This window comes from Paenibacillus sp. TAF43_2 (genome assembly GCF_052113545.1).
GTDB lineage: Bacteria > Bacillota > Bacilli > Paenibacillales > Paenibacillaceae > Pristimantibacillus.
On the sequence record NZ_JBFRDK010000042.1, the window covers coordinates 1 to 44,898 of the forward strand.

Consider the following 44,898-nt stretch of genomic DNA (forward strand, 5'->3'; position numbering starts at 1 on the left):
CCGCGAGGTGGAATGGCTGGAGGTTCAGCAATTCGATATGCTGCAGGAAGGAGAGCTTACGAAAGTCGCGGTAACATGGGATATGATGGACAGCGTCGAGAAGAAGGAGAGCATGGACTACTTGGTTCATCGGCTGACCTCCATTAAGAACAGCAGCGCTTATATGAAGGATATATACGTTCATATCCCCTCCATCGGCAAAACGCTCTCATTCGGCAATGCCGTTCACGATCTCGAGCAAGGAAGGTATGACCAAATCCGAGCCGTGTCGGAACGAAACGGGGCGAAGCGTCTCATCAGGCAGGGAGATTCACTTCATCTAAGCGCCTCCAAGTTCGGGGGAAGGAAGGGGGAAGAGCCGCTCTACATCGTGCAGATCGAGCTCGATACGGCGAAGCTGAAGGAATCGTTAAATCAAATGAGCGTTTATGCTGAGAGCGGTTCTTTCCTGATCGCCGATGAGGTGGATTTTATGCTGCTTGGCAACGACAAATCTAGCATTATTTTGAATGAATATTTGCAAACAACCCGCCTTTCGAAAGAAAGTACCCTGCTATTGAAAGTAAATGGACAAACATATCATGTCGACAAAGCCAATTCGCCGGAATTAGGGCTTTCTGTCGTTACGTATTTGCCGGAGGAGACGGTCAAGAGACCGCTTAATAAGTTTAATTTATGGGCTTGGCTGTTCACGGGTACGTCGATTCTCGCTATCGTTGTTTATTCCCTCTCGACATACAGGCTCGTTCATCGGCCGCTGCTGCTGCTTGTTCAGAGCTTCCGCAGAATGGAAGGCGGTACGCTGGATATTCAGATCGATCACGAGAAGAAGGACGAATTCGGTTATTTATATGATCGTTTTAATCAGATGCTGAACAAATTGCAGACGCTGATCGATCAGGATTTTAAGCAGAAGCTGATGATGCAGAAGGCTGAACTGAAGCAGCTGCAGTCACAGATTAACCCGCATTTCCTGTACAATAGCTTCTTTATCCTTAATTCGCTTGCCAAAACGGGCGATACGGATCGTATTGAGCTTTTTACAAATATGCTGGGCGAATATTTCAGATTCATTACGCGCAACGGGGAGGATAATGTTTACCTTTCGGAGGAAATCAAGCATGCAAGGATGTATACCGAGATCCAGAAGCTTAGGTTTTCTAGACGCATAAGCGTACAGTTCGACGAGCTGCCGAAGGAAATGGAGCGCATACGTGTACCAAGGCTTATCGTTCAGCCGATTATCGAGAACGCGTATGAACATAGTCTTGAGAAAATGTCGGAGGAGGGCTTTCTGCGCATCTTCTTTGTACGGAATGAGCAGGAATCCATGATTGTCGTCGAAGACAACGGAAGCCGGATCGACGACGCTCTAATCGACGCTTTGAACGGTCAAATGGCAAATAACGGGGAAGCGCATGAAATGACAGGGATCATTAATATCCACCGTCGGATTATACTGACCTATGGCGAAGGCAGCGGCTTGTTTCTATCAAGAAGTGAGTTAGGTGGCTTGCGAGTCGAAATACGCATAAATTCAAAGGAGGCGGATGGGGATGCACCGGCTGCTAATCGTCGATGACGAGGAAATTATAACCGACGGACTTTATGAGGTGTTGAGCAAGCTCATTCCGGATCAATTGGACGTTTGCAAGGCGTATTCGGCTAAGGAAGCTTTGGAATGGATGTCGCGAACGCGCATCGATATTGTAATGACTGATATCGCCATGCCGGGCAAGAACGGACTGGAGTTGTCGGAAGAAATATTGACGTATTGGCCGAGATGCAAGGTCATTTTTCTTACGGGACATAGCGAATTCGATTTTGCTTACCGGGCATTTCAAATGCCGGATGTCCGTTATTTGCTGAAGACAGAAGGGTATGCGAAAGTGACGGAAGCCGTCCGGGGCGCCTTGCTCGATATTCAGCGAAGCACGGTTGAGAACATGTTGCTTGAGCAATCACGTGAGCAGAAGTATGCATACGAGTTCATGGCGCAAGGTGATTATATGAGGCAACTGCTGCATGAGAGCGATTCGCTCTGTTCGGAGCAGAAGGAGCTCATGGAGGAATTCGGCCATTTGAATATCGGACTGGACCCAACGAAAACTGTCATGCTCGTGCTTGCTAGGTTGTCGTACCCGTCCGGCATGACGTATACGGAGAGGAGCAAGCTGCTTGCTTCGGCCAGGACGATATGGGATTCCTTGCTGAAGGACCATGTGAAGAGCATCGGAATTGTCGATCGGCATGGTGACCTTATGTGGTTCATACAGCCTGGAAGTGAAAGCGGTGGGAAACCAGCCGTCGACTTTGCATGTTATATCGAGGGGGTACTCGAGCTTATCCAAGAAGCCTGCCTCTCCTCTCTTAAACTGGAAATCACGTTGACAATAAGCGGAGCAAGCTGCGATTGGACGGCCATCACCCAGCAATATGAGAGACTGCGCCGACTGCAGCAGCTTAGGATCGGAACCGGCATTGGCATGATTCTAAGGGATCATGACGAGAATATGGACGGATTTTCGGGGAAAGAAGCATTCGTACCGAGCCGTAAAGTAGAAATTATGGCTGCACATTTGGAGGCTGGCCGTGCGGAAGAGTTTTATTCTGATTGGGAGCAATTGTCGAGAGTGGCGCTGCTTCACAACGAGCAAGCGCAGCGATCCATCGAAGCTTATTATTCGGTTGCTCTGATACTCTACTCGTGCTTGAACAAGCTGGGGTTGCAAAGCCGCCTTGATGATCACGGGAAGCTGATGCGACTGGACTGCCATGCCTCGATGAAGGAGGGGTTCGAGTATTTGAAGCAAACCGCGGAAGCGATTTTCCGATATAAGCAGAGCGATGAGCGGGACAGAACCTCGCAAGTTATTGACCGAATCTGCCAGTACATCGACGACCATCTGAGGGAGGACCTTTCTTTGGTAAGGCTTGCGGAAATCCACTACTTCAATCCATCCTATCTGTCGCGTTTCTTCAAGCAGGAACGAGGCATTAATCTATCTGAATATATCGACACCTGCAGAGCAAGAAAAGCGAAGGAACTGCTGCATGACAACGATTTGAAGGTAAGAGAGGTTGCCGTATCAGTCGGGTATGAAGCCGCTCATTCGTTCACGCGTTTCTTCAAGAAGGTGACGGGCATGACGCCCCAAGAGTATCGCGATTCACTCAACGTATAATAGATGAATTCCAATGAACAAGGCGAAAGGATAAGGTTTCTCTTATCCTTTCGCCTTGTTTATTGTTTCTGCGCGCAGCCGGTTGTTGCAGTACTGCAATTTGAAGGGTAAAAACATAGGGTTCGTCAGGTTGTGGATGTATCTTGAAGACGATAAATTGATGTAACGAGAGGCCGAGCGGTGCCGCGGATCGCAATCGAAGTCTTATATTTCTCGGAATGAATCGAGCCACGCCGCCAAATGACGGCGACAGCCGTTTCACCTTGTGAAATTGTTTAATAAATACGGTAGTTGCCGCTTAATGCCAGCAGACTGAAGAAATACAGGCAATTATCGTAATAGCGCCGATCGCCGGTACGGAGGGGCGTGTCCCAGAACAAGCGGACAAAATAGGCGGCATCGGGTCCGTCCGCAGCGAGAGATGCCATTGCATTCGTGGCGAGAAGGCCGATCGGATGCAGCGCCAGTTCCTCAAATGGTTTGCCTTCGATAGTATAGCGACGATAGTCGGAAACATCGATGTTGCGGAAGAACGCCTGGATGCGATTACTTTGATTGATTTGCCATGGGTCCTTGCGGAACCATTCATAGTCAAGTCCGATATTCGCCGCTACGCGGTAAGCGTCACTGAAAAAATGCCGAAAGTCGCCGTGCCGCTGAGGTACCGCAGGTGTTCCGTCATAGTTCGCGTATTCGGGGGAGAGTCCCGTTTCCGGATGGCAGGCGGCATGCAGGTAAGCGCGACTCGCTTCAGCGGCATCTCTCCAGAACGGCCTGTCCTGTTCATCGGCATGAATCGCGAACAATTCATAGAAGTGCGGAAGATGATAGGAGGGATCGCTAAACGGCGATTCAGGTATGAATTTAATCAGCTTCGTTGCTGGATCCCACATTGGGTCGCCTTCGCCGTTCTCTCCCTGATGGATGCATGCGCGCAGAATTGTTTTGGCTTGCTCGGAATAATCAAACGGCACTGGCCCGTTACCCCAGCGGTTCGAGGCGAAAATTAAGGCCATGGCGAAAAATTCTTCCCCGTCGGGTGCTGGACCTTGAGAAATACGAGAGCCGTCCGGCTTGCAGTGCCACGCGAAGTAATGCTTGTAACGCCCGTCCTTATGCTGCATGAACGTCTTCGCATAGTTCCATAGCCTGTCGAATTCATCTTTTTTGTTCATTTGCACCGCCATCATCATGCCGTAAGACATGCCTTCTGAGCGTACATCCAGATTGCCGGTATCTAGAAGATACCCTTTGTCGTCGCCCAAAGGGTAATAGATGCGCATTTCAGGGCTGCCATAGAACAGTTCGTTCCAAGCCTGCTCCAGCTTGCTTTCGATTTCCTGAAAGGAATACCCAAGTTCCTTGAATAGATTTCTGTAGCTGCCTGTATGGAAAGCACCTTGGTTTGAGTCTGACATTGTCGCAACCTCCACATTACATTTTTTTGAACCTATCATAACATGGTCGATGCTTAAGGAATTATAGCGTTTACTTTAAAAAATATAGCACTTTTCAATTTTCGAAGAGAGAGRGCTGCCTCATGCATAGCGTTATTATTGTCGACGACGAACTATTTTTCCGCAAAGACTTTATAGGAATGATAGATTGGGAGGGCAACGGTTATCAAGTGATCGGTGAAGCGGCTAATGGCAAGGACGCGCTTGCCATGATTAGAGATAAAAAACCCGATCTTGTCATCACTGATATCCGAATGCCCGTACTCGACGGTCTTGCCTTAATCCAAGCTGCGGAGGAGGAGAAGCTCGATACCGAGTTCGTTATTATAAGCAGGCATACCGATTTCTGTTATGCGCAGCAGGCCGTTCGTTTGGGCGTATTGGATTATATGCTTAAGCCTATCGAAGAAGATGACTTTGTTTGTGCACTTGTGAAGCTGCACGACAAGCTGGAGAAGAAAAAACAGCTTCAAGTGCGTAAACGCATGCTGAACAACCAGAAGCAGATCGAAACATTGATCAGGGGAGAATCGACGGGGACGGCGAAAGAGGAAAGCATAGTGCTGGAAATGGCGATCGGATCAGAGGCGTTTACATACACGTTAATTGAGCTGAATAACGTTCATCCTTGGAGCGGAAGGAAGCTTCCGTTAGAGGAGAAAATTCGGGCAGACATTCGGGATGCGATACAGCAAATCGTCCCAAGGGCGTCAGAGCCGTTTATATACGAGCACGGAAGAACCTATGGGTTGATCGTTCCCTCCATGTATCTTGCTGGCGTTGGAGGAAGCATAAAGACGTTTATGGAGCTTTTATTAATGCGGCTCGAACATCGCTATGGGCTTCCGTATCGCGCATACGCGGGAACAACGGTCAAGCAATTGGATAAGATCAAGGAATCGTATGCAAGCGCCAAGAAAGCAGTAACTAGCAAGTATTACAGAAGCGCCGAGTGTTTCATTGCATATAGCGAAGTGAAAGAAACAACATTGGTTTACGGACAATTAGACGACGACCTATATCGGAAGTTGGTAGAGGCAGTAGAGGAGAATGATTCATATGAAATCAAACTGGTCGTTAATCGGATATTTTCTGAATTTCGCGAGAAACGTTTCTCGCCCGAGGCGATTCAAACAAGCATCGTACATTGCGTGCTATTGATTAGTATATCGATTAGAAGCATGGAAGGTGATGAAACCGAGCTGACGTCCTTTGAGCCAATTATAAATTGGTATGATTATAATGTCACGTTAGACGAGATCAAACGGCTGCTTAACGCTTTCGTTTTCGAAGCAAGCGATTTGATCAACATGCTATACAGAACCTACGGGAAGGGGAGAATTCACAAAATCAAAACGTACATTGACCAAAATTACAGCAAAAATATTAGTTTGAAAATCATTGCTGGTCAATTCTATTTGAATCCGGCTTATTTAGGACAGCTCTTCAAAAAAAAATACGGTGTGTACTTTAATGAATATCTGCAGCAGGTGAGAATTACAGAAGCGAAAAAATTGTTGAGGATTAAGGACTTGCGCATATACGAGGTGGCAGAGCGTGTCGGGTTTAACAATTCCGATTATTTCATCACTCAATTCGATAAGCTGGAGCAAATGTCACCTTCCGAATATCGAAACAAATGGAACCTGCAATAGTTTTTTGACCAAGGGATGTTAGTTGGCAGTGCTGCTTGAATTGCGATTTTGCATTCTGATCGGATTCATCTGCATAACAACTAGAAATTGACGGGTAATGACTGAGAACTTGGCGGGTTGTTCCTTGCCGAGGTTAACCTTACTATGTTCAATAATAGGGAAAGAGGTGAAAGCTTTTTGACAAGCAAGATGCGCTTTGGACTCATTGCCGCCCTTGCAGTGACCGCCACAGCGATATTCCTTCTCAGMCAATTGCAGGCTAACCGGAATGAATCGGAGCAGCGGCCTGATGTGAAGCTGTCGGCTTATCTGAAGGAAGAGACGGTAGAACTTAGCAAGAAGAGGGATAGCACATATGAAGTGGATTTACTCATGGATGATTTCCCGATCGGGGCTGAGGTTGTACAAATTCGCGCCTTGCTTCACATTCCGGTTGCATTCGAAGTCGGTTCGATCGTTCTGAACCTCAATAATGTTTCGGCGGCAAATGTCGCCTTAAAGCCTTCCGATGAAGGATTGGAGCTTTGGATCAGCAATGACGACGGTTCCAAGGTTTCATTCACGAATCTTGACGGCAGCAAAGCGCTGGCTACGATTACATTAAAACAAAAGCGGGAGTTGATTGTGAAAATGAAAGATGAATTGAAGGTAAGCAGTCTGGAAATCTTGGAATCCAATCATAATAACACGGCATATGACGTTAACCAGGCAACCTCGAAGCTGAGCTATGAGCCGCCTGCCAGCGCGGTCGGGAAGCTTCCGCAGAACGGCAATCCTCTCGTATCCCATAAATTCGGCGCAGATCCTTATGCTCTCGTATTTAATGGCCGTGTTTATATTTACAATACCTACGACGTACTAGAATACGACTCCGCTGGAGAGGTGAAGGATAACTCTTACGGATCAATCAAGCGGCTGTCGATCGTTTCCTCCTCGGACTTAATGAACTGGACGGATCATGGTTTCGTAGTTGCCGCTGGTCTAGACGGGGAGGCGAAGTGGGCGACGCAATCCTGGGCGCCGGCAGCGGCGCATAAGGTAATTGACGGCAAGGATAAGTTCTTCCTTTACTTCGCGAATAACGCCAGTGGCATTGGCGTGCTGACGAGCGACAGCCCGACGGGACCTTGGATCGATCCGATCGGCAAGCCGTTAATTTCGAGATCGGCGCCGGCCGCAGAAGGCGTGACATGGCTGTTCGATCCGGCCGTGCTGGTCGATGATGACGGCAAGGGCTACATCTACTTCGGCGGTGGTATCCCAGAGGGCAAAGAGGAGAAGCCGGATACGGCTCGCGTTATGCAGCTAGGTGACGACATGATCAGCGTCGTCGGCGAAGCCGCTGTCATTCCAGCGCCATTCATGTTCGAGGATGCCGGGATCAATAAAGCAGGAGGCACTTATTATTACACGTACTGCTCGAATTTCTATGACGGTATTCGTCCAGAAGGGAGTCCGCCTGCAGGGGAAATCGCTTACATGACAAGCGATCATCCTATGGGGCCATGGACATACCAAGGGACCATTCTGAAAAATCCCAGCCACTTCTTCGGCGTGGGCGGCAATAATCACCATGCGATGTTCCAATTCCAGGACGAATGGTACATTGCGTATCATGCGCAGACATTATCAAAGGCGATGGGTGTACCGAAAGGCTATCGATCGACGCATTTGAACAAAGTGAACTTCGGCGCGGACGGCTCGATTCTAGAAATTGAAGCGGATTTGAAAGGCGTACCGCAGCTCGATAAGCTTAACCCGTTCGTGCGAGTGGAGGCGGGAACGCTTGCTTGGAGCGCAGGCATTGATGCGTTGCCTCATAAGATGGACGATAACGGAACGACGGTAGAAGAGGTTGCAATCGGAGCTATTCACAACGGCGATTGGACAGCTGTGTCAGGCGTGGACTTCGGCGCGGGCGCCTCTACGTTTTCGGCGTTCATAGCAGGCGGAAGCGAGGCTGCCGTCATAGAGCTTCGTTTGGACAGTCCGGATGGCGATTTGATAGGTACGCTTGCTGTTCCACAGGCAGACGGATCGACAGGCTGGACAGAAATAAATACGGTGGTTGAAGGCGCCGTAGGCATTCACGATCTGTATTTTGTGTTCAAAGGCAAGGCCGATACGGATTTGTTCACATTTCGTGCATGGCAGTTTTCTAAATAATTGAATTGAACAGAAAAAGACTTGCAGCCTCTTCGCTGCGAGTCTTTTCTTTGATGTAAAGTAGAGGTTTTGTTGTTAGTGGAGTTCCTATATTGGTTGAACTAAAGAAATACAGTTTAAGCGCAGCGAGAAGATCGTTCTGGAGAAACGAAGTGTTCGCCTTTGTAGCCGGATTTTTACCTTTAAATGACTTAGTCAATCAAAAAATCTGGTTACAACCGCGATCGTAAGAATGATCTTCTCGCGCAGCGACCAAAACGAGAAACTTTAGTTCAACTTATATAGTTCAATTGAAAAAAGGCCTTAGCTTGCGATTTAGGGTTCAATTTGTTGTTTTTTAGTTGTTAATCGAGACCAAAGCTATCGTTTATAGGGTAAACGAACAAGAAATGAACAGGTACTTCTACAGAAATGAAAGCGTTAAAATAAATAGTAATAACGGGGAAAAATGAGGAGGTTAGCGGTATTGGCGAAGTTAGAATTGCCGGGAGAAGCAATCGGCGGGATGATTCTGAAGGCGGTCGGCCTTAAGCGTGTATTCGGTAGAGGCAGCGGCGCCGTCACCGCGTTATCGGATGTTCATTTGGCTATACYGGCCGGATCGATGGTTGCGCTTAAGGGCAGGTCCGGTTCAGGCAAGACGACTTTGCTGAATATGCTCAGCGCGCTTGACGAGCCAACGGAAGGGCAAGTGTTTTTCCGAGACAGAGAAATTACGCGTATGCCCGGAAAAGAGAGAAGTGCTCTGAGGCGCAAAGAAATCGGCCTCGTCTTCCAGTCATTTGGACTTATTCCGCTCATGAATGCATACGAGAACGTGGAATTCGGCCTGCGCGTTGCGGGCACGCCGTTTAAGGGCAATCGGGAGGCGGCGGAACGGGCATTGGAGCAGGTTGGAATGAAGGAAAGAATGAAGCACCGGCCGGCCGAGCTCTCAGGAGGAGAGCAGCAGCGCGTGGCGATCGCAAGGGCAATTGCCCACGAGCCTGTGCTGCTCATCGCGGACGAGCCGACGGCGGAGCTCGATAGTCGAATGGGCTTTCAAGTAATGAGAGTATTCCGGGAGCTCGTTAATCGTTCTGGTATGACGGTCGTTCTGACCACGCATGACCCGGGCATTATGGAGCTTGTCGATCATGTCATTTCATTGGAGGATGGAAGAATTGTATCGCAAACGAACATCGAATAAGGGAGGCGGACCGCTGCTTTCAGGCGTGCGCCGATCGGCAGTGGCGTTGGCATTGATGCTAGCGCTGTCCGGATGCGGCCTTCTCCCTGCAGAGCAATCTGCTTTGCAGCCGCCGCTTGTTCAGCCGGCGCAGGAGCAATTGGATATCGTAGAAGCAAGCCGCGGATCGATTCAGACGTATCTGAAAGGAACGGCTCATTTCGTTTCCTCGAGCGCGGAGAACTTGTCATTCAAGGAATCGGGAGGCCGGCTCAAAGCAATCAAGGTAAGCGCCGGGCAGGAAGTTCACGCTGGCGATCTGCTCGTGGAGCAGGAAACCGGTGATCTTGAGCTTCAGGTTAGCCTTCAACGGCTTAACGTGGAACGAGCAGAGCTGCTGTTCAAGCAAGCGTATCTTGACGGCGCGTCGACCACTGACTTGCGTTTGCGCGAAATCGATCTCGAACGCGAGAAAATATCGCTTCAGTCGATGGAGAAGCGTCTTGCCAAATCACGTCTTTATGCGACCCTATCCGGAACGGTGACGTTCGTGGAGACGCTGAATGCGGGCGACTTTGTGAACGCCTACCAGGCTATCGTATCGATTGCGGATACGTCCCGCATTCAGCTTACGTATGTTGCAGCAGACATGAAGGAGGTACAGCCGGTCGAAGCAGGAATGCCGGTCAATTTGAAATACAAGGGAAAGGCGTATACGGGCAAAGTGCTGCAATCTCCTTCGACTGTTCCTATCGGAACGGATGGATCCAAAGCAGAGCGCAATGCTGTAACGCTCTACATGAGCWTGGATAAGGCCCCGGCAGGTATCCAAATCGGAGATAGCGCCGAGCTGACGATCGAGCTTCAGAAGCGCGAGAACGTCATCATCCTGCCTCGCTCGGCCATTCGTTCTTACATGGGGCGCTATTACGTACAGGTGGCGGAAGGCGAGCGACGCAAGGAGGTCGACGTTGAGGTGGGGCTGATAACGCCGACGGAGGCCGAAATCATTAAGGGACTCGAGGAAGGCCAGAAGGTCATCTTGAACAACTAACTAACAATGAAGACCGGGTACAGCAATGTATCCGGCGCTGGGATGGGGTGTACGTATGGCCTTATGGACGATGATCCTTCGAAAGATGGCAAACAACAAGTGGCTGCAGTTGAACCTTTGGATCGGCCTTACGGTGTGCGTGGCTTTGTTCAGCTCCATGCCGCTTTACTCCGAAGCCATATTGCAGCAGACGCTGCAGAAGGAGCTTCAATCGGTGCAGCTTCAAGAAGGCGTGTATCCGGGATATATTCGCATCGGAACGACAGTTTCCTCGTCGACCGTGGACGAGAAGACAGTAGAGGCCATCAGGCGGGCTGACCGATTCGTGCAAACGATACCGGGAAGAGCGGGACTTGAAGCTTTATCCGCTTATCAACAACGCTTCACGCAGCGAATGAAGGTGTACGGAGCGGATGCTACGGATCAGGAGAAGCAGTCGCAAAAGGCGGCGGGCAGCATCAAGTCGCTATCCGGTCTTGAGAAGCGCGTTCGCCTGATCGACGGCGTGATGCCAGCCGTACGCACGGACGGCATTTACGAGGCTCTCGTTACGCAGAAGTTCCTTATTGCGACGAAGCGTGATCTCGGGGATGAATTGATCGCGGAAGCGCCGGACAAAATGAAGTTCCGCTTTATCGCGGTAGGGATCATGGAGACGGATCCGACTGCTGATCCTTATTTGCCTTATCTCGCTTCAGAGGACAGCGATGGTTTTATTATTCCATTCGATCAATTCGAGAGCGATTTTATAATTGGAGGCAAGACGAAGCTCGCGAGCCTCGATTGGCGCGTGGCGCTTGATTACGAGAAGTTAACGATCGATTCGATTGATGCATTCGTACAGGCCGACAAGGACATCAGGCGATATTTCCGTGGTCGCATCGGCGTCGACGAAGTCAATATCCCTGCCACATCGACTGTGGATGCCTATCAAGGAAAGCAAGAGAAGCTTGATATCATGATGCTGTCTCTTTATTCGCCGGTCATGCTGATGCTCGCCTTTTATCTCTACATGGCCGCCAATCTTATTATTGAACGGCAGAAGACGGAGATTTCCGTCCTGCGCAGCAGAGGGGCAAGTCGTCTGCAGATTATGACGGCCTATACATTCGAAAGCCTATTTCTTGGCGTTAGCGCACTTGCGGTTGGACCTTTTCTCGGCATTCTGTTCACTAAAGTATTAGGCGCCTCGAACGGTTTCCTAGAGTTCGTCGATCGTTCGGCCCTTGAGGTCAGTCTGACCAGCAGCGCTTACTTGATGTCAGGTGCAGCGGTAGCTGCCGCATTGGTTTTGACTCTCATACCGGCTTTCATGGCGACCAGAGTCAGCATCGTCAGTCATAAGCAGCAGAATGCCCGCCATAACAAGCTGACGTTTTGGCATAAGACTGGACTTGATTTTATCCTCGTCGGCGTTGCTATGTATTTGCTCTATAATTTCAACAAACGGCAGGAGGATTTGCAGCGGTTAGGGCTTGATTCGGATGCTTTCCAGCTCGATCCGATGCTGTTTCTGATGCCTTCGCTTTTTGCTCTCGGGGGCGGCTTGCTGCTGCTGCGGGTTTATCCGTGGTTCATACGTCTGATCTATTGGGCAGGCCGCAGATGGTGGTCGCCAGCGCTGTACAACACGCTAATACAGATTAGCCGATCGTCCGGTCAATATCAGACGATCAAGCTGTTTCTGATCATGACCGTTGCGACAGGACTCTTTAGCGCGAATGCGGCCCGAACCATAAACGACAACATGGAGAGCAAGATTCAGTACGCCATCGGAGCGGATATGTCGATTATGACCCGCTGGGAAAGCGATGCGCGTCCCTCAACCTATATGTCGTCGGCCTCTCAAACACTGACCGAACCGACACCGTCCAGCTCGAGCCGGGTAAATTACATCGAGCCGCCGTTTCAGCCGTTCGAAGAGCTGGAAGGCATTGAGGCGAGCGCTAAAGTATTTAAGAAAGAGAATGCGCGCTTCGTCACGCCTGCCAGTGGGGCAAGCGGAGCGACGACGCTCTTTGGCATCGACACGATGAACTTCGGCCAGACGACATGGATGAAGGATGGGCTGCTTGACTATCCCATTAACGGCTACCTTAATCTCCTCGCGCCTAATACGAAGGCGGTACTGATCTCTCGTTCAATCGCGAAGAAGGCAAAAGTAAAGCCAGGCGATACTATCAGCTTGTCCTGGGACGGGCTCGATCAGGCGCAATTCGTCGTCTATGGCATTATCGACTATTGGCCAAGCTGGAATCCTCTTCCTACGGGCAGCAAGGATAATGAAAAAGCGGTTCAGCCCAACTTGATCGTAGGCCATCTCGGAACAATTCAGAAGAGACTTGCTGTAGAGCCATACGAAGTATGGCTGAAACTGAAGGATGGCGTTACAAGCCAATTCGTCTACGACCAACTGGCGGAGAAGAAGCTGCGAATCATCCAGCTTCAGGATGCCACGCAAGAGCTGATTGAATCAAAAAACGATCCGTTCAGACTCGCAATCAATGGCGTTATGACGCTCGGATTTGTTATCTCCATGCTCATCAGTTTCTTCGGCTTCTTGCTGTTCTGGGTGCTCACGTTATCAGGCAGAACACTTCAATACGGCGTGCTCGGGGCAATGGGTATTCGGTTCAGAYAAATTATCGGCATGCTCGTCAGCGAACAATTGCTGACTTCGGGAGCGGCAGTTGTTCTGGGCGTTTTCATCGGCAATTCGATAAGCGAGCTCTTCGTACCGCTCTTCGAGATGTCCTTCGCAACGAAGGATCAAGTGCCGCCTTTTGAAATGATTCAGCGGCTCAGTGATTATTTGCAGTTGTACAGCATCGTCGGTATTACGCTGACCCTGGGTTTGCTTATTCTCGGTTACCGCTTGTCGAGAATCCGGATTGCACAAGCACTCAAGCTTGGAGAGGAGTAAACGATGATTAGAAGTGAAGGACTCGTCAAAATTTACAAAATGGCGGATCTTGAGGTGTTCGCTCTGCAAGGTCTGGATCTACAGGTCGAGGCCGGCGAGCTAATGGCGATTATCGGCAATTCAGGCAGCGGCAAGTCGACTCTCCTGAATATGCTGGGGGGACTTGACAAGCCGTCGGCCGGCAAACTTTATGTGGACGGCAAAGACCTGCTGAAGTTTGGAGAAAAGGAACTGGTAGACTATAAGCGCGATACAGTCGGTTTTGTATGGCAAAACAATGCGCGTAATCTAATTCCTTATTTAACGGCGCTTGCTAATGTGGAGCTTCCGATGCTGCTTCGCGGCAAGCACCGGCGGGCTCGGGCTATGGAGCTGCTGGAGGCGGTGGGGCTTGGCCACCGGATGAAGAACAGGCTGAATGAGCTGTCTGGCGGTGAACAGCAGCGGGTGGCGATCGCGATTGCGCTTGCCAACGATCCGAAGCTGCTGCTCGCCGATGAGCCAACAGGATCCCTCGATACGAACACATCGAATCAAGTACTCGATTTGTTCCGAGCGCTTAATCGATCGATCGGAATTACGATCGTAATTGTAACGCATGATCCGGAATTGGCCCGCAAGGTGGACCGGGTCGTTCAGATTCGGGATGGCAAAACGTCGGCAGAGATGATTCGTAAAGTCTCTTACGCTGATGAGCTGGCCATGTTGGATGCCGAAAGCGCCATGCTGGAGGCGGAGAGCCACACGGAATATGCGGTGCTGGATAAAGCGGGTCGGTTGCAAATTCCTTCCGGTTTCCTAGACACGGAAGGATTCAAAGAAATCAACAAGGTGCGGGTAGAAATGGAGGATGGACGCATTGTCCTCTATCCGCGTTAGGAACGCACGGAAAGTTAACGTAGCAGCAATCTTAAAGATTATGACGTGATTGGGAAACCTCCTATACAAAAGCAAAAACCTCATTTCCCGCTATTAGGCGAGGATGAGGTTTTTTTGCTAGAAATGTCAGACGAATCCGCCAAGCAAAAATGTAAGCGGTTACGCGATAATGGAAAACAACTTACGATATTCGTTAGCACTTACACCGGTATACGCTTTGAACTTTTTATAGAACCAATCCATCTCCGAATATCCGATCTCATTCGCGATTTCGTACACCTTCATGTCCGTATTCTCAAGCAGCAGCTTTGCTTTCTCCATGCGCTGCTGCAGCAAATATTCATTGAAGGTCATATTTTCCTGATACTTGAATTTTTGACCTAAATACGAGCAATTGAAATGCAGACTGTTGGAAATTTGCTTCAAGGTAATATTTTGATGCAGCGATTCATCGACATATTCCTTGACCCTCTCGATGATATTAGGCTGAGGCTGGGCATCATTTTCCACAGGCGTCCATGATAGCGCTTTATTTTTATCGTTTACACAATCAAGCTCGCCTTTGACGGTCAGAAGACATGAAGTCAGTTCAACAGAAGAAACAGGGTCTGGCAAATAATCGTTTACTTGGTAATAGAGAGCCTTTCGGGCAAGCTGGAAGTCGTTGCTTCCGCCTATCAAGACGAGCGGTACGCGGCTCTTCCGGCGAATGTAATCACAAAGAAACAAGGCGTCATGGTGAGAGCCGTTCATGCCGACCAGGATGAGCGAAAAATAGTTTCGATCGAGAAATTCGATAGCGTCCGCAGAGCTGTTCGCATAAGCGTCCAATTCAAATCCAATTCCATTCCACTCTGGCATATGTTGCAACATCTCCATCGACGATGTGGAGTCATAGTCGACAAGCAGCACTTTATACACGATGGTTACCTCCCAATTGCATTTGCTTGAGCGTAAACGTCTACCGCCGTATTTGGCTGTAAAAGCTAACGTTTCGCTGTGAAATATAAGCACAGTAAATCAACAGATGCTTTACATTCTTATACTTGTACTTAGGGGTTTCCCTGACGGGAGATAAGTCTACGCTTTAATTATGTAAATTGGGGGCAGTGGATACAACGTGCTTTTCTTTGCATTGCCCGCAGGTTTTTACTTGTTGAAAAAAAATCGGCTTTTGGCGAAAGTAAATGATTTCCAATCTAGAATATGACGGGTAATAAACCTGATATTCAACAGGTTGTTGCTTGCCTTATGAAAGCGCTACACTTTCGATGTAGTTCAATATGTTAAGGGGGATTCGCAATGAAGATTCGTAAATTAATGGTTTTGTTATGCGCGCTCGTTCTCGTTCTTTCTGCATGCAGCAGCGGTTCGGGCAACAGCAAGAACAACGGAACAAACGGCGGCTCGAAAAATGGCTCGGGCAATGCGGGCACGGAGACGACCGTTCCTGAGGGCGACGGAGAAGAAGAGTTATACAGCTCGCCCGAGATGGACTTCGACATGGGTGGAAGAACGATCAAAGTCGTTGCCTGGTGGGATATGGCGATAAAAGAAGACAATCCGGATAACATACAACGCAAGAAAAACCTCGATGAACTGATGAAGAAGCATAACTTCAAAATGGAATACGTAGCGGTCGACTTCGGCGAATATCAACAAAAAGTAACAGCATCCTTGCTTGCGGGCGAACCGCTTGGCGATATCGTCCGTTTGGGAAGAAACTATACGATCCCGACATTGGTTAAGCAAGATTTGCTATGGCCGGTCGACGAGTATACGAAAAACACGAAAGTGTTCAATCAAAAGGCGACAAACGAATTCTTTGCTTATGAGGGCAAAGGCTATGCGTTCACAGAAGACCAGGGCAACCTGATTCAAGGCATTTTCTACAATCGGACTCTCTTGAATCAGCTTGGCATCAAGGCGCTTCAAGATTATGTGAACGAAGACAACTGGAATTGGGATACATTTGTTCAAGCAGCGAAAGAAGCCAATAAAGATACAAACAACGACGGCAAGCTGGATACTTGGGGGCTTGCAAATTCTCAAGTTGTCGAGCATGCGATGTATTCGAACGGTGCTCACCTGACGAAAGGTGACAAGCAAAACCTGGATGATCCAGCAACGCAGGAAACATTGAATTTCTTGTCGAAACTCGCAACCGAACAAGTGTACAGACCGACTGAGGGTGGAGATTGGACGGAGCCTGGACAGTTTTTCCGTCAAGGAAATACGCTCATGTATGCTGGTGCCATTTATGAACTGAATGGCTTCAAAACTGATATGCCGGATGCGGATATCGGCTTCGTACCGTTCCCTAAAGGACCAAGCGCAACGGAATATCATTCCGGCGAAGGCGCCTACCAAGCAATAACAATTCCAAAGGCAGTGGAGCATCCAGAACAGCTGCTTTACATTTGGGAAAAAATCAACGATATCGACTCCGAATACGACTATCCGGGTCAGGCGTCCCTTGAAAGCAGTTTTGCGAACGAGGATGACATTAACAACGCCAAGCTAGTTGGATCTGGCATGATCGTATTCGACCATGGCACGTACGGCGATGCTTTGAAGTTCTGGGACTTTGTCGGAGAGATCAACAGCGGGGTATCGGTATCTACAGTTGTCGAGAAGTATAAACCGGTATTCCAAGCGGCAATTGATGCGGTGTATGGTTCTTAACATGTAATAAAGGGTGAGAGACAGTCCCCATTTTAGAACTATTTCTAATGGGGACTGTTGTTGAATTTAACTTCTTACTGCAGGAGGGAGAAAAGTTGAACTTCAGAAAGAAGAACTACATCGCAATTATACTCGTTCTCACCGTAGTGGCAACTTCTATATGGGCTTTCTACCCTTCAGATTCGAAGGATAGCAGACGCGTAATGGCCATGGGAGATTTCGACGCTGTTACGGCATCAGCAGGAGAAGACAGTTATGATGCGTATTTGACTAGCCACATAAATGCTGGTCGGCCGGAAGAAGTCATCCGAATAGAGGGCGAGAAGTTCTCGGGAACGACTGGAGAAGGGTTCGACATAGCGGGCGATTTAGAAGGACTGTCCGGCAAGGCGGTTGTCACTCCGGATAACGGCTCCATTGTGTGGGATGTACTGGTAAAACAAGCGGGTCTGTACAACATAAGGATTCATTATTTGCCGATCGAGGGAAAAAGCTCTGCGATCGAAAGGCAGTTTGCCATTAACGAAAAAGTCCCTTTTAAGGGAGCGGATATTTTATTATTCGATCGCGTTTGGGGAAATCGACAGGACGAAATCGAGCGTGACGATCGCGGCAATGAAATCAGGCCAAGGCAGGTAGAAAAACCAGCATGGCAAATCGGAATTTTCACGGATCGAAATGGATATTATGACGAGCCTTACTCCTTTTACTTTGAGAGCGGGCAGCAATCGTTTTCCTTGACGGCCTTAAGGGAACCGATGGCGATTGATTATATTGAGCTGTATCAGGAACCAGTTTTGTATTCGTATGAGGATATGAAGAAAGAGTATGAGACCAAAGGAATCAAGGCAGTATCGGATCAATACCTTGAAATCCAAGCGGAGGACGCGGTCGCCAAATCATCTCCTACGTTATATCCGCTGGCGGACCGGTCGAGTCCGACGGTCGTCCCTTACAATGTGTCGAAGCTTCGAATCAATACGATCGGCGGAACAAACTGGAAGCTTCCTGGACAGTGGATCGAGTGGGAGTTTGAGGCCCCGGAAGACGGCTTATATCAGATCGCGTTAAAGCAAAAGCAGGATACGCTGCGCGGCATATACGCCACTCGAAGCCTGACGATTGACGGAGAGACTCCTTTCCTGGAGATGAAGCGCTTGCGCTTTAATTTCAACATGGATTGGGAGATGAACGTACTGGGCGATGAAGAAGAGCCGTATTTGTTCCATTTGTCCAAGGGAACGCATCGCATTCGAATGGAAGTTTCACTCGGCGATATCGCCCCGCTCATTCGAACGATTGAATCCAGCGTGCTGCAGCTTAATGAGATGTATCGGAAAATATTGATGATTACGTCAAATACGCCCGATCCGTTCCGTGATTACCAATTAGGGAAGCGGATACCGGACATGGTTAAGACATTCGAAGAGCAAGCCGTAATCATACAGAACGTAGCCGATTATTTAGAGAAATCGACAGGAGAGCGGAGCGACAAAGTAGCCGTTCTTCATACCATGGTTGGTCAATTAAAGGAAATGATTAAAAATCCGGAAACGGTTGGCAATCGCTTAACCGCATTTAAAACGAATGTCGGGGGATTAGGCACGTGGATTCTCACAGTTCGCGAGCAACCGATTAAGCTGGATTATCTCATTGTGTCCTCTCCAGACAAGAAGCTTCCGAGAGCGGGAGCGACTTTTTTTCAAGAGATGAAGCATGAGCTTGGTGCGTACTTTGCTTCTTATACCGAGGACTATGACAGCATCGGCAATACGGGAGGAGAGCAGGACCGTAAAATAACGGTGTGGATTACAACGGGACGGGATCAAGCACAGGTGCTTAAGAGCTTAATCGACGATTCCTTCACGCCGGAGTCGAATATCGCGGTTGATTTAAGGCTTGTACCGGGGAACATCTTGCTTCCGGCAACACTGGCAGACGAGGGACCTGACGTTGCCATGCAAATCGGTGAGGACATCCCCGTGAACTATGCGATGCGGGATGCTGCGACAGACTTGACTCAGTTTAGTGATTTCGATGAAGTAGCCTCGCGTTTCCATGACAGTGGACTTACGCCTTACAAGTACGATCAAGGCGTCTATGCACTGCCTGAGCAGCAGTCGTTCCCGATGCTGTTCTATCGGAAGGATATTCTTGAGGAGCTGGGGCTTGCGCCGCCTAAGACATGGCAGGATATTTACAACATGATTTCCGTCCTCCAGAAGCACAACATGGAGTTTTGGCTGCCAATCGAGGCTACGAACGCAAGTCTCGTACCGAATGCGACCTTCTCTATGCTGCTTTATCAGAATGGCGGCGAATTCTATCGTGATGACGATAAGAAGAGTGCGCTTGATACGGATTTATCTATGGAAATGTTTAAGAAGTGGACGCAATTTTATACGAACTACAAATTCCCGGTACTGGCAGACTTCCCGAACCGATTCCGTACGGGCGAGATGCCAATCGGCATTGTGGACTATACAACATATAACATGCTGACGGTGCTCGCGCCTGAGATTAAAGGGCTGTGGGAGTTCACGCTCGTTCCTGGTACGGAGCAAGATAACGGAACCGTTAATCATGCGGTAGCTAGTCATACGACTGGCGTTATGATGATGGAGAATGCCGATAATAAGGAAGCGTCCTGGGAATTTATGAAATGGTGGACCAGCAAGGATACGCAAATTGCTTACGGTAGAGAGATGGAAGGTTTAATGGGCGAAGCTGCACGTTATCCAACTGCTAACGTAGAAGCACTTGCAGAATTGCCTTGGCCAATCAAGGATTACAACAATCTGTCCAGTCAGTGGGAGTGGGTTGAAGGCATACCTCAAGTGCCGGGCGGTTATTTCACCGGCCGACATCTGGACAACGCCTTCCGCAGAGTCGTCAACGCGAACGAGAATTCTAGGGAAGCGCTTAACGATTATGTGCTCTACATTAACGATGAAATCGAGATTAAGCGGAAAGAATTTAATTTACCGTAATTGTTTGGGGGTGGAGTTCATTGCAAGCCGAAACAACCAGTCAAGCCGTATCTAATCTTATCCATCCGAAGAAAAAATCGAAGTTGTCCCATGTATGGACGGAATTGAAAAAAAATAAGCATTATTACCTTCTGATGAGCCCATACATGCTTATTTTCTTTACCTTTACGGTTATTCCGGTCGTATTCTCGCTCATACTTAGCTTTTTTTACTTCAACATGCTCGAATTTCCGCGGTTTGTCGGATGGCAGAATTACTCCAGATTATTTCTGAACGACGACATCTTCATGATTGCATTGAAGAACACATTCATCTTCGCAATCATTACCGGTCCGGTCAGCTATATTGCCTGCTTTTTCTTTGCGTGGGTTATTAACGAGCTGTCACCTAAGATACGGGCGGTTATGACTTTGATCTTCTATGCGCCGGCGATTTCTGGAAACGTGTTTTTTATCTGGCTGATTGTATTTTCGGGCGACCGCTATGGTTATTTGAACGGATTCCTGATTAAATTCGGATTTATTCTGGAGCCGATCCAATGGCTGACTAATGAAAAATACATTCTTATGATTGTCATGATCGTGCAGCTATGGCTCAGCTTAGGCACAAGCTTCCTTGCCTTTATAGCAGGACTGCAAACGATTGATCGGACGCTGATAGAAGCGGGTGTTGTAGACGGAATAAAAAACCGCTGGCAGGAGTTATGGTTCATTACGCTGCCTTCGATGAGGCCGCAGCTGCTGTTCGGCGCCGTTTTGCAAATTACGGGATCTCTCGCGGTGGCCGATATTACGATCGCGCTCGCGGGTTTCCCGAGCGTCAACTATGCGGCGCACACGATTGTAACCCACCTGATGGATTACGGCACGATTCGATTCGAGATGGGTTATGCCTCGGCGATTGCGACCGTTTTGTTCGGTATTATGATCGGGACTAACAAATTGACGCAAAAACTGCTCAGAAAGGTAGGTGAGTAACGTTGGTCGTTAAAATGATGACCGTATTTCGGACGACGAAGCGCCTGAACCGTTCGTTTACGGTTAGCTTCATCTTGTTCGCGTTTCTCGCCGTGTTCGGAGCTTTTATGGTGCTGCCTCTGCTTTATGCAGTGAACAACGCCTTCAAGCCGCTGGACGAATTATTTATCTTTCCGCCGCGTTTTTTCGTTAATAATCCGACATTGGATAACTTCTATGACCTGATCGCCTTGATGGGCAATTCATGGGTACCGTTATCGCGTTACATTGCCAATACAGTGCTTATTACTCTCATCGGAACTGTAGGTCATATTTTGCTTGCTTCCGCCGCGGCTTACCCGCTCGCTAAATATCAATTCCTCGGATCGAAGACGCTTTTCTCGATCGTGGTTCTGTCGCTGATGTTCTCGGGTCATGTCACAGCGATTCCAAACTATATGGTGATGTCTTGGCTCGGCTGGATCAATACGCATGCATCTATTATCGTTCCTTCGCTCGCTTTTCCATTAGGCCTATTCCTAATGAAGCAATTCATGGAGCAGCTTCCGACGGCATTGCTGGAAGCCGCCAAGATTGATGGAGCGAGCGAGTACCGGATCTATTGGAGCATCGTGATGCCGAATGTGAAGCCTGCTTGGCTAACCCTTATGATTTTGCAGTTTCCTATGCTATGGGGAACCGATGGAGGCAGTTTCATCTACAGTGAGAACCTGAAGACGCTTCATTACGCACTGGGACAGATTACGCAGGGCGGTATCGCGCGCGCTGGCGTTGGGGCGGCCGTCGCGCTCATATTAATGGTCGTACCGATCACGCTCTTCGTCATCTCGCAAAGCAGCGTCATTCAGACGATGGCGACTTCCGGGATGAAAGAGTAGAGAGGAGACTTGCACGATGTTGAAGAGAAAAACGAAACTAAGGGCTTATCTCCTTGCGGCCATATGCTGCGTATTCGGCATAAGTGCGGGAGGATCGATTGCTTATGCGGCGGATGGCGATTCTTACAACTATTCGGTTTGGGGAGAATCTGTCGTATCTCCTTCCGCCTATGAAGCGACGACTTTAATGACCGGGACTACGCTCGGTGTAGGCGCGTTTAAAGATCCAAGCGATCTGCACGTCACGGTAGACAATGAAATCTATGTGCTGGATTCAGGAAATAACCGAATCGTCGTGTTGGACGAAGATTATCGTCAGAAGGCAATCATCGACACCTTCAATAACGCCGGAGTAAACGATACGTTTCTGAATCCTCAAGGTATCTTCGTAACCGACCAGAAGCATTTGCTGATCGCCGATACGGGGAACAAGCGAGTCGTTCATCTGGATGAGAAAGGCCGTTTGGAGCAAATCGTAGATAAGCCTGAATCCGATCTGCTGCCGGCCAACTTCAATTTTCAACCGGTGCGGGTCGTCATGGATAAAGCGCAGCGCATCTATGTCATGGCGATAGGTGTGTTCGACGGACTAATGGAGTTTAGCGCGGAGGGTGCGTTCACTTCTTACATCGGAGCGAACCGTGTCTGGGTAGATCCGGTGGAGCTGTTCTGGAAGCGGCTGTCGACGAAGGCGCAGCGCAGCCAAATGGTGATGTTCACACCAACAGAGTTTACCAATATGGACATTAATGACGAAGGCTTCATTTACGCGACCAGCGGTGATTCGGGCGACACCATTCGTAAGCTGAACGCCCAAGGCAATGATATTTTGCGAAGAACCGGTTTTTACAAACCACAGGGCGATATTAACTTTACGAGCGATCTTGGACCTTCCAGACTTATAGACGTCGATATTACGGACAGTGAAATCTACTCGGTTCTTGATTCGAAGAGAGGTCGGATTTTCACTTATAACGGAGACGGGCAATTCATGTACGTGTTCGGAGGCATGGGCAATCGGATCGGAGAGTTCAACACGCCGGTTGCTATTGAACGGGTTGGGGACGATTTCCTCGTTCTGGACAAGGCGTTCGGCGAAATGACGTTGTTCCAGACGACGGAGTACGGCCGGACGTTGAATGCAGCAGTCAGAAGCTATTACAAGGGCGAGGAAGACAAGGCGCTTCAGCTCTATGAGAAGACTATTAATATGAACACGAATTTGGATTTCGCTTATTCCGGCATCGGCAAGGCGATTCTGAGGCAGGGCGACTACAACGATGCGATGCGTTACTTCAAGCAAAGCCTTGATCAACCCAACTATTCCAAGGCGTTTCTCCTTTACCGCAAGGAAGTGCTAAGAGCAAACTTCAGCACCGTTATGACGGTTGTCATCGGATTAGCCGCCGTTACCCTGATCGTAAGGATCTACCGGAAAAAGCGGGCTAGAAAGAGGGGCGTTTCGTTTGAATAAAGAGTACATTAAATTTCCATTTTATGTTATCATGCATCCCTTTAACGGTTATTGGGAGCTGAAATACGAACAGAACAAGAAGCTGAACTTGATCTTGTCGTTCGGGATTCTGCTGATGCTTATCTTGACTAACGTACTAAGCAGCCAGTACAGCGGGTTTCTAGTTAACATCTACAATCCTGAATACATGAACAGCTTAATGGAGATCACTTATGTTCTCGTACCAGTCTTATTCTGGTGTGTAGCGAATTGGTCGCTTACGACTCTAATGGATGGTGAAGGTAAATTCGTGGATATCTTCACATCCACCTGCTTCGCACTGCTGCCTTTGGTTATTGTCAACTTCCCGTGGATTTGGCTAAGCAATGTCATTTCCATGCAAGAGACAACGTTTTATTATTTCTGCAACAGCTTTGCCGTTCTATGGTCGGTATATCTTCTGTTCGTTGGAAATATGACCGTTCATCAATTCACACCAAGCAAAACAATCGTAACGATTATGCTCTCGCTGATTGCCATTGGGTTCATGGCGTTTCTCTGCTTATTGTTTTTTAGCTTGATTCAACAAATTATTACCTTCATCACGATCTTATATCAAGAAATCACCTTGAGGAATTAGGAAAGGAGGAACGTTAGATGCGTATGGCCAGAAATGCCATCTTGTCCGCGTTTCTCGCAACCGGACTGCTGGTCGCCGGCTGTTCCAGCTCGGGTACCGCAAACCAAGCGGAAGACGCGCAGCAGCTAGAGGCGGCATTCGTGCAAGGAAAGGCGCTTAACGCTTCGTTCACGGATGCGCGTCTCGCCGATATGAAGGGAATCGCCGAGAATGAGCGGCTTAGGCTGTTCATCAACGAGGAGACGGGCGCTATTGCCGTGCTTAACAAAAGCGGAGGCGAAGTATGGCATAGCAATCCCCTCGAAGCGGAGGCTGATCCTGTCGCAACCGGGGTGAATAAGGGTTTGCTGTCCTCGCAATTGAAAATAGATTACTATAACAGCTTCGGACAGGTCAATTCGATTAATACGTTCCTGGACAGCGTTGCATACGAACAGGTTAAATATGAAACGATTGATAGCGGAGTTAAAGTAACCTATAAATTTGGTAAAGCCGAGAGATCTGCCATGGATCTGCCTCTCATGTTAAGTATGACTCGTTTTGATGAGTTGTCGGGCAAGCTGGATAAGGCAGGTCAACGTGCTTTGCGTATTGGGTATACAAAAAATGAGGATAAAGCGGTCTATGCTCGGAATGACCAAGCGCTGAATGGTCTTCAGCTTGATCGTGCGTTCAAAGCATTCGAGGATGCCGGCTATACGCAAGAGGATCTGGAGAAGGATATGGCTGAACTGAATTTTTCGCAAGATTCGCCTGCACCGAGAATTTTCCTCGCTTCCATCGAGTATAAGCTCGATGCGGACTGTCTTGTTGTTAGGGTCCCATCACAGGAAGTTCAGTCTCCTAGCGAGTATCCGGTCAGCAGCGTCTCAATGCTAAGCTTCTTTGGCGCAGCGGGGAGTAAGGAGAAAGGCTCGATCTTCGTTCCGGACGGCTCCGGCGCTCTCATCTCGTTCAATAACGGCAAGACGAAGTACCCTGCGTACCAGCAGGCGGTTTACGGTAATGACCAGGCAATGGAGAGGGTCGAGAACGCTGTTAACGAACAAACCGTTAGGCTGCCGGTTTTCGGCATGATCAGGGACGGCAACGCATTTCTTGGCATTATCGAAGAAGGCGCGCCTGTTGCGACGATCAATGCGGATATCAGCGGCAAATTGAACAGCTACAATTATGTTTATCCGACCTTCAACGTTACGAACAAAGGGGAGCTTACGCTCCAGGCGAACGGATCGGAGCGAACATTGCCGAAATTCCAGGAACATCCGATGAAAAGTGATTTTACGGTGCGTTATGCCTTCCTTACGGGCGAGTCAGCATCGTATCAGGGCATGGCGGAGTATTATCGTGAATATTTGGAGCGCCAGGACGGATTACCGGCTCCGAAGAAGGGGAGCGGGGATAGTGAGCTTCCGTTCTACGTTCAGGTCGTGGGAAGCATTGCGAAACAGAAGCATTTCGTCGGCGTCCCGTACATGACGCTCGAGCCGCTTACCACTTTCAAGCAGACGCAGGAAATGATTAGCGAAATGAAGAAGCTCGGCATCGCTAATATTAAGCYTCGATATGCTGGTTGGTTCAACGGCGGACTCGATCATAAAGTACCCGATGACCTGTCGGTAGACCATGCGATTGGCGGTGCAAAAGGCTTGCGCAGCTTGGCGTTGTTCGCGAAGGAGCAGGACGTAGACCTCTATCCTGACGTAGCGATTCTAACCGCGCATACGGGGAAGGGATTCGACGAGAAGGAGGAAGCATCGCGTTCTCTGCGTGGCGTACCTTCGTCATTCTATCCTCTTGACCTTGCGCTAGGGCGACGAGACCGCTCGAAGTCCCCGTCCTATGTCGTATCGCCGAGGCGTGTCGGCACTTACGTGGATGCTATTCTAAAGGACATGAAAGGTTTCAATGCGGACGGGATTTCGCTTCGTGATATGGGCGACAAGTTGAATAGCGATTTCCGCAAAAACAAACAAATCGACCGTACAGAGTCAGAAGATATTTCTACTCAGGCGCTGAACAAAATTCGTGAAGCAAACTTGAATATTTTGGCCGAGGGCGGCAATGCTTACACACTGCCTTACTTATCAGATATTACAAACGCACCTTTAACGAACAGTCGCTATAAGCTCGAGGATCAAGAAATTCCATTTTTCCAAATGGTGATTCGCGGAAATATCAATTATACAGGTTCGCCTTATAATTTGACCAGCTACACGAATGTAAGACAATATATTCTGAAATGTCTCGAGTACGGCTCCGGCGTATACTTCGAATGGATTCACGAGCCGAATTACAAGGTTAAGGATACGGAATTCAGCAAGCTATATGCAGTCAATTACGAACAGTGGCTGGAGCAGGCTGCACATATTTATGCTGAAGTGAACGGTGTACTGAGTAAAGTTCAGAATGAGCGTATCGTTGCGCACGAGAAACTAGCTGAAGGCCTGTTCAAAACCGTGTATGAAAGCGGGACGTACGTCATCGTTAACTACAATGCGACGAAAACAACAATAAACGGGATGACGATAGAGGCCGAGGGTTATGTGACGGGTGGTGAGCAATCTTGAAAACGATAACGAAGCTGGTATTCAGATCAAGAACGTACAACGAGCAGAAGGCTTTGTGGGGCTTTCTGTACGTGCTGCCCTGGCTGCTTGGATTTCTATTTTTCTTTTTTATTCCTTTATTGACTTCACTGCAATACAGCTTAAGCTCGATTAAGGCCAATGCGAACGGGATGACTATGAAATATATCGGATTCGCGAACTATATTGAAGCGCTCACGGTAAATACGAGCTTTAATCGAATATTAACGGAATCGGTCGTTAATATGGTCGTAAACGTTCCGCTTATCGTTATTTTCAGCTTGTTTCTGGCTGTGCTGCTGAATCAAAAGTTCGTCGGGCGAGCACTGGCAAGATCGATCTTTTTCCTTCCAGTTATACTTGCTTCCGGCGTCATTGCGACTTTGGAGGCATCAAGTCTGGTGCAAGCGATCAATGAACAAAATGCGAACGGGGGCGTATTCTCGAGCGGTACGCTAGAGCTGGCGAACATTATGGTGAGATCAGGCGTCAATGAGGATATTGTCTTGTACTTGATGGATGCTGTCGAAAGGATTTATCAGATCGTCAGTCAATCCGGTGTGCAAATTCTTATTTTCCTAGCTGGCATTCAGACCATCTCGCCGCAGCTGTATGAGGCCTCCAAAATCGAAGGGGCGACCGGGTATGAGGCATTTTGGAAAATTACGTTTCCGATGGTCAGTCCGCTCATACTCGTAAACGTCATTTATACGATTATCGACTCTTTCTCCAGGAACAACATGACGACGCTAATCAAAGAAACCGGCTTTACCACCTTTAATTTCGGGCTTAGCTCGGCGATGGCGTGGATCTACTTCCTGGTCATCATGATCATTCTATTAGTTAGTGCATACTTCATATCCAAGCGGGTCTTCTACCAGGAATAGAAGGAGAGTGAAAACGTTGATATTGGCCCGATTGTTATCGTTGGAAAGCTGGAAGCGAGGGCTGTGGACGATCGTTCGGCTCGTGCTGATCATCGGATTGTCGTTCGTTATCTTGTATCCCATTATTCAAAAAATTTCGACGGCGATCAAAGACAAGGCGGATCTGTATTCGCCGATCGTCGTGTTTATTCCAGAGCACTTTACGCTCGACAATTTCAAGCAAGCGATCGCCATTATGGATTATTGGGAAACGCTGGCAAATACATTTGTGCTATCTAGCATGACGACGATCATGACCGCCGCATCCTGCGCGTTCGCAGGTTATGCGTTCGCCAGGCTGAAGTTCAAAGGAAGCAATCTGCTGTTTGCTGGCGTTATATTAACCATCTTGGTTCCGCCTACGACCATCCTAATTCCGATCTATATGAACTTGAAGGACTTTACGCTTCTAGGCGTGATCCCGCTGCTAACCGGCGGAAAGTCCTTGAATTTGCTTAATTCTTACTGGCCGTTTATTCTAACTTCCCTTACGGCGAATTCGTTGAAGGCGGGGCTGTACATCTTCATCTTCCGGCAGTTTTTCCGTGGTATTCCGAAGGAGGTGGAGGAAGCGGCATACATCGATGGGGCGGGCGTTGGCTCGACGTTCCTTCGTATCATGCTGCCGAATGCGATTCCGTCCATTGTTACCGTATTGCTCTTCTCCTTTGTGTGGCAGTGGAATGATAGTTTCTTCACGACAACCTATCTGACGTCGAGCAAAGTGATGTCCACGCAGTTGTCGTCCCTTCCTTACAACTTGCAAATTTTGCTAGAAGGCGGCGCAACGACCAACAAAGACCCGTTCTTCATGAGCATGGTGCAGGATACCGGTATTTTGCTTGCGATTCTGCCGCTCGTTATTCTTTATTTGTTCGTTCAAAGATACTTCGTCGAAAGTATCGAGCGTACTGGAATCGTCGGTTAAGAAAAGTACTGACGCATGTATAGCGCCTTGGGGGGCCAGCTACTTCGGCCAGCGCCCGCAGGGCGCTTATTGCTGCTTAGAGATTTGGAGTGCAAAACAAGATTACGAATGAAAGGCGGGCAAACGAATTGAGTCAAAAAAGAAACAAGCTAATATACAGCATTATAGCTGCTGTCACCTTAATTGCAGTTGTTGCTGTGCTTATTCTCAATAAGCATCAAGCGGAAACAGTGAATGAAACGGCTGCGCTTCAAACGGAAGCACCTGCTGGCAGCGTCAATCCTGAAGATGGCCAGCCTACAAGCACGATTGAAGCGACTCCGGCTCCAACATTGAAGCCAACTCCGACGCCGGAACCATCGGTCGAGCAGGATATTCCATCGCTTGCGGAGACATTCGCTGATTATTTTCCGATCGGAGCTGCCATCGAGCCGGCCCAGATGGAGGGCCTAAAGGCAGAGATGCTCAAGAAGCACGTGAACTGGCTTGTTGCGGAGAACGTGATGAAGCCCGATGCGATTCAACCTACGGAAGGTAAATTCAATTGGGGGAATGCGGATCGAATCGTAGCGTTCGCGAAAGAAAACAACATGGAGGTGCGCTTCCATACCTTGCTTTGGCATAGTCAGGTCGGCGCTTGGTTCTTTAAGGATGCGGAGGGCAAGCCGATGGTTGAGGAGACAGACGCGGCTAAGCGCGAAGCGAACAAAAAGCTGCTGCTGCAGCGAGTCGATACGCATGTCCGCACAATTGTCGAACGATACAAGGACGATATCCAATCATGGGACGTTGTCAATGAAGTAATAGAGCCAGCCGATCCGGACGGGATGCGAGCTAGCGAATGGTATAAGATAACGGGTACAGACTTTATCGAGACGGCATTCCGAGCGGCACGCGAAGCGGGCGGAGCCGAGGCAAAGCTGTACATTAATGATTACGGAACGGACAATCCGGCGAAGCGAGACCGATTGTATGAGCTTGTGAAGGAAATGCTGGACAAAGGCGTACCGATCGATGGTGTTGGTCATCAGACCCATATCGACCTATTCGGGCCGACGGTGAATTCTATTATCGAATCGATGAAGAAGTTTGCTGAGCTAGGTCTTGATAATCTCGTTACCGAGCTGGATATGAGTCTCTACGCATGGAACGATCGCAGCGATGTTGGCAGCGATATACCGGTTGATCTGCTGCAGAAGCAGGCGGATAGATATCGCGAGCTGTTTGAGGCTTTCAGAGACAATAAGGACATTCTTAGCGGCGTCGTATTCTGGGGCATCGCGGACGACCATACGTGGTTGAACAGCTTCCCGGTGACGCGTACCAATGCGCCATTCTTGTTCGACAAGCAGCTTCACGCGAAGCCGGCATTCTGGGCGGTCGTCGATCCATCTGGGCAAGTACGACCATAAAAGTATAAAAAGTACCGCCTATAATTTATGTGGGAAAACCTATAGATAGACGGGTTGTTGCCGAGGTGCATACAGGCTAGACTGGTTGGATGATGGACTAATCCAGCCCTACTAGGAGGAGCTAGCGATGAACAAAACAACAATAACGAACCCGGTCATCTGGGCGGACGTTCCGGATCCGAGCGTGATCCGTGTAGGATCGACCTTCTATATGGTCAGCACAAGCATGCATTCGATGCCAGGCTGTCCGATTATGAAGTCCGAAAACCTGCAGAATTGGGAGCTTGTTAATTACGTATACGAGACGTTCGAGGATAATGACGCACACAATTTGCTTGACGGTAAAGGCATTTACGGCAAGGGATCATGGGCTGCCAGCTTACGCTATCGCGACGGTATCTTTTATGTGTGTTTCTCGAGTCTGGATATGAATCAGTTCTATGTGTATACGACTGAGGATATCGAGAACGGGAAATGGGAACGAAGCGTTATTCAAGGACTTCACCATGATCCGAGCATGCTGTTCGACGACGATGGCCGTGTGTTTGTCTTCCATGGCAATGGCGATATTCGGATTACAGAGCTGTCTGAGAAAGCAACTGCTCTGAAGCCGGACGGCATCAATCAATTGCTGCTCGAGACGGAGCGAGACGGAATTATGCTTCGTGCCGAGGGCTGCCATGCCTACAAAATCAATGGTTATTATTATTTATTCTTCATCGATTGGCCAAATACAGGTAACAAGCGCCGCAGACAGCTATGCTATCGTTCACGTGAACTGCTCGGTCCATACGAGCACAAGCTAGTACTCGATGATCAAATGGATTATCGGAACAATGGCATCGCACAAGGTGGCATTTTTGATACGTCAGAAGGGGATTGGTATGCGGTACTGTTCCAAGATCACGGGGCCGTTGGCCGTATTCCATGCGTACTGCCGGTCGTTTGGGATAATGACTGGCCAGTTCTGGGGCAACAGGGCAAAGCGCCAAAGACTCTCGAAGTGAAGCTGCCCAGCTCGGAGACAAAACCGCTTGTCATCAGTGATGAGTTTGATTACGGGGAGAATCGTCTAGCGCTTCATTGGCAATGGAATCATAATCCCGACAATGGTAAATGGTCGGTAACGGAGCGACCGGGCTGCTTGCGCCTAACGACGGGACATATCACGAATAGCGTAGAATTTGCCCGCAATACGTTAACACAGCGTACAGAAGGTCCGGCATGTGTCGGTACAACGGTTATGGACATCAAGGCTATGAAACCGGGCGACCGTGCAGGGTTAGTGTCGCTGCAATATGCTTTCGGCTCGGTCGGTATTCAGGTCGATGACAACGGCGATTTTTACGTAGCAATGTGCGTCAATGGCAGAGTGGACGACGGTCAAGGCGAAATCACAGTTGAACGCGTAAAGTATGAGGGCGACCAAATCTATTTGCAAATAGAGTGCCAGTTCGATAATGGCGATCGCGAGGATATTGCCTGGTTCCGCTATTCCACGGACGGAGTGAATTGGGTTGTGATCGGAGAACCGTTTCATATGCAATATAGGCTTGAACACTTTATGGGCTACCGATTCGGTCTGTACAATTACGCCACGAAGCAAGCTGGCGGTTTCGTTGATTTCGATTACTTCCGCTATGTGAGTCTGATTTAACTATTTTCGCAACGATAAGGAGAGTGCGCTTGCATGAATTATAACAATCCGGTTATAAGCGGTTTTCATCCGGACCCAAGCGTCTGTCGCTTTGGCGATGATTATTATCTCGTAACGAGTTCCTTCGAATATTTTCCGGGTGTTCCGCTGTTCCACAGCAAGGATCTTGTGAATTGGACGCAGCTCGGCCACGTTTTGACAAGGCCCGAGCAGCTCGATCTAAGCCGTGCACCAAGCTCCGGCGGCATATTCGCGCCTACGATCCGTGAGCATAACGGAACGTTTTATATGGTGACGACGAACGTTACCGCCGGCGGTAACTTCTTCGTACATACGAATGATCCGCGCGGGGAATGGTCGAATCCGATCTTCGTCGACCATCCCGGCATAGACCCAGACTTGTTCTTCGATGAGGATGGAACATTGTATTTCACTTCCTCTGCTCACGGAGATCAGGGTCCTGGCATCTATCAAAGCAAGATTGATCCGAAAACCGGCAAAAGGCTGACTGATCCTGCTTTCCTCTGGACGGGAACAGGAGGCCAGTACCCGGAAGCACCGCATATTTATCGTGTCGGCAGTTGGTACTATTTAATGATTGCCGAAGGCGGCACCGAATACGGCCATATGGAAACGATCGCTAGAAGCGAACGTCCGAATGGACCTTTCGCAAGCTGTCCGCACAATCCAATCTTAACCCATCGAAGCCAGTCGAAAACGATTCATGCAACGGGACACGCAGACCTCGTTCAAACGCCGGACGGAGACTGGTGGGCTGTATTTCTTGGCATCAGGCCGCATGGCTATCCGAATAAACACCATCTCGGCAGAGAGACGTTTCTTTCTCCCGTCACATGGACGGAAGAGGGTTGGCCGATCATTGGCGATAACGGAACGGTCAGCGAGACGATGCCGGCAGGCAATCTTCCGCTGCTGCCTGTAGCCGCTGCCCCAGTTCGGGACAATTTCGATGCGGCGGCGCTTGCACCGTATTGGAATTTTATGCGTTCACCCAATCCGGATAACTGGTGCCTTAGCGAGAAGGATAGTTGTCTAACATTACGGGGCAACGAGACGACGTTGAATGAAATCGGAGCGCCTGCATTTCTAGCGAGAAGACAACAGCATTTCGATTGCAGCGTGTCTACGCATATGGAATTTGCACCTCAGCGTGACGGAGAGGAAGCGGGCATTACCGTTTATATGAACGATCGCTTCCATTATGAGATTGCTTTGACTCGTATCGCTGGCGTGTGCAAAGTCATTTTCCGTAGAAAGCTTGGCAGCTTGTGGAAGATCGAGAACGAGGCGCCGTGGCCGTTCGAATCTATCGTTCTTCATGTGAGCGCGACTCGCGACCTGTATGCTTTCGGATTTTCTGATGGCAACGGAGAACCATTCTGGTTCGGCCATGGAGAGACCTCTCTTCTTGCAACGGAAGTGGCTGGCGGATTTACTGGCGTGCTCTTCGCCTTGTATGCGACCGGAAATGGCGCCAAATCGCAGTCGCTCGCCCATTTTGACTGGTTCGATTATGAATCCAAGTAACAAATTATCCATACGAACAATAAAAGCTTTTCCCATATTACCTGGAAAAAGCTATATTCTACTAAATTGGCAATTAAATTATGTCTAAAGTCAACCTAAACATGAAGAGGAGGCGATCGGAGAAATGGACAATTCCCGATATGAAGGATCTTTAAAACTTCATAAATCGTTTAGTCAGCAGTTTTTAATTGGCGCAGCTGTAAATATGAAGACGCTGGTCACACAACGCGAGTTGTTGGCGTATCATTTCAATAGTTTAACGGCTGAAAATGAGATGAAGTTCGAGCGTTTGCATCCTGCAGAACACCAATATACTTTCGAGGATGCGGATCGAATAATGAATTTCGCGAAAGTAAACGGAATGCAAGTAAGAGGGCATACGCTCGTCTGGCATAATCAAACGCCTGCTTGGGTGTTCGAGAATGAAACTGGAGGTCTAGTTGATCGCGATACGCTGTTGGAGCGAATGAAAGCTCACATTAATACAGTGGTTGGGCGTTATAAGGGTCAAATTTATGCATGGGATGTCGTGAATGAAGCCGTATCTGATAGTAGCGAAGAACAACTGCGTTCGTCCAAATGGCTCGACATCGTCGGTGAGGAATTCATTTCCAAGGCGTTCGAATATGCGCATGAAGCCGATCCCGAAGCGCTGTTGTTCTATAACGATTATAACGAGTCCGTACCTGAGAAGAGGGAAAAAATTTATAGACTGGTAAAATCTCTGAAGGAGAAGGGCGTGCCTATTCATGGTATCGGACTTCAAGCGCATTGGAATTTATCCCATCCGTCACTGCACGATATCCGAACGGCTATTGAACGTTATGCTTCGCTCGGACTGAAGCTGCATATCACTGAGATGGACGTATCGGTGTTCGAGTTCGAAGATAGGCGAACCGATCTGATATCGCCTACATCCGAGATGATGAGTCTTCAGGAGGATAGATATTCCCAGTTATTCCAGCTGTTCTGCGAATATAGCGATGTCCTGACGAGCGTGACGTTCTGGGGGGCCGCGGACGATTATACTTGGTTGGACAACTTCCCAGTCAGAGGGCGCAAGAATTGGCCGTTGCTGTTCGACAAGGAGCAACTGCCGAAAGGATCGTACCACAAGCTCATCAGCAGATAGCAGAAACGTTTAAAAGCAAGAATATCGTAAAGCTTTCTTTGCTTAGGTGATCATGCGATTCGATACAACATGAAAGCCCTTCTGCCCGGGTATACCAGGGCTAGAAGGGCTTTCATGTTGTATGGTCATTTATTATATATAGAAATGTCGCTTATATAATGAAGGCTTTTTCCTAAATAGGCTTTTTAACATATGTAGGTGAAAAGATCAGTAATAAGAAATTCTCAATGCAAAATGAGCTGCGAGTGACTATTGTGTGAAGCCGAAACCAAGAATTGTAAATTGCTTGCTCTCATGCTCTGACGCCATTCTGATTTCCACAGTATGCTCTTTCGATTGCTGCTCCCGAATCAAAAGGAGGGCGTGGCAACGCGTCCACTTGACGGTGTGGGACTCCGCCACCTTCACAAGCTTGCCGTCAACCAAAATATCGGCGTTTCCGAATTCGTTGCTTCCGGAATTTTTAAAAATGAGAAGCAGGCTTTTGCAATGAATCGTCATCGTGAAGCTGTCGCTGCCGGATTCAGATGTATGCATCCAGTTGTTGGGGAATTGGGCTGTGCCGTATGGATGATCGTCCATCTCCGCGAATTGGAGTTCGGTATCGGATGTGTAGAAACTGCCTTCCGTAATCTTTGCTACACTAGAACCATTGTTCCTATCCAGCAAACGAACATCAGCGAAATCGTTGCCGTACATCGGTGGTTTGTCGAGGACGATATCCTTTTGATAAGGTGCGCAACGATCGGTCTCCATGAAAAGCGAGCGCAAGCAGTCGGCCATGATGAGATGTCCCAAATTGGTCGGATGATAGATGTCACTAAAAAATTGCGACTTGGAAATGATGTTGCCTTCGTCCTTTGACTTATGAAATTGTTTTGTAACCGCATCCTTCACGCTTACCATGGGAAGATCATAATGATAGCCTACAGGAGAAAGTTGTTCCTGCAGATTCCAATCGTTTTCGAACACGCTGAACAGCAGAATAACGGCAGGCGAATTGGCGGCGGTCAAGATTTTCAGTACGAGACTCTCGTAGCAAATCCCTTTCGTCTCGTCGTCAGCGTCATTGACGGCAAACTCCACGACGACGATGTCCGGCTGAACCGTTCCGTTTCTCAGGACATCCCGCTCATAGCGAATCATGCCCAGTTCAGAAGGCGTACCGCCTAAGCCAGCTTTAATAAAGCGAATTTGATTACCGCCGTCCTTGCCAAACATCTCTTTGAAAGCGGTATATGTTCGGTGAGCGTAGCAAGACGTATGGAGCGGGTCTGCTCCAGCTCCATGAGTAATGGAGCCGCCAATAAAAGCAATCGTAACGTTATCGCCTCTCTTAGCCTTTTCAATGGCGGCTTTCAAACGCTTATTGTTGCCTTTGTCAAGCAGCGATTGGGCGATCATCTCATGATAAGCCTCCGAGTTAACATCAACGAGCTTCTCAGTTGCGTTTAAGGATAGACCATCTGTCATTGTTATTCCCCTTTCTTAAGTTCTATTAGTTTATCTTAGTACAAACCGACCGAGCAGCAAACCCGTCAAAGCATTGTTAACGGTAGCAAATTAGGCGGTTAGGAATGGATATTGTATTCCCTCTTTCAAATAGCCGATGAATTTGAGAAATCATACGAAAATAACTATGAAGGATTTAAACTATTGCATACAACGAAACCGTACAACATTTTTTAAGTACTTCTGATCCAGCCCGAATCATTAAATAGTGGGTAGGCGAATGTAATTTGGAAGCTCTGAAAGAGCAGATACAGAAGCCGAATCGGTGATAATTGTTCTACTCTTGTCTCACTTGTAATATAACAATCGTTTTGCTGATGCATTGCGGAAGCCGGTCGGTGTAAGATGCGTCAGCTGCTTGAACGATTTCATAAAATGATGACTGTCGCAATAGCCGAGCTGCATCGCGATTTCGTTGATGCTCTGATTAGTATCCGTCAGGAGAAAGGATGCGGCTTCAATCTTTTGACTCATAATAAAGTGCTTGAGTGACATACCGGAGATTGTTGAGAACAGGAAGGACAAGTATTTGGCATTATAACCGAAATGATCCGCGATCTGAGACACCTTCAGCGGTTCAAAGCGGTGCCACTTGATATAGTCTGCGATATCGTTGTAGAGCTGAAGCTGCTTCAGCTCTTTTTTTACGGCGTTTGTGCCAAGATCACATTGCTTGTAAAGCTCGTACAGAATACTCGTTGCCAAAAAATTATTCAGAGTCGGGTCTTGATAGCTTCGAACGGAGTCCTGCAGCTGTTTCATCATGACGATGATCTTATCCGAACGCTGCAGTGCACCTTGACGCGGTATCATCATATGTCCCGTCTGGGCTTCATACTCTTCGATGAGTATTGGAGCTGCCGATGGTTCCTCCGCGGTAAAATGAAGCCAATAAAAGCTGCAGTCGGACCCCTGATACCCGAATTGCCGGGTACGGGGAGCCATAAGAAGAAAATCCCCTTCCTGCAAGACATGCCGCTCCTCGTCATCTGCAATGTATAACTGTCCTTTAATCTGTATAAACAATTCATAATCCATGAGTACTCTGTTCATATGCGTCCATTCGGGAAACGGTGAAACGAATTTGCCGGTCATCGTCATCGTTAACGGTTTTTCTACGTTAAAGGTATAGCCGATCATTTAGAATTGACGCCGCCTTTCTGTCCTTTTTTCACTTAACTGGTTTAATCATAACCTTACGGTAGCCAAATTTCTATAACTTCTGTGCAGTCAACGATTAGAATTAAACCTGACTTTTTTACACAAATTCGAACCTTTCGCCATTTACCTTGTTAGTCGCAAAACGGTAATCTGAGGATAGTACGGATATGAAATCACAAAGGGACATGGAAGGTGAATGGATGATGAACAGGAATAAAGCGACGCTGCAGCGAATTGCTTTGCAGCATTTCGGATTGGATCAAGTGGTGCTTACCGAAGACTATCAAGCCAATGCTTTCAAGAAGGAACTCGAATACCTGAACAGCTATAATGTCGACAGGCTGCTGGCCGGATTCCGGGAAACCCGTGGGCTCAAGCCGAAGGCAGCGAAATACCCGGGATGGGAGGAGACGGAGATTCGCGGACATACGCTAGGTCATTATCTGTCGGCATGCGCGCAAGCATACTCCGCGACGAAGGATCCGGTAATGCTGAAGAGACTGACGTATATGGCAAATGAATTGTCGGAATGCCAGTTTGAAAGCGGTTATCTCTCCGCATTTCCTGAAGCGCTCATTGATAATATCGAGCAGAAGCAGCCAGCATGGGTTCCCTGGTATACGATGCACAAGATTATTGCGGGATTGATATCCGTATACCAAGCTACTCATTCCAAGGTCGTCTTCGACACGGTTGTGAAATTGGGTGACTGGGTGGCTTCGCGGACATCCCGTTGGTCAGACGAGCTGCAAGCGACAGTACTGGCCGTCGAGTATGGGGGAATGAATGATTGCCTCTATGAACTGTATAAAATTTCCGGCGATTCGAAGCATCTGGAGGCAGCTCACAAATTCGACGAGCTCCCTTTATTTGAGGCGACCCGGCAAGGCAAGGATGTTTTGAGGGGGAAGCATGCAAACACGACGATTCCGAAATTTTTGGGAGCGTTGAACCGTTTTCTTGTACTAGGGGAAAACGAGCGTTTCTATCTGGAAGCGGCTATAAATTTCTGGGATATGGTTGTTAACCACCATAGTTATATGACCGGCGGCAACAGCGAGTCGGAGCATTTTGGCGAGCCGAAATCGCTCGATCAGAGACGCACGGACATCACCTGCGAAACGTGCAATAGCTACAATATGCTGAAGCTGACCCGCGAACTGTTTAAGCTGACCGGAGACCGGAAGTATGCGGACTTCTACGAGACGACCTATATGAACGCAATCCTTTCCTCACAAAATCCCGAAACGGGCATGACCATGTATTTTCAGCCGATGGCGACAGGGTACTTTAAGATTTACAGCTCGCCGTTTGAGCACTTCTGGTGCTGTACGGGAACGGGGATGGAGAGCTTTACGAAGCTGGGCGACAGCATCTACTTCCATAAAGCGAATGAGCTGTATATTAATCAATATGTAAGCTCCACTTTAGATTGGAGTGAGCAGAATGTACGCCTTGCTCTAAGCTCCGGCATTCCAGACAGCGACTGTGTAACGCTCCAGCTTGAGACGGAAGATCGACAGCCGAGGGAGCTCAAGCTTCATCTTCGCATTCCTTACTGGGTTCGGGGAGAGATCGAAGCGCACTTGAATGGTGAGCCATTGCCTCTCGAAGTCAAGGACCATTACATCGTGATCGACCGTAAATGGAACCATGGCGATATGCTTGCTCTAAAGCTCCCGATGAAGGTGTTTTACTCCGGCCTGCCGGATAATCGCTATGCTGTCGGTTTTCAATATGGGCCGGTCGTATTAAGCGCGACGCTCGGAACAGAGGACATGATCCAGGCGAGTACGGGGATTATGGTAAGCGTGCCAACACGCAGAATGCTTGTGAAGGATTTTATAATTCCCCAGGGATTGAGCCCACAGCAGTGGCTGGACGATATTGAGCAGCACCTGATGAAGGAAGACGGCAAGCTTGTCTTTAGGCTCCGAAATACTGATGAGGACGAACGGCTTGTATTTACCCCGCATTATAAGCAGCATCAGGAGCGTTACGGCATCTATTGGAATATTGTCGAAGCGGACTCCGAAGAGCTGAAACGCCATTTGGCGCTTGGACGAATGGAGCGGCTTGTGAAAGAGGCGACGATCGACAGCGTCCAGGTCGGTAATGATCAATACGAGCTCCAGCATGAAATACAAGGACAAGAAACGTTCAGTGGAGCTTGGGACGGTCAAAATGGAAGATTGGCGCATCCCGGCGGATGGTTCAGCTATAAGCTTAACATTGATCCAGAAAGCGAGAACGTGCTTCAGGTGATGTATTTCTGCATCAATTATGATAGGGTGATGAACATTTATGCGGATGGCGTATTGCTTGTACGCGAACAGTCATCCTGGGAGTGGAAACGCGACTTTATTACGAAGCACTATTTGATTCCTGCAGAGATCGTGAAGGGGAAATCGCAAGTGGAATTCAGGTTTGCTCCGGAAGACAAGCTGAGCGGCATCTATGGTATGCTGCGAACGATGAGACCGGTGTCCCATCCTATTTTCAGCTTTCCTCAGTAGGATTTCGGTTATACGTGCGTATATGAATAAGCAGAGGCTGCCCTACATGATGAAAATATTGCTGAAGCGATGTTTGCAGTGCGGAAAAATATGTCATAGAAAGCGAGCATAAACGATGACGAGCTTGGAAATAGCGGGAATTCCCGCCGCTTATATAAGAGCGGCTGCGAGTGGCAATCAAGGTTCAGTGCGAGATGTTGTTTATCCGGTTAACCACTATATTAACCAATTGCGCCAATTCGTGACGAATCGAGAGGTAGATTTTTGGGAGACGGGAAGAGAAACGGTTAGAGGAGAGGCCATTATGAAATGCTGTAGTGTCTATCTCCCGGCGGGTTACGACGATAGCGACAATGCTACCCGTTACAATGTTTTATATTTGCTTCATGGTGTAGGCGGGGACCAATATGAATGGTTGCGCGGTAGCTGGAATGAGGGCGGCAATTCGATCTTGTGTAATATGATTGATAACCTCATCGCAAACGGTGATATCGATCCAGTTATTGTCGTAATGCCGAATGGAAGAAGCTCGCATGACTGGACAGAGAGTAAATTCAATTCCGAAGGAACCAATATGCTCGGGTTCTATTATTTTGATTATGAGCTGAGATATGATTTGATTCCGTACATTGAATCCACATTCAAGACGTATGCGAATATAGGGGAGACCGATCCAGAAGCAATCGAATTCAGTCGCAAGCATAGGGCTATCGCAGGTCTATCCATGGGTGGCATGCAGGCATTGAATCTGATCCTTGGGGGGTATCGATGCGATTCTGCGACAATCACTGGAGTGGCAAGCGAATGGGAGAACGGGCTTGCCTCGACTGTTCCCGTACGTGGCATGACTGATATATTCGCTTACGTAGGCTCTTTCTCAAATGCACCTACATCAAGCAATGGTAAGCTTCTGGGCACGAGCATTGCATTAAGAGGCCGGAAGCTTCAAGTATTGTATATGACATGCGGAGATGCCGACGAAGTATCGTTCAAATGCTACAATCAATCAATTGAAGGTCTTACGGATAGAGCAGGGGATTTCCTTAATTCGTATTACCAAGTTACGATTAAGGGCGGGATCCATGATTTTCAAGTATGGCACAACGGCGCGTATCATTTTATCCGTTTGTTATTTGGAAATGGAGAAGCGCACTCTTAATTCACTCAGTGAAGTTGAGCAAGACACAGATTTAATTGACATGCTCCTCTTACAGCGAACAGGTGAATCATTCCTAACCTGACTCTGTAAAGGAGCTTTTTTTATATTGAAATGTATTGAACTGCAATCAAATTTACAATTACTGCATATCAGAATATATCAATTATACGTTAGTATAGATCATTGTTTTTAGACGGCTGATAATTTACTATTTATTAGAAAGTTGGTAATTAATTGAAGGGTAAACAGTGCATTTACGGAGGTGTATGGGCTGGAAAGGAAATGGAACCACGGATAGGGGAGTGTTAGCTGGTTGCTTGGACATCTCTAAATATTTCTTTTCTTCAATGTTGGAAGCGCTTTCAAACAACTTATTTATAGGGGGATTACATGGTGCGTATAAAAGAATACAGGATGAGAAGTGAATCTATTAAAAAATTTCTCTACATACTGCCTTTCATGGGTTTACTTGCTACCTTTGCATACTACCCGCTATATGGTTGGGTTTATGCCTTCTTTGACTATACGCCGCCGACACCTTTGTCTCAATCCGCTTATGTTGGTTTCAAGTGGTTTCGTTCCTTAGTCGAAAACCAAGTAAAGATAGACCAATTGCTTCAGGTAATCAAAAATACGTTTGGGATGAGCGGCTTGGGTTTGCTATTCTCATGGCTACCAATGATTTTTGCTATATTTCTGAATGAAATAAAAGCTTTGCGTTTCCGGAAGTTTGTGCAAACGGTAACGACCTTGCCAAACTTTATCAGCTGGGTACTGGTCTATTCACTGGCATTCTCTATGTTATAGCCATCTTGTATATAGCTGCCATTATGAGTATAGATGAATCCCTTTATGAAGCGGCGCGTGTAGACGGTGCAACAAGGATGCAGGTCATATGGAATGTGATTTTACCAAGTCTGATGTCAACCTATTTTGTTCTGTTAATGCTGCAAATTGCGAGTTTCCTGAATAATGGCTTGGAGCAATATTTTGTTTTTCAAAATGCATTTAACAAAGAAAACATACAGGTTCTGGATTTATATGTGTACAACCTAGCCATGGGGGGCGGGAGCTATTCCGTTTCTGTTGCGATCAGCATGCTGAAGAGTTTGGTTAGTGTTGTGCTTCTCTTTTCAGTGAACGGATTATCAAAAATGATAAGAGGAGAGAGCGTGGTATGAGCGATAAAGCAGCAGGCCTGGCAGTGAACAATGTTCACACTAACAAGAAGCATTCCAGCATTACCGATATCTTGATTTCAGCCTTGATTTATACCCTGTATACGCTGTTTGCTCTCCTATGCATTTTTCCATTTTACTCTATCATTATCAATACCATTAGCGCCAATGATCTTAGCGCCAGAGGTGAGATTGTATTTTACCCGCAGCAAATCCATTTCCAGAACTACTTGGATGTATTTAAGATTCCGGGACTATGGGACGCTGCTATTATATCGCTGGGAAGAACGCTAATCGGAACTTCTCTGACCGTCGGGGCTTCAGCCTTTTTGGGATTCATGTTTTCTCAGGAGGATATGTGGGGGAGAAAGTTCTGGTACCGCTTCACGATAATTACGATGTTTTTTAATGCAGGAATTATCCCGTGGTATCTCACCATGCGGTCCTTGCATCTGACTAACCATTTTTTGGCCTACATTTTGCCGACTATTGTAGCTCCATTTTTTATTATCCTTGTAAAAACCTTTGTGGAATCGACGCCCAAGGAATTGCAGCAGGCGGCAAGTATCGATGGGGCTGGGGTTATGACGATTTTCTTCAAAGTGATATTGCCTATAAGCAAGCCGATATTGGCTACAGTTGCCATATTTGCAGCGGTGGATCAATGGAACTCTTTTCAGGATACGCTGCTGCTCGTCACTGACAGCAAATTGTATAGCCTGCAGTTCATTTTATATAACTATATTAATCAGGCAAGCTCATTATCTACCATGGTCAATCTTCAAAATGCCGGTTCTACAGCTATGGCAACTCTGGCAACCAAGCAAACGACAACTTCAATCCGTATGACGGTTACCATTATTGTTGTTGCGCCTATATTGCTGGTTTATCCGATCTTCCAGAGGTTTTTTGTAAAAGGGATTATGATAGGGGCAGTGAAAGGCTAACCTGCACCATTATAATAAAAAATGAATTGAGGGGGTTTACCATTGAGTAATCGTCATAAAGCGGTGGAAAAATCGATGGTGGTGTTGTTCGCTTGCATATTCACGGTGACAACAGCATTGGCCGGCTGCAGCAAATCGGAGCCCGGCACTGATGAGAAGGGACCACAAAACCACACCACGATTGATCACAGCAAGCCGCTAACCCTTACCGTATTCAGCAATGCGGCAAATTACCAAGGAGAGCAGACCGGGTGGTATGGGAAGCTTCTCAAAGACAAGTTTAATATTACGCTCAACATTCTTGCACCACAGGTAGCCGGCGATCAGTTATACAAGACTAGATCGGCAGCAGGTGATCTAGGAGATATTCTGATCATCGAGAATAGTCAGTTGGAAGAATTGATTCCGGTCGGTCTTGTTATGGATATTACCGATCGAGTTGCGAATACGAAGTATCTGTCAAAATATGTGGACAATCACTTCAAGCCTTTTAATGGAGGATTTGATAAAGTAAATCCGGAAGGCAAGATTTATGGTCTGCCGACTTTTGTAGCGGATACTTCACCAACGACATTTTCAGAAGAACTGCCTTACTCCAGTCCAATTCTGCCTTGGGATTACTATAAGGGAGTAGGAGCTCCTAAGCTGAACAATCTTTCCGATCTACTGAGTGTACTGAAGAAGATGCAGGAAGAATACCCTAAGACTCCAGACGGCAAACCGATTGTTCCGATCACATTGTGGAAGGATTGGGACGGCGGAGGCATGGAAAATGTACGCTGGTTAAGCAACTGGTATGGTTATGAACAGCCCAATGGTACCTCTACGATACAGTTGAATGCAAAAGGTGATATTGCGCCGCTCATCGATGACAACAGCATGTACAAAAAAATTCTACAATTTTATTTTACCGCAAATCAAATGGGCCTGATCGATCCGGACTCGGCATCCCAGGACTGGAACAAGGTTGCTGAGAAGCTTACCAACAAGCAGGTGCTTCTTTTGTGGTATTCATGGCAAAGAGGGTTTTACAACTCAATTGAAAGAGGGATGAACGGAGATGGGAATGTCGCAGTTCCGATTGCTGACACCCGAATCATTCAAAGCAGCGATGCTTATTACGGCAGCGGGAGAGTATTTGCTATCGGGTCAAAAGCGAAAGAGCCCGACAGAATTATGGAATTTTTGGATTGGTTTGTGTCTCCTGAAGGCCTGCGCTACACGACGAATGGTTTTGAAGGCTTCAACTACGAAAAGACAGCAGACGGCAAGTTTAAGCTTACCCAAGTCGGTCAAACGGCATTTCAGGAAAATACTCCAGTTCCGGAGGAGTACGGCGGCGGCGGTTATCAGGATGGCCAAAGCAAAATCAATAGTATGATCATGAGCGATTTTGTGAAGGATCCCGATTCAGGAGAGTTTTACAACAATAATTACTGGAGCTCCACAATAGAAGCCAACAAGACAACCTTAACGACAGATTGGCAGAGTACATTTAATGCAACGAACGCAACGGAATACTACCTGAAAAATAATATGATCGATATTGTACCTAACATTAATACAAGTTTTGGTGTCGATTCATCTGATATCAAAAACAAGCGAAGCCAAATTTCGGATTATGTAAAAAACACATCATGGAAGATGATATTTGCAAAAAATCAAGGGGATTTCGACCAGCTGTGGGCAAAGATGAAGACAGATGTGGTGGGTTTGGGTTGGAATGATGTCGTTGCCTCGGATACGGAAAAAGCTAAAAAAATCGTTCAAATGCGTGCCGAAGCGTTAGCAAGCAAATAAATAAAATCGTTCATCATTTCAAACAAGTGGGGTATGAATGAATATTCATACTCCTCTCTTGTACTAGATTACTCAAATTGAAGGGAGTCGTTGTCAATGCTTAGAATCATAAAGGTTAAAAATGGTATAGTCCAGGGTCTTCCAGCAGCGGACCCGCGAATTACAAGCTTCAAAGGAATCCCATTCGCAGCTCCACCTGTTGGCGAAAACCGCTGGCGTGCCCCTCAGCCCGCGCAAGATTGGGAAGGCATATTAAAAGCATACGAATTCGCGCCGATATCGATGCAGGTGAGACAAGAGATCGACGAAAACAATATCTATACC

At 47.9% G+C, this 44,898-nt stretch carries 32 protein-coding genes; 28 read left to right on the forward strand and 4 right to left on the reverse strand.

What is annotated here, in order from left to right; all coding sequences use genetic code 11:
* Both AB4Z17_RS11870 and AB4Z17_RS11875 read left to right on the forward strand, forming a co-directional pair.
* Positions 1–1,582: sensor histidine kinase (locus tag AB4Z17_RS11870; RefSeq protein WP_441959930.1), on the forward strand; the 1,582-nt coding region annotated here is incomplete at its 5' end.
* The gene (locus tag AB4Z17_RS11875; protein WP_441910289.1) at positions 1,557–3,185 is read left to right on the forward strand and encodes a response regulator transcription factor; all 1,629 of its coding nucleotides are present in this window, start codon (positions 1,557–1,559) and stop codon (positions 3,183–3,185) included. The genes AB4Z17_RS11870 and AB4Z17_RS11875, both read left to right, overlap by 26 nt.
* A 275-nt stretch (positions 3,186–3,460) precedes the next feature.
* On the opposite strand, the gene AB4Z17_RS11880 is transcribed toward AB4Z17_RS11875, so the two are convergent.
* Positions 3,461–4,603: a glycosyl hydrolase family 8 gene (locus AB4Z17_RS11880; RefSeq protein WP_441959931.1), complete on the reverse strand. Its 1,143-nt coding sequence runs from the start codon at positions 4,601–4,603 to the stop codon at positions 3,461–3,463.
* A gap of 122 nt (positions 4,604–4,725) precedes the next feature.
* On the opposite strand from AB4Z17_RS11880, the gene AB4Z17_RS11885 reads away from it, so the two are divergent.
* From AB4Z17_RS11885 to AB4Z17_RS11910, 6 genes are all read left to right on the forward strand, one after another.
* The gene (locus AB4Z17_RS11885; protein WP_441959932.1) at positions 4,726–6,297 is read left to right on the forward strand and encodes a response regulator transcription factor; all 1,572 of its coding nucleotides are present in this window, start codon (positions 4,726–4,728) and stop codon (positions 6,295–6,297) included.
* Between the two features lie 630 nt (positions 6,298–6,927).
* Positions 6,928–8,463, forward strand: coding sequence for a glycoside hydrolase family 43 protein (locus tag AB4Z17_RS11890; RefSeq protein ID WP_441959956.1), 1,536 nt, complete (start codon positions 6,928–6,930; stop codon positions 8,461–8,463).
* A 505-nt stretch (positions 8,464–8,968) separates the two neighbouring features.
* Complete coding sequence (locus tag AB4Z17_RS11895) at positions 8,969–9,652, forward strand: ABC transporter ATP-binding protein (RefSeq protein ID WP_441959958.1); 684 nt, start codon at positions 8,969–8,971, stop codon at positions 9,650–9,652.
* Entirely contained in the window at positions 9,600–10,685 is a 1,086-nt protein-coding gene (locus AB4Z17_RS11900; RefSeq protein WP_441959934.1) for an efflux RND transporter periplasmic adaptor subunit, read from the forward strand. Before AB4Z17_RS11895 ends, AB4Z17_RS11900 begins: the two co-directional genes overlap by 53 nt.
* A gap of 25 nt (positions 10,686–10,710) precedes the next feature.
* The gene (locus AB4Z17_RS11905; protein ID WP_441959936.1) at positions 10,711–13,608 is read left to right on the forward strand and encodes an FtsX-like permease family protein; all 2,898 of its coding nucleotides are present in this window, start codon (positions 10,711–10,713) and stop codon (positions 13,606–13,608) included.
* 3 nt (positions 13,609–13,611) lie between these two features.
* Positions 13,612–14,487, forward strand: coding sequence for an ABC transporter ATP-binding protein (locus AB4Z17_RS11910; RefSeq protein WP_441910284.1), 876 nt, complete (start codon positions 13,612–13,614; stop codon positions 14,485–14,487).
* Between the two features lie 159 nt (positions 14,488–14,646).
* Here AB4Z17_RS11910 and AB4Z17_RS11915 read toward each other — a convergent pair whose 3' ends face one another.
* On the reverse strand, positions 14,647–15,408 hold the full coding sequence (locus AB4Z17_RS11915) for a response regulator transcription factor (RefSeq protein ID WP_441910283.1): 762 nt from the start codon (positions 15,406–15,408) through the stop codon (positions 14,647–14,649).
* Between the two features lie 381 nt (positions 15,409–15,789).
* Between AB4Z17_RS11915 and AB4Z17_RS11920 the strand changes: the two genes are divergently transcribed.
* The 13 genes from AB4Z17_RS11920 (at position 15,790) to AB4Z17_RS11980 (ending at position 34,301) form a co-directional block, all read left to right on the forward strand.
* Positions 15,790–17,172 (forward strand): ABC transporter substrate-binding protein, encoded by a 1,383-nt coding sequence (locus tag AB4Z17_RS11920; protein WP_441910282.1) that lies wholly within the window; start codon positions 15,790–15,792, stop codon positions 17,170–17,172.
* A 95-nt stretch (positions 17,173–17,267) separates the two neighbouring features.
* A complete protein-coding gene (locus AB4Z17_RS11925) occupies positions 17,268–20,162 on the forward strand; it encodes an extracellular solute-binding protein (RefSeq protein ID WP_441959938.1) in 2,895 nt (964 codons plus the stop codon).
* Positions 20,163–20,182: 20 nt separating this feature from the next.
* Positions 20,183–21,139, forward strand: a complete 957-nt coding sequence (locus tag AB4Z17_RS11930) for a carbohydrate ABC transporter permease (RefSeq protein WP_339204238.1) — start codon at positions 20,183–20,185, stop codon at positions 21,137–21,139.
* Between the two features lie 14 nt (positions 21,140–21,153).
* A complete protein-coding gene (locus AB4Z17_RS11935; RefSeq protein WP_441910388.1) occupies positions 21,154–22,017 on the forward strand; it encodes a carbohydrate ABC transporter permease in 864 nt (287 codons plus the stop codon).
* Positions 22,018–22,033: 16 nt separating this feature from the next.
* Positions 22,034–23,491 (forward strand): hypothetical protein, encoded by a 1,458-nt coding sequence (locus AB4Z17_RS11940; RefSeq protein ID WP_441910280.1) that lies wholly within the window; start codon positions 22,034–22,036, stop codon positions 23,489–23,491.
* Complete coding sequence (locus tag AB4Z17_RS11945) at positions 23,484–24,110, forward strand: Yip1 family protein (protein ID WP_441910279.1); 627 nt, start codon at positions 23,484–23,486, stop codon at positions 24,108–24,110. Before AB4Z17_RS11940 ends, AB4Z17_RS11945 begins: the two co-directional genes overlap by 8 nt.
* A 17-nt stretch (positions 24,111–24,127) precedes the next feature.
* Positions 24,128–26,680 (forward strand): DUF5696 domain-containing protein, encoded by a 2,553-nt coding sequence (locus tag AB4Z17_RS11950; RefSeq protein WP_441959939.1) that lies wholly within the window; start codon positions 24,128–24,130, stop codon positions 26,678–26,680.
* Complete coding sequence (locus AB4Z17_RS11955; protein WP_441910277.1) at positions 26,677–27,585, forward strand: carbohydrate ABC transporter permease; 909 nt, start codon at positions 26,677–26,679, stop codon at positions 27,583–27,585. The genes AB4Z17_RS11950 and AB4Z17_RS11955 overlap by 4 nt, the downstream gene beginning before the upstream one ends.
* 16 nt (positions 27,586–27,601) lie before the next feature.
* Positions 27,602–28,552, forward strand: a complete 951-nt coding sequence (locus AB4Z17_RS11960) for a carbohydrate ABC transporter permease (RefSeq protein ID WP_441959940.1) — start codon at positions 27,602–27,604, stop codon at positions 28,550–28,552.
* A 128-nt stretch (positions 28,553–28,680) separates the two neighbouring features.
* Entirely contained in the window at positions 28,681–29,964 is a 1,284-nt protein-coding gene (locus tag AB4Z17_RS11965) for an endo-1,4-beta-xylanase (RefSeq protein WP_441959941.1), read from the forward strand.
* A 127-nt stretch (positions 29,965–30,091) separates the two neighbouring features.
* Complete coding sequence (locus tag AB4Z17_RS11970; RefSeq protein ID WP_441959942.1) at positions 30,092–31,621, forward strand: glycoside hydrolase family 43 protein; 1,530 nt, start codon at positions 30,092–30,094, stop codon at positions 31,619–31,621.
* Between the two features lie 33 nt (positions 31,622–31,654).
* Positions 31,655–33,169 carry a glycoside hydrolase family 43 protein gene (locus AB4Z17_RS11975; RefSeq protein WP_441959943.1) on the forward strand — a complete coding sequence of 505 codons (1,515 nt, stop codon included), beginning with the start codon at positions 31,655–31,657 and terminating at the stop codon, positions 33,167–33,169.
* A 124-nt stretch (positions 33,170–33,293) separates the two neighbouring features.
* Entirely contained in the window at positions 33,294–34,301 is a 1,008-nt protein-coding gene (locus AB4Z17_RS11980; RefSeq protein ID WP_441910273.1) for an endo-1,4-beta-xylanase, read from the forward strand.
* Between the two features lie 249 nt (positions 34,302–34,550).
* Here AB4Z17_RS11980 and AB4Z17_RS11985 read toward each other — a convergent pair whose 3' ends face one another.
* Together AB4Z17_RS11985 and AB4Z17_RS11990 are read right to left on the reverse strand one after the other, a co-directional pair.
* A complete protein-coding gene (locus AB4Z17_RS11985; protein ID WP_441910272.1) occupies positions 34,551–35,774 on the reverse strand; it encodes a GDSL-type esterase/lipase family protein in 1,224 nt (407 codons plus the stop codon).
* A 327-nt stretch (positions 35,775–36,101) separates the two neighbouring features.
* Positions 36,102–36,953, reverse strand: a complete 852-nt coding sequence (locus AB4Z17_RS11990) for an AraC family transcriptional regulator (protein ID WP_441959945.1) — start codon at positions 36,951–36,953, stop codon at positions 36,102–36,104.
* 188 nt (positions 36,954–37,141) lie between these two features.
* On the opposite strand from AB4Z17_RS11990, the gene AB4Z17_RS11995 reads away from it, so the two are divergent.
* From AB4Z17_RS11995 to AB4Z17_RS12025, 7 genes are all read left to right on the forward strand, one after another.
* Positions 37,142–39,490, forward strand: coding sequence for a beta-L-arabinofuranosidase domain-containing protein (locus AB4Z17_RS11995; protein ID WP_441959947.1), 2,349 nt, complete (start codon positions 37,142–37,144; stop codon positions 39,488–39,490).
* 115 nt (positions 39,491–39,605) lie between these two features.
* Entirely contained in the window at positions 39,606–40,649 is a 1,044-nt protein-coding gene (locus AB4Z17_RS12000; protein WP_441959949.1) for an alpha/beta hydrolase, read from the forward strand.
* 390 nt (positions 40,650–41,039) lie between these two features.
* A complete protein-coding gene (locus tag AB4Z17_RS12005) occupies positions 41,040–41,456 on the forward strand; it encodes a hypothetical protein (RefSeq protein ID WP_441959951.1) in 417 nt (138 codons plus the stop codon).
* 23 nt (positions 41,457–41,479) lie between these two features.
* Positions 41,480–41,830: an ABC transporter permease subunit gene (locus AB4Z17_RS12010; protein WP_441959953.1), complete on the forward strand. Its 351-nt coding sequence runs from the start codon at positions 41,480–41,482 to the stop codon at positions 41,828–41,830.
* Positions 41,827–42,774 carry a carbohydrate ABC transporter permease gene (locus AB4Z17_RS12015; RefSeq protein ID WP_441910267.1) on the forward strand — a complete coding sequence of 316 codons (948 nt, stop codon included), beginning with the start codon at positions 41,827–41,829 and terminating at the stop codon, positions 42,772–42,774. The genes AB4Z17_RS12010 and AB4Z17_RS12015 overlap by 4 nt, the downstream gene beginning before the upstream one ends.
* A 42-nt stretch (positions 42,775–42,816) precedes the next feature.
* Positions 42,817–44,574, forward strand: a complete 1,758-nt coding sequence (locus AB4Z17_RS12020) for a hypothetical protein (protein WP_441959954.1) — start codon at positions 42,817–42,819, stop codon at positions 44,572–44,574.
* 96 nt (positions 44,575–44,670) lie between these two features.
* Positions 44,671–44,898, forward strand: a 228-nt coding sequence (locus tag AB4Z17_RS12025; RefSeq protein ID WP_441959955.1) for a carboxylesterase family protein, incomplete at its 3' end; no start/stop codon positions are given.

Excerpts from the sequence above, each read along its gene's own strand:
- AB4Z17_RS11875 (WP_441910289.1), top strand. The coding sequence starts at position 1,557 with ATGCACCGGCTGCTAATCGTCGATGACGAGGAAATTATAACCGACGGA.
- AB4Z17_RS11880 (WP_441959931.1), bottom strand. The coding sequence starts at position 4,603 with ATGTCAGACTCAAACCAAGGTGCTTTCCATACAGGCAGCTACAGAAAT.
- AB4Z17_RS11885 (WP_441959932.1), top strand. The coding sequence starts at position 4,726 with ATGCATAGCGTTATTATTGTCGACGACGAACTATTTTTCCGCAAAGAC.
- AB4Z17_RS11890 (WP_441959956.1), top strand. The coding sequence starts at position 6,928 with ATGAAAGATGAATTGAAGGTAAGCAGTCTGGAAATCTTGGAATCCAAT.
- AB4Z17_RS11910 (WP_441910284.1), top strand. The coding sequence starts at position 13,612 with ATGATTAGAAGTGAAGGACTCGTCAAAATTTACAAAATGGCGGATCTT.
- AB4Z17_RS11920 (WP_441910282.1), top strand. The coding sequence starts at position 15,790 with ATGAAGATTCGTAAATTAATGGTTTTGTTATGCGCGCTCGTTCTCGTT.
- AB4Z17_RS11935 (WP_441910388.1), top strand. The coding sequence starts at position 21,154 with ATGATGACCGTATTTCGGACGACGAAGCGCCTGAACCGTTCGTTTACG.
- AB4Z17_RS11940 (WP_441910280.1), top strand. The coding sequence starts at position 22,034 with ATGTTGAAGAGAAAAACGAAACTAAGGGCTTATCTCCTTGCGGCCATA.
- AB4Z17_RS11970 (WP_441959942.1), top strand. The coding sequence starts at position 30,092 with ATGAACAAAACAACAATAACGAACCCGGTCATCTGGGCGGACGTTCCG.
- AB4Z17_RS11975 (WP_441959943.1), top strand. The coding sequence starts at position 31,655 with ATGAATTATAACAATCCGGTTATAAGCGGTTTTCATCCGGACCCAAGC.
- AB4Z17_RS11980 (WP_441910273.1), top strand. The coding sequence starts at position 33,294 with ATGGACAATTCCCGATATGAAGGATCTTTAAAACTTCATAAATCGTTT.
- AB4Z17_RS11985 (WP_441910272.1), bottom strand. The coding sequence starts at position 35,774 with ATGACAGATGGTCTATCCTTAAACGCAACTGAGAAGCTCGTTGATGTT.
- AB4Z17_RS11990 (WP_441959945.1), bottom strand. The coding sequence starts at position 36,953 with ATGATCGGCTATACCTTTAACGTAGAAAAACCGTTAACGATGACGATG.
- AB4Z17_RS11995 (WP_441959947.1), top strand. The coding sequence starts at position 37,142 with ATGAAATCACAAAGGGACATGGAAGGTGAATGGATGATGAACAGGAAT.
- AB4Z17_RS12000 (WP_441959949.1), top strand. The coding sequence starts at position 39,606 with ATGACGAGCTTGGAAATAGCGGGAATTCCCGCCGCTTATATAAGAGCG.
- AB4Z17_RS12005 (WP_441959951.1), top strand. The coding sequence starts at position 41,040 with ATGGTGCGTATAAAAGAATACAGGATGAGAAGTGAATCTATTAAAAAA.
- AB4Z17_RS12010 (WP_441959953.1), top strand. The coding sequence starts at position 41,480 with ATGAGTATAGATGAATCCCTTTATGAAGCGGCGCGTGTAGACGGTGCA.
- AB4Z17_RS12015 (WP_441910267.1), top strand. The coding sequence starts at position 41,827 with ATGAGCGATAAAGCAGCAGGCCTGGCAGTGAACAATGTTCACACTAAC.